54 protein-coding genes and 2 pseudogenes (1 of these 56 running past the window's edge) are annotated in these 55,714 nt (G+C 59.6%); 31 read left to right on the top strand and 25 right to left on the bottom strand.

Annotated features, from left to right (window positions below):
• Window positions 1-607, bottom strand: partial view of an SDR family oxidoreductase gene (locus IB272_RS29420; RefSeq protein ID WP_090428617.1) — the 5' portion only. Its footprint begins 173 nt before the window's first position; only the first 607 of its 780 coding nucleotides appear in the window; its start codon is at window positions 605-607; the stop codon falls past the left edge of the window.
• Window positions 607-927: a nuclear transport factor 2 family protein gene (locus IB272_RS29415; RefSeq protein ID WP_060608845.1), complete on the bottom strand. Its 321-nt coding sequence runs from the start codon at window positions 925-927 to the stop codon at window positions 607-609. Before IB272_RS29415 ends, IB272_RS29420 begins: the two co-directional genes overlap by 1 nt.
• A gap of 95 nt (window positions 928-1,022) precedes the next feature.
• Here IB272_RS29415 and IB272_RS29410 point away from each other — a divergent pair, with 95 nt between their 5' ends.
• Entirely contained in the window at window positions 1,023-1,922 is a 900-nt protein-coding gene (locus tag IB272_RS29410) for a LysR family transcriptional regulator (protein ID WP_034799828.1), read from the top strand.
• Window positions 1,923-2,166: 244 nt separating this feature from the next.
• Window positions 2,167-2,316: pseudogene (locus tag IB272_RS29405) on the top strand (IS1595 family transposase); the annotation flags it as partial.
• Between the two features lie 515 nt (window positions 2,317-2,831).
• On the opposite strand, the gene IB272_RS29400 reads toward IB272_RS29405, so the two are convergent.
• The gene (locus IB272_RS29400; RefSeq protein ID WP_090428626.1) at window positions 2,832-3,809 is read right to left on the bottom strand and encodes a LysR substrate-binding domain-containing protein; all 978 of its coding nucleotides are present in this window, start codon (window positions 3,807-3,809) and stop codon (window positions 2,832-2,834) included.
• A 98-nt stretch (window positions 3,810-3,907) separates the two neighbouring features.
• On the opposite strand from IB272_RS29400, the gene IB272_RS29395 reads away from it, so the two are divergent.
• The 8 genes from IB272_RS29395 to IB272_RS29360 all read left to right on the top strand — a co-directional run bounded on the left by IB272_RS29395 (window position 3,908) and on the right by IB272_RS29360 (window position 10,045).
• On the top strand, window positions 3,908-4,882 hold the full coding sequence (locus IB272_RS29395; protein WP_113080612.1) for an MBL fold metallo-hydrolase: 975 nt from the start codon (window positions 3,908-3,910) through the stop codon (window positions 4,880-4,882).
• Between the two features lie 288 nt (window positions 4,883-5,170).
• On the top strand, window positions 5,171-6,100 hold the full coding sequence (locus IB272_RS29390) for an AraC family transcriptional regulator (protein ID WP_246810470.1): 930 nt from the start codon (window positions 5,171-5,173) through the stop codon (window positions 6,098-6,100).
• Window positions 6,101-6,246: 146 nt separating this feature from the next.
• Window positions 6,247-6,996 carry an SDR family oxidoreductase gene (locus IB272_RS29385; protein ID WP_192445589.1) on the top strand — a complete coding sequence of 250 codons (750 nt, stop codon included), beginning with the start codon at window positions 6,247-6,249 and terminating at the stop codon, window positions 6,994-6,996.
• A 57-nt stretch (window positions 6,997-7,053) separates the two neighbouring features.
• A complete protein-coding gene (locus tag IB272_RS29380; protein WP_192445588.1) occupies window positions 7,054-7,602 on the top strand; it encodes a flavin reductase family protein in 549 nt (182 codons plus the stop codon).
• Between the two features lie 52 nt (window positions 7,603-7,654).
• Window positions 7,655-7,939, top strand: coding sequence for a DUF1330 domain-containing protein (locus IB272_RS29375; protein ID WP_090428604.1), 285 nt, complete (start codon window positions 7,655-7,657; stop codon window positions 7,937-7,939).
• Between the two features lie 101 nt (window positions 7,940-8,040).
• Entirely contained in the window at window positions 8,041-8,343 is a 303-nt protein-coding gene (locus IB272_RS29370; RefSeq protein WP_113080614.1) for a putative quinol monooxygenase, read from the top strand.
• Between the two features lie 20 nt (window positions 8,344-8,363).
• Window positions 8,364-9,203: an oxidoreductase gene (locus tag IB272_RS29365; protein ID WP_090428598.1), complete on the top strand. Its 840-nt coding sequence runs from the start codon at window positions 8,364-8,366 to the stop codon at window positions 9,201-9,203.
• 71 nt (window positions 9,204-9,274) lie between these two features.
• Window positions 9,275-10,045 (top strand): SDR family oxidoreductase, encoded by a 771-nt coding sequence (locus IB272_RS29360; RefSeq protein WP_113080637.1) that lies wholly within the window; start codon window positions 9,275-9,277, stop codon window positions 10,043-10,045.
• 56 nt (window positions 10,046-10,101) lie between these two features.
• On the opposite strand, the gene IB272_RS29355 is transcribed toward IB272_RS29360, so the two are convergent.
• From IB272_RS29355 to IB272_RS29345, 3 genes are all read right to left on the bottom strand, one after another.
• On the bottom strand, window positions 10,102-10,536 hold the full coding sequence (locus IB272_RS29355; protein WP_060608871.1) for a DoxX family protein: 435 nt from the start codon (window positions 10,534-10,536) through the stop codon (window positions 10,102-10,104).
• Window positions 10,537-11,188: 652 nt separating this feature from the next.
• A complete protein-coding gene (locus IB272_RS29350; protein ID WP_192445587.1) occupies window positions 11,189-11,899 on the bottom strand; it encodes an NADPH-dependent F420 reductase in 711 nt (236 codons plus the stop codon).
• Window positions 11,814-12,710: a pirin family protein gene (locus IB272_RS29345; protein ID WP_034799854.1), complete on the bottom strand. Its 897-nt coding sequence runs from the start codon at window positions 12,708-12,710 to the stop codon at window positions 11,814-11,816. The genes IB272_RS29350 and IB272_RS29345 overlap by 86 nt, the downstream gene beginning before the upstream one ends.
• 100 nt (window positions 12,711-12,810) lie before the next feature.
• Between IB272_RS29345 and IB272_RS29340 the strand changes: the two genes are divergently transcribed.
• Window positions 12,811-13,725: a LysR family transcriptional regulator gene (locus IB272_RS29340; protein ID WP_192445586.1), complete on the top strand. Its 915-nt coding sequence runs from the start codon at window positions 12,811-12,813 to the stop codon at window positions 13,723-13,725.
• Window positions 13,726-14,124: 399 nt separating this feature from the next.
• Here the strand turns inward: IB272_RS29340 and IB272_RS29335 are convergent, their stop codons facing one another.
• The 6 genes from IB272_RS29335 to wrbA form a co-directional block, all read right to left on the bottom strand.
• On the bottom strand, window positions 14,125-14,373 hold the full coding sequence (locus tag IB272_RS29335) for a hypothetical protein (protein WP_034799861.1): 249 nt from the start codon (window positions 14,371-14,373) through the stop codon (window positions 14,125-14,127).
• 18 nt (window positions 14,374-14,391) lie between these two features.
• The gene (locus IB272_RS29330; RefSeq protein WP_192445585.1) at window positions 14,392-15,345 is read right to left on the bottom strand and encodes a zinc-binding dehydrogenase; all 954 of its coding nucleotides are present in this window, start codon (window positions 15,343-15,345) and stop codon (window positions 14,392-14,394) included.
• Between the two features lie 188 nt (window positions 15,346-15,533).
• Window positions 15,534-16,304 (bottom strand): SDR family oxidoreductase, encoded by a 771-nt coding sequence (locus IB272_RS29325; RefSeq protein ID WP_034799866.1) that lies wholly within the window; start codon window positions 16,302-16,304, stop codon window positions 15,534-15,536.
• A gap of 30 nt (window positions 16,305-16,334) precedes the next feature.
• On the bottom strand, window positions 16,335-16,772 hold the full coding sequence (locus IB272_RS29320) for an ester cyclase (RefSeq protein WP_192445584.1): 438 nt from the start codon (window positions 16,770-16,772) through the stop codon (window positions 16,335-16,337).
• Between the two features lie 24 nt (window positions 16,773-16,796).
• The gene (locus IB272_RS29315) at window positions 16,797-17,564 is read right to left on the bottom strand and encodes an SDR family NAD(P)-dependent oxidoreductase (protein ID WP_060608718.1); all 768 of its coding nucleotides are present in this window, start codon (window positions 17,562-17,564) and stop codon (window positions 16,797-16,799) included.
• 93 nt (window positions 17,565-17,657) lie between these two features.
• Window positions 17,658-18,257, bottom strand: a complete 600-nt coding sequence (wrbA, locus tag IB272_RS29310; protein WP_192445583.1) for an NAD(P)H:quinone oxidoreductase — start codon at window positions 18,255-18,257, stop codon at window positions 17,658-17,660.
• Between the two features lie 252 nt (window positions 18,258-18,509).
• On the opposite strand from wrbA, the gene IB272_RS29305 reads away from it, so the two are divergent.
• On the top strand, window positions 18,510-19,430 hold the full coding sequence (locus tag IB272_RS29305; protein WP_192445582.1) for a LysR family transcriptional regulator: 921 nt from the start codon (window positions 18,510-18,512) through the stop codon (window positions 19,428-19,430).
• A 932-nt stretch (window positions 19,431-20,362) separates the two neighbouring features.
• Window positions 20,363-21,118, top strand: a complete 756-nt coding sequence (locus IB272_RS29295; protein ID WP_090428571.1) for an SDR family oxidoreductase — start codon at window positions 20,363-20,365, stop codon at window positions 21,116-21,118.
• 90 nt (window positions 21,119-21,208) lie between these two features.
• Here the strand turns inward: IB272_RS29295 and IB272_RS29290 are convergent, their stop codons facing one another.
• Window positions 21,209-22,135 (bottom strand): LysR family transcriptional regulator, encoded by a 927-nt coding sequence (locus tag IB272_RS29290; RefSeq protein WP_034799874.1) that lies wholly within the window; start codon window positions 22,133-22,135, stop codon window positions 21,209-21,211.
• A gap of 134 nt (window positions 22,136-22,269) precedes the next feature.
• Here IB272_RS29290 and IB272_RS29285 point away from each other — a divergent pair, with 134 nt between their 5' ends.
• Both IB272_RS29285 and IB272_RS29280 read left to right on the top strand, forming a co-directional pair.
• Complete coding sequence (locus tag IB272_RS29285; protein WP_060528826.1) at window positions 22,270-22,827, top strand: hypothetical protein; 558 nt, start codon at window positions 22,270-22,272, stop codon at window positions 22,825-22,827.
• Window positions 22,824-23,075: an Atu4866 domain-containing protein gene (locus IB272_RS29280; protein ID WP_192445581.1), complete on the top strand. Its 252-nt coding sequence runs from the start codon at window positions 22,824-22,826 to the stop codon at window positions 23,073-23,075. Before IB272_RS29285 ends, IB272_RS29280 begins: the two co-directional genes overlap by 4 nt.
• A 102-nt stretch (window positions 23,076-23,177) precedes the next feature.
• Here the strand turns inward: IB272_RS29280 and IB272_RS29275 are convergent, their stop codons facing one another.
• Window positions 23,178-24,014, bottom strand: a complete 837-nt coding sequence (locus tag IB272_RS29275; protein WP_192445580.1) for a phytanoyl-CoA dioxygenase family protein — start codon at window positions 24,012-24,014, stop codon at window positions 23,178-23,180.
• A 102-nt stretch (window positions 24,015-24,116) separates the two neighbouring features.
• Here IB272_RS29275 and IB272_RS29270 point away from each other — a divergent pair, with 102 nt between their 5' ends.
• Window positions 24,117-25,157 carry a LacI family DNA-binding transcriptional regulator gene (locus IB272_RS29270; RefSeq protein WP_060608704.1) on the top strand — a complete coding sequence of 347 codons (1,041 nt, stop codon included), beginning with the start codon at window positions 24,117-24,119 and terminating at the stop codon, window positions 25,155-25,157.
• 216 nt (window positions 25,158-25,373) lie between these two features.
• On the opposite strand, the gene IB272_RS29265 is transcribed toward IB272_RS29270, so the two are convergent.
• Window positions 25,374-25,694, bottom strand: coding sequence for a ferredoxin family protein (locus IB272_RS29265; protein WP_192445579.1), 321 nt, complete (start codon window positions 25,692-25,694; stop codon window positions 25,374-25,376).
• Window positions 25,694-27,301, bottom strand: a complete 1,608-nt coding sequence (locus IB272_RS29260; RefSeq protein ID WP_192358329.1) for an FAD-binding protein — start codon at window positions 27,299-27,301, stop codon at window positions 25,694-25,696. Before IB272_RS29260 ends, IB272_RS29265 begins: the two co-directional genes overlap by 1 nt.
• 89 nt (window positions 27,302-27,390) lie before the next feature.
• On the opposite strand from IB272_RS29260, the gene IB272_RS29255 reads away from it, so the two are divergent.
• Complete coding sequence (locus IB272_RS29255; protein ID WP_060520485.1) at window positions 27,391-28,197, top strand: PhnD/SsuA/transferrin family substrate-binding protein; 807 nt, start codon at window positions 27,391-27,393, stop codon at window positions 28,195-28,197.
• Here the strand turns inward: IB272_RS29255 and IB272_RS29250 are convergent.
• The 5 genes from IB272_RS29250 to IB272_RS29230 are packed head-to-tail and all read right to left on the bottom strand — an operon-like array spanning window position 28,179 to window position 33,538.
• Window positions 28,179-29,150, bottom strand: a complete 972-nt coding sequence (locus tag IB272_RS29250) for an oligopeptide/dipeptide ABC transporter ATP-binding protein (protein ID WP_090428554.1) — start codon at window positions 29,148-29,150, stop codon at window positions 28,179-28,181. The genes IB272_RS29255 and IB272_RS29250 overlap by 19 nt on opposite strands.
• Window positions 29,150-30,124, bottom strand: coding sequence for an ABC transporter ATP-binding protein (locus IB272_RS29245; protein WP_192358327.1), 975 nt, complete (start codon window positions 30,122-30,124; stop codon window positions 29,150-29,152). The genes IB272_RS29250 and IB272_RS29245 overlap by 1 nt, the downstream gene beginning before the upstream one ends.
• Window positions 30,121-30,954: an ABC transporter permease gene (locus tag IB272_RS29240; protein WP_192358325.1), complete on the bottom strand. Its 834-nt coding sequence runs from the start codon at window positions 30,952-30,954 to the stop codon at window positions 30,121-30,123. The genes IB272_RS29245 and IB272_RS29240 overlap by 4 nt, the downstream gene beginning before the upstream one ends.
• Before the next feature lies 1 nt (window position 30,955).
• Window positions 30,956-31,933, bottom strand: coding sequence for an ABC transporter permease (locus tag IB272_RS29235; RefSeq protein ID WP_192445578.1), 978 nt, complete (start codon window positions 31,931-31,933; stop codon window positions 30,956-30,958).
• A 42-nt stretch (window positions 31,934-31,975) separates the two neighbouring features.
• Window positions 31,976-33,538, bottom strand: a complete 1,563-nt coding sequence (locus tag IB272_RS29230) for an ABC transporter substrate-binding protein (protein ID WP_192445577.1) — start codon at window positions 33,536-33,538, stop codon at window positions 31,976-31,978.
• 240 nt (window positions 33,539-33,778) lie between these two features.
• Here IB272_RS29230 and IB272_RS29225 point away from each other — a divergent pair, with 240 nt between their 5' ends.
• On the top strand, window positions 33,779-34,750 hold the full coding sequence (locus IB272_RS29225; protein WP_192358322.1) for a fatty acid desaturase: 972 nt from the start codon (window positions 33,779-33,781) through the stop codon (window positions 34,748-34,750).
• A 625-nt stretch (window positions 34,751-35,375) separates the two neighbouring features.
• On the opposite strand, the gene IB272_RS29220 is transcribed toward IB272_RS29225, so the two are convergent.
• On the bottom strand, window positions 35,376-38,207 hold the full coding sequence (locus IB272_RS29220) for a PAS domain S-box protein (protein WP_192445576.1): 2,832 nt from the start codon (window positions 38,205-38,207) through the stop codon (window positions 35,376-35,378).
• A gap of 199 nt (window positions 38,208-38,406) precedes the next feature.
• On the opposite strand from IB272_RS29220, the gene IB272_RS29215 reads away from it, so the two are divergent.
• Together IB272_RS29215 and IB272_RS29210 are read left to right on the top strand one after the other, a co-directional pair.
• A complete protein-coding gene (locus tag IB272_RS29215) occupies window positions 38,407-38,898 on the top strand; it encodes a hypothetical protein (protein WP_192358316.1) in 492 nt (163 codons plus the stop codon).
• A gap of 5 nt (window positions 38,899-38,903) precedes the next feature.
• Window positions 38,904-39,395, top strand: coding sequence for a response regulator transcription factor (locus tag IB272_RS29210; protein ID WP_192445575.1), 492 nt, complete (start codon window positions 38,904-38,906; stop codon window positions 39,393-39,395).
• Window positions 39,396-39,694: 299 nt separating this feature from the next.
• Here the strand turns inward: IB272_RS29210 and IB272_RS29205 are convergent, their stop codons facing one another.
• On the bottom strand, window positions 39,695-40,738 hold the full coding sequence (locus tag IB272_RS29205) for an IS110 family transposase (RefSeq protein ID WP_192445574.1): 1,044 nt from the start codon (window positions 40,736-40,738) through the stop codon (window positions 39,695-39,697).
• 127 nt (window positions 40,739-40,865) lie between these two features.
• Between IB272_RS29205 and IB272_RS29200 the strand changes: the two genes are divergently transcribed.
• Window positions 40,866-42,079, top strand: a protein-coding gene (locus tag IB272_RS29200) for an IS3 family transposase (RefSeq protein ID WP_192358643.1) whose coding sequence is annotated in 2 segments (ribosomal slippage) — window positions 40,866-41,202 and window positions 41,202-42,079 — 1,215 coding nt in all. Because the reading frame shifts where the segments join, the coding sequence is not laid out codon by codon here.
• A gap of 370 nt (window positions 42,080-42,449) precedes the next feature.
• On the opposite strand, the gene IB272_RS29190 is transcribed toward IB272_RS29200, so the two are convergent.
• Window positions 42,450-42,860, bottom strand: coding sequence for a hypothetical protein (locus IB272_RS29190; RefSeq protein ID WP_192358313.1), 411 nt, complete (start codon window positions 42,858-42,860; stop codon window positions 42,450-42,452).
• A gap of 18 nt (window positions 42,861-42,878) precedes the next feature.
• Between IB272_RS29190 and IB272_RS29185 the strand changes: the two genes are divergently transcribed.
• From IB272_RS29185 to IB272_RS29170, 5 genes and pseudogenes are all read left to right on the top strand, one after another.
• Window positions 42,879-43,694, top strand: a complete 816-nt coding sequence (locus IB272_RS29185; RefSeq protein WP_192445573.1) for an EAL domain-containing protein — start codon at window positions 42,879-42,881, stop codon at window positions 43,692-43,694.
• A gap of 325 nt (window positions 43,695-44,019) precedes the next feature.
• Window positions 44,020-45,726 (top strand): cation:proton antiporter, encoded by a 1,707-nt coding sequence (locus tag IB272_RS29180; RefSeq protein ID WP_060608675.1) that lies wholly within the window; start codon window positions 44,020-44,022, stop codon window positions 45,724-45,726.
• Window positions 45,727-45,879: 153 nt separating this feature from the next.
• Window positions 45,880-45,983: pseudogene (locus tag IB272_RS35120) on the top strand (transposase); the annotation flags it as partial.
• 82 nt (window positions 45,984-46,065) lie between these two features.
• Window positions 46,066-47,574 carry an ATPase domain-containing protein gene (locus IB272_RS29175; protein WP_060608672.1) on the top strand — a complete coding sequence of 503 codons (1,509 nt, stop codon included), beginning with the start codon at window positions 46,066-46,068 and terminating at the stop codon, window positions 47,572-47,574.
• A 28-nt stretch (window positions 47,575-47,602) separates the two neighbouring features.
• Entirely contained in the window at window positions 47,603-49,609 is a 2,007-nt protein-coding gene (locus IB272_RS29170) for an ATP-binding protein (RefSeq protein ID WP_246810462.1), read from the top strand.
• A gap of 109 nt (window positions 49,610-49,718) precedes the next feature.
• On the opposite strand, the gene IB272_RS29165 is transcribed toward IB272_RS29170, so the two are convergent.
• Window positions 49,719-50,135 carry a hypothetical protein gene (locus IB272_RS29165; RefSeq protein WP_192358309.1) on the bottom strand — a complete coding sequence of 139 codons (417 nt, stop codon included), beginning with the start codon at window positions 50,133-50,135 and terminating at the stop codon, window positions 49,719-49,721.
• 370 nt (window positions 50,136-50,505) lie between these two features.
• Between IB272_RS29165 and IB272_RS29160 the strand changes: the two genes are divergently transcribed.
• The 5 genes from IB272_RS29160 to IB272_RS35115 all read left to right on the top strand — a co-directional run bounded on the left by IB272_RS29160 (window position 50,506) and on the right by IB272_RS35115 (window position 55,688).
• Entirely contained in the window at window positions 50,506-50,931 is a 426-nt protein-coding gene (locus tag IB272_RS29160; RefSeq protein ID WP_192358307.1) for a hypothetical protein, read from the top strand.
• A gap of 1,015 nt (window positions 50,932-51,946) precedes the next feature.
• Window positions 51,947-52,255 (top strand): DUF1236 domain-containing protein, encoded by a 309-nt coding sequence (locus IB272_RS29155; protein WP_060608662.1) that lies wholly within the window; start codon window positions 51,947-51,949, stop codon window positions 52,253-52,255.
• A gap of 796 nt (window positions 52,256-53,051) precedes the next feature.
• Window positions 53,052-54,158, top strand: a complete 1,107-nt coding sequence (locus IB272_RS29150; protein ID WP_192445572.1) for a serine kinase — start codon at window positions 53,052-53,054, stop codon at window positions 54,156-54,158.
• Complete coding sequence (locus tag IB272_RS29145) at window positions 54,145-55,227, top strand: nucleotidyltransferase family protein (protein ID WP_192358303.1); 1,083 nt, start codon at window positions 54,145-54,147, stop codon at window positions 55,225-55,227. The genes IB272_RS29150 and IB272_RS29145 overlap by 14 nt, the downstream gene beginning before the upstream one ends.
• A 164-nt stretch (window positions 55,228-55,391) precedes the next feature.
• Window positions 55,392-55,688, top strand: a complete 297-nt coding sequence (locus tag IB272_RS35115; RefSeq protein ID WP_127890790.1) for a hypothetical protein — start codon at window positions 55,392-55,394, stop codon at window positions 55,686-55,688.
• The last annotated feature ends 26 nt before the right edge of the window (window positions 55,689-55,714 follow it).

The following is a 55,714-nucleotide window of genomic DNA, read 5'->3' as shown; positions in this document are numbered from 1 at the left end:
CCGTACCCGCCTTGTACGCCAAGCGCTGGGCCAGGTGAACGGACGCTTCCGTTTCGATCCAACCCGGAGACACTCGCACGACGCGGACGCCCTTGGGCGATACCTCCTTGGACATGGCCTTGCTATAAGTCGAGAGTGCCGCCTTTGCTGCGGCATAAGCCGTGGTCGCTTCCGGTAGAGGTAGCAATCTTTGGATGGACGTGACATGCACAACCACACCGGTTCCCCGTTCGACCATGTCTGGAACCAGTTCGCGATCCAGTCGAACAGCGGGAAAAAGATTGAGAGACATTTCGTTGTACCACTCGGCATCAGTTAGCGCCCCAAAGCCACCGCCAGCTGCTGCCGAACCACCCAGCATATGAACGATGATATCGACGTTGCCGAGACGTTGACGCGTAACGTCCGCGACGGCCGCGCACCCCTCTTCAGTCGTGAGATCGGCCTCGACAAACAATTCTTCCGGCAGGTTCTCAGGACGCGTCCGCGCGGTCGTCAACACCTGCGCGCCGAGGTCCCGAAACAGGCTGACGGTCGCAGCCCCGGTGCCCTTGGTTCCAGCAGTAATGAGGGCTCGCTTGCCTCTTAGGTTGAGAAAGTCTGTCATCACCGGATCTCCAGCCAGGCGATCTTGCCGTCCTTGATGGTGAAGGCATATGAGAGCGTCACCGGGCTGCCGGGAAACTGGCCGCCAACTTTGGCTCGGACGAGCACTTTGTTGCCGTCAACGGTGGATTCGAACGGTTCAGAAACGTACTGCGTCGCCTCCTTCGCAGCCACCCACCATTCACGGATAGCGACCACGCCTTGATGGCGCGATCCCTCATCTTCGACAACGGCTTCGATCGCAAAGGTCTCCGACAGCGCATCCGCGTTGCTGCCGCTGTCAGCGTCAAAGTACATGTTCACGATATCGGGCATATCCATTGTGGTTCTCCTCATTGGTTGACCCGATAGTAGCGCTCGACCATTGCGTAAATAAGTGGGATAAACCGGCATGCAGCAATGAACAGATCGGGACAATGGAGCAAGCCAACCTTAAGGAACTTGAAGCGGTAATCGCTATTGCCCGGCGCGGCACATTCCGCGCAGCGGCCATTGATCTTGGCATGTCTACGACAGCGTTGAGCCACACAATAGGCAGGCTTGAGGCGGAGCTTGGGGTGCGATTGTTCAACCGCACCACACGCAGCGTGTCGCTGACGGATGCCGGCAGGCTCTTTGTGCAGCAGGTGGCGCCCTCGCTTCAAGATCTCTATGCCGCCTTGGATTCGGTGCGGGCGCAACGTGAGACACCTTCCGGAACAATACGGATCAACGCGGCGCCCTTCGCGGCGCGCGCAATCATCTCGCCGCTCGTGCTTGAGTTCCTGCGCCGCTATCCCGACATGAATGTCGATATTGTAACTGAGGGAAAGATGGTCGATATCGTCAAGGACGGGTTTGATCTGGGAGTCAGGGTTGCGGGCCTCGTTCCCAGCGACATGATTGCAGTTTCGCTCGGCCGGCCTCAGCGACATGCTGTGGTTGGGTCTCCTGAATACTTCGAGAGGCATGGGAAGCCGGTGGTCCCTCCCGACCTCCTCAGCCATCGATGCATTCGCGTTCGCCTCCCCGATGGCTCCCTGTTTCGGTGGCGTTTCGAGAAGGACGGGGAGCAGGTGCAAATCGATGCACGCGGCCCGATATCGCTGGACGAGGCTAGCCTCACGAGAACCGCTGTCCTGGAAAGCGCCGGTATAGCCTACATCTTCGAGCAAGACATTTTCCCGGACATTGAGGCGGGGCGGGTCGTCCGTGTACTGGAAGACTGGACGCCACCGTATCCGGGGCTTTGCCTTTACTACCCTGGGCGCCGACATCTGTCAGCCGGGGTCAGGGCGTTCTTGGAACTTGCGCGTGAGCTCGCGAGAGTGAGCTAATTGAACCGCCAGTGGAAGAGCTTTGCTTGTCTCTTCAACGCTCCAAGCGGACAGATTTGCAAGGCGTGAATGACCGGTTCGCGGCCAGTAGGTCACTGATCTGCGATTCCACAAGGAATGAGCGGAAGGCAGACCCTCGGCTTCTAGGATCTCGTTCGAGTAGCCTGGACAACCGACATGGCGCGCAAAACCGCGTCCCTGCGTAACGAATTGATTGTCCGCTTCGGGCTATTAAATCGCGTCCAGGGAACGCATGAAAACCATGTGGTCGTAAGTGCCCCCAGCGCTGCAATTGCTGCAAATCTTTCGCGCCGCGACGGGCCGTCCACATATGCGCAGAAGTCCGGATGGTGGGATCATCGTCAAATCAGCGGTCGCGGTCTTTGGTTTATAGGGACCTTGTATCGAAGGAAGGTGCCGCGCTTTCGCAGTCCACGCCTCTGCGCCGCCGCGCGCAGTCACGGACATCGTTTAATCGCGACCGTCTGCGAGCCAGATCACTACCGTCATCAGCTCCGCTCACGTGAGCGACAAAATCACCCAGATCAGAACGGCGGCTGAGATGATCAGCAGCACGATTGCTGCGGCGCGTATTACCTTTCCCATCATTGTCATCCTCCCGCCAGAACCGCGCTGGTGCCATGAGATAAATTGGCAGAACCGCAAACTTGCTCCGTGGCTGCGGCTCTGAGTGCCAGCGGGGATGTGCGTGAACGAACGATGGCGACCAACCAAAATTGCAGCGTTTTGGTTAATTTAGCGTTGCCTCACGTATATTGGTTTTCTATTGGAGAGATTTGGAGCCGTTGCTGCATCTTTCCGGCAAGTCGCCAGACGCTTGAATGCCCAAGCCGCGCTTGGAAAAGGGGCAGACACACCCGTACCGGACTTCGCCACCGTGATCAGTGGTCAGGCGAACACCAGACTCGAACCTAGTTCTTGTTCGGCGATCGCTTCGGTAAGGCCCGTGCGGGCAAAACTCTCGCGTATCTGCTGGCGAAGCCAGCCATTCGCTGGATCAGTGTCGGCATGTTTCGCCCAAACCATGTTCACCGCAGGGAAGGTCAATGAGACAGGCAATGGGCTGACCTCTAGACCCAACAGAGGACCGTAGCGTTCTGCGATCCTTGTCGGCACGGTGGCAATTACGGGACTGAGTTGCGCTGCTGAAAGAACAGACATGTATCCTGGGGCGGCAGCAACGACGTTGATATCGACACCAGCGATTTGAAGGGCATCCTTAATGCACCCCTGCAGTGTCTCGTTCTGGGATATGGTGGAATGCTCAGCTGAAAGATACTCAGCCAGGCCGACTGGATTGGTGAGGGTCATGAGATCCGTATTGAAACAGCACGACACCCCGGTGTCATAAAGCTTCTCAAACGACCTGCGGCTGGTCATGGTGTAGGTGCAACCAACGGCGAGATCGATCGATCCATCCTCCAGAGAAGGCTCGGTCGCCTCATGTGGAAAAACACGCGCGAGGAGCTTGATCCCTGGAGCCAGTCGCCGCAGCCGCGCGGTCAGATCTGGAATGAGCAGCAGTTCGATTTCCGGGGACATGGCGATCCGGAATATTCGCTCTTCCGTGGCGGGATTAAATTCCTCGCCTCCCGTTAACGCCAGTTGCGCCTGCCTTAATGCCTTCCTTATCGGAACCGCGAGGCTTTGCGCTCGCGCGGTCGGCTGCATGGTTTGGCCAACGCGTATAAAGAGCTCATCCTGCAACAGCACACGCAGCGTCGAAAGAGAATGGCTCATCGCCGGCTGTTGGATTTTCAGACGTCGTGCGGCCTTGGTCACGTTCCCCTCAGCCATCAATGCGTCAAAGGCGACAAGAAGATTGAGATCGAAAGAGCGAAGATTGAAATGATCGATAGTTGTCATGACCCACATCGATTTGCGCGTTGATGTTACGGTACATATTTACTCTCCAGGTCAGTTCAAGGCCGCACTTGCCACCTCGCGTAAATCGGGAGCCTTTCATGCAAACTCGTCGTTCTTTTCTCATCAATACAGCTGTATTTGGCGCGGCCGCAGGGACCGGGATCGGACTCCCTGCCACCAGCTTCGCCAAGGCGCCCATGGTCGGCACGCAGGCGGCGGGGTTTTATCGGATGAAGCTCGGCGACTACGAGATCACGGCGCTTTCCGACGGAACGGTGAAACTGCCGATGTCGAAGATCTATCAGAACATGGCCGAGAACGAAATCGACACCTATTTAACCGACCGGTTTCAATCGGGCGCGGCAGAAGTTTCCGTGAATGCCTACCTTGTCAACACGGGTGAGCGCCTCGTGCTGGTGGATACCGGCACAGGCGACCTGATGGGTCCCGCGCTGGGCAAACTTGTGTCGAATATCGAAGCATCGGGCTATAAGCCCGCGGAAATCGACGACGTCATTTTAACCCACATCCACGCCGACCACTCAGGCGGACTGGTTTCGGGCGATGATCGCGTCTACAAAAACGCCATTCTGCACGTCAACCGCCGGGAAGCTGAATTCTGGCTGAAGGCAAAAGCCAAAGCGAAAGCCGACCAGGTACTTGGGCCACAGATCGCCCAGGCCGAAAGGTGCCTCGGGCCGTATGTCGACGCCGAGAAGCTTGAAACATTCGATGACAATGGCGCACCGCTTCCTGGTTTTGCGTCCGTTCTGCTTTCCGGCCATACGCCCGGTCACAGTGGTATCATTGTCGAGAGCAAGGGCGAAAAGATCGTGTTTTGGGGCGATGTCGCCCATGGGGACGTGCTGCAATATGATCATCCGGATGTCACGGTCGCATTTGACGTCGACCAGAACGCCGCTGCAGCAACCCGCGCGACGGCTTTTGCTGAGGCGGCCGACGGGCGCTATCTGGTCGCCGGTGCGCATCATGCTTTTCCGGGGATCGGACATGTTCGCCGCGATGAGAACAATTACGACTGGGTGCCGTTGGTATACCGGGCCGTCTACTGAACGTTGGCCCAAACGCACGTCATCTACAGCGATCGCACGCCGACCTCCCACGCGAGAAGTAGCCGGATATCTACCCCGCTTCTCGCCAATGGCCCGGAAACCGTCGAGTTTGGCTTCCCTCCAGAAGCAAATTGCGCATCGGGTCGTCAAGAGGTGACGACGGGGCAACCCGGATGTGATTAAACGGAGCCTGGCGCGAGCACTCGCCAGGAGGTCGTGAATTTGGAAGAGCCGGAAGAAATCTCTCGCGGTCCACTTTCGAAAGGAGCGTTATCGAAGGGCCCCACCTTGCAGGTCTCGCAAGACCGGGACGAAGCGGCTGCTCCACCTGAGCGGACCTCGCCGCTCGGCCTCGAGCAATACATCGCGGGCAGGACGCTTGTCAGTGGCGATGGCCCGGCGTGGAACGACCTGTTCGTTCAGGTCTATTCCCGCCGCGACAAGCAGGAAGCGTTTCTTGTCCCAGCTGTTGCGGAACCGCTGATCGTCTGGGTTATGTCGGGCGAAGCGAATGTCGAAGAGCGCGAACTCGGCGGCGATTGGGTATCCAATATCGTGTCGGTCGGAGACTTCTTCCTGACCCGTTCCCCGACGCCTTACGAAATGCGCTGGCGTTCGACTGGGACGGCGCCCTTTCAGGTGATGCATCTGTATTTATCGGTTCCTCTGTTTGAGCGCGTCGCCCAAGAGGTGCTTGGCGGCGATGGGCCGCCCGTGCTGCTCGACGTCTCCGGCGGGAAAGATGAGCAGCTCTCGCATCTATTGGCCTTGATCCATCAGGAACTTGCCGCTGAAGGCAAAGGCAGCCAATTGTTCGTGCAAGGATTGGCTCAAAGTCTCACGGTGCACCTGATCCGCAACTACGTATCGGAGGATCGGCAAGACAATCGGCAGACGGCTTTGCCAGGCTTTAAGCTTCGGCGCGCCATGGCTTATCTCGAAGCGCACCTGGCTGACCCGTTCAACCTGGCGCAGCTCGCCGTCGCGGTGGGCATGAGCGAGTTTCATTTCAGCCGACTGTTTAAGAAAGCAACCGGCCTTTCGCCCTCCCGCTACCTCATTCGCCAGCGCGTCGCCAAGGCACAGCAGCTCCTGCAGGAAACGGATACGAGCATCATCGAGATTGGCCTGGCCGTTGGCTATTCGAGCCCAAGTCACTTTGCCCAGGTCTTCCGCCGCGAGACAGGTCTGCCGCCGAGCCACTATCGTCGAGGATGATTTTTCATCCGTCTGCGATTTGAGCAAGATCGCGACAGGTCGCGCAAGGCCCCGTGAGAAGGGCCGGCGTGAAACGCTTAGGTTCCTCCTTGTCGAAACGAAACGCCCACCGCGGTGGTGGACTTCAAAGACAAGGAGTGAAGACAATGGCCAACCTCAACGGAAAGATCGCATTGGTAACTGGCGCGTCGAGCGGCATTGGCGCCGCTACCGCCGTAAAGCTCGCTGAAGCCGGCGCAAAGGTCGGCATCGCGGCTCGCCGGACCGAAAAACTCGAAGACCTGAAGAAGCGGATTGAAGCTAAGGGCGGCGAGGCTCTGGTGATCGAGATGGATGTCGTTGATCCGAGCGCAATCGAAACTGGCGTCAGGAGGCTTGTCGAAGCCTACGGCTCGATCGATATCCTGGTCAACAATGCGGGCCTGATGCCACTGTCGGACGTCGACCACTTCAAGGTCGACGAGTGGCACCGGATGGTGGACGTGAACGTAAAGGGCGTGCTCAACACGACGGCCGCCGTTCTGCCTCAGATGATCAAGCAGCATTCGGGCCACATCTTCAACATGTCCTCGATCGCGGGCCGCAAGGTCTTCAAGGGTCTTTCCGTCTACTGCGCCACGAAACATGCGGTCACGGCCTTCTCCGACGGACTGCGCATGGAAGTCGGCCAGAAGCACAACATCCGCGTGACCTGCATTCAGCCAGGCGCTGTTGCCACCGAGCTCTACGACCACATCACCGATCCGGGCTACCGCAAGCAGATGGATGAGCTGGCCAGCCAGATGACTTTCCTTCAGGGCGAGGACATTGGCGACACCATCGTCTTCGCCGCCCAGGCTCCGGCGCATGTCGACGTCGCTGAGCTGTTTGTCTTGCCGGTTGAGCAGGGCTGGTAACAAACCGGCCCTGAAGGGTCCCTGCCTCAATGCAGGGACCGTTCAAGGGAGATTGTCATGAAGGAATTACCCGCCTCTCAAGCCTACCGCGTCCTGGAACCTGGCCCGATCGTCATGGTCTCAACGAGTGATAACGGCAAGCCCAACGTGATGACCATGGGCTTCCATATGATGATGCAGCATGTCCCGCCGCTGATCGGTTGTGTCATCGGGCCTTGGGATCACAGCTACCAGGCTCTCCGAAAAACCGGCGAGTGTGTCATCGCTGTACCCGCTCTCGATCTCGCCGAAACCGTTGTCGACGTCGGGAACTGCTCGGGCGATCAGGTGGACAAGTTCCAAAGGTACGGTCTAAGGACACGACCTGCCAAGGACGTGTCCGCACCGCTCCTCTCCGACTGCTTGGCCAACATAGAATGTCGAGTTGTCGATACCAGGCTCTTAGAGCCTTACAACCTCTTCATCCTTGAGGCCACGAGGATGTGGATCAACGAGAACCGAAAAGAGCGTCGAATGATGCATCACCGCGGTGACGGCACGTTCACCGTCGATGGCAGCACACTCGATCTCAAAGACCGCATGGTCAAGTGGCGCCATCTCCCCTGAGAGGCTCCGTCCCAGAATACACCTGAAAACCCCTTACGAAAGGAAGAGTGCCATGTCTGCTTATCTCGTTGTCGATCTCGACATCCACGACATGAAGTCTATCGAAGACTACCGGTCGAAGGCATTGCCGCTCGTCGCCGAAGCCGGTGGGAAGCTCATCGCCATCGATGAAAGCCCTCTGAAGTTAGAAGGCTGGACAGCCACCAACGTGCTCATCATCGAGTTTCCCGACAAGGATGCGATCCGTCAGCTCTTCGCATCACCCGAATACGCGCCATTGGCCGCACAGCGGCAGGCTGCGGCCGCATCGCGCATCATCGCACTCGACGGAGTCTGAAAAGAGCAAGATCGCGACAGCTCCCGCATAGGGGCGAGAGATCTTATCCGCTCATGCCGTAAATTATGCGGGTGCCGCTCCAACCAAGAAGGAGACCGGAAATGGCTGAACTGACTAACGTGGCCTACTTCACTGCAAAGCCGGGCCGCTCACGCGATCTGGGTGACGAACTGCTTCAGCTCGTCGCTCCATCCCGCAACGAGGAAGGCTGCCTACGCTATCAGATCCACCAATCCAATGACGTTCCCGACGTGTGGATGGTGCTCGAAGACTGGCGGCATGCATCCGACTTCGAACTGCATATGAGCACGCCTTACGTCCAGGCTTTCATGGCGAAGGTCCCGGACCTGTGCGTCGAAGACGTGGAAATCTGCGGCTACCAGCAACGGTCTCCGCGGGCCTGAAACAGAAAGGAGTATATGAAATGAGCACGCAAAACCCTAAAGTCTGGCTTGTAACCGGATGCTCTACAGGCTTCGGTCGCTACATCGCGGAACACCTGCTGGAAGCCGGTGAAAAGGTCGTGGTGACGGCTCGCAAGACTGACAAAATCGCGGATCTTGAGCAGAAGGGCGATGCCCTGATCCTCCCGCTCGACGTCATCGACCAGGATCAGTGCCAAAAGGTCGTTGATGCAGCAGAAGCACACTTCGGACGCATCGACGTTCTGATCAACAACGCCGGGATCGGTTTCTTCGGTGCTATTGAAGAAACCGCCGAAGTCGACGCCCGTCGCCTGTTTGATGTCAATTTCTTTGGTGTCGCCAACACGATCCATTCGGTGCTTCCGCATATGCGAGCCCGCCGCAGTGGTACGATCGTCAATCTGACATCAATCGGCGGCCTGGTCGGCTACACTGGCGTGGGCTACTACTGCGCCACCAAATTTGCGGTGGAAGGCCTGTCGGATACGCTTCGGAAAGAAGTCGCCCCTCTCGGGATCAATGTCATGACCGTCGAGCCCAGCGCCTTCCGGACGGAATGGGCAGGCTCGTCGAACGAGGTCTCCGCGTCCATTGAGGATTACGAGGCGACAGCGGGCGAGGCACGTCGTGCTTACCACGCATCGGTCGGAAAGCAGGCCGGCGATCCCGCGCGTGCGGCGAAGGCCATCCGGGAGGCCGTGCTGGCGCAACAGCCGCCCCACCATCTTCCGCTCGGCAATGACGCCGCGGACGCAGCCCTGAAGAAGGCGGAGGACCTCAAGGCAAACGTCATTGCGTGGGAAGCTTTGTCTCGTTCCGCCGACTTCCCGGCCAACTGAACCAATCCAGCCAAACCCAATGCGAACCAACACTGCCGCGGCCTTCGCCACGGAGAATGAAGGAGTGTGTCATGTCAAAGCGATTTGATGGAAAAGTAGTAATCGTAACGGGCGGTGGTTCAGGTATCGGCGCCGCCATTGCCAATCGGCTTCTTGAGGAAGGAGCGTCCGTGATGATCTCCGGCAGAACCGAGAAACGTTTGTCGGACGTTGCCTCTAAGATGCCGGCCGACCGCAGTGGCATCTTCGTCGCAAATGTTTCCTCACGGTCGGACTGCGACGCCCTTGTCGCAGCGACCGTCGAACGATTCGGCCGCATCGACACTCTCGTCAATGCTGCAGGTATGAATCTCGTCGGCACTATCGAAGAGACCAGCGATCACGATTGGGATGAATGCATAGCCTCGGACCTTTCCGGGGTTTTTTACATGAGCCGTGCCGCGGTTCCGCATCTCAAGAAGACCAAGGGTTCGATCGTCAACATCGGCTCCGTCTCGTCCCTAGGTGGCGGCTGGAGCCATGCAGCCTACAATGCTGCAAAGGGTGGGGTTGCAAATTTAACCCGATCAGCGGCCTGTGACCTCGGCAAGTTCGGGGTCAGAGCCAATACTGTGGCGCCCGGACTTACCGTCACGGGAATGGTGGAAGCGATCATGGATGATGACGCGCTTCTCGAAAAAGCCTGGGACCGGATACCGTTGAGACGGGCAGGCCAACCTCAAGAGATTGCCTCGGCGGTCGCTTTTCTTGCCAGTGATGAAGCTACCTGGATCACCGGGATCGTCCTGCCGGTCGATGGTGGCCAGACTTGCACAGATGGCGGTCCGGAATGGGGCAAATGAAAGCACGAAAAGCCCGGACGACTGTCCGGGCTTTTCCCTTTGATCGCGTGCTTCGATTAGCGGCGGGCGTCGAGGCTGTATCGGCCCGCCCCGAACCCCACTATCTGGAGCAGACCGCCGGCCATCGCGATGTTCTTGAAGAAGTGGATGAACTGGTTCAGATCGCTGAGGTTGTTGTGGAACGTCAGTGCCGTGGCAACGCTGAACAGGCCCAGGACCAGGGCAACGATGCGGGTCTGAAAGCCGAGGATCAGTGCGCCGCCGCCGACGATCTCCGTCACGACTGCCGCGCCATAGGACAGCGAGGGGAAGGGTAGGCCGACCATATGGATATAGCTTATCGTTCCGGCCGGGTCCGAGATCTTGCTGATGCCGGAAAGCAGGAAGATGGCGGCAAGAAGAACACGGCCGGCCAGCGGGGTCACGCCGTTGACGAGGATCGACCGGGAAAGAATTTCAGCGCGCTCAGCGATTGCATCGGGATAAGACATCGACGTTTCTCCTGGGTTGGGCCGCAGCCGCCGTGGCTGCGTCATGAGGAGAAACTGCCATCAAGAGATCGGACTAAAAAGCCGGATATTCTCGCGCATTATCGTCGATAATTTCGAACAATGACGAGTATGCGGCATCTCCGCCCCGTTGATTTGCGGTTGCAACGATGATGGCGATCGCTGGCGGAACGCCCGCATCCCAGTTATGGCACGGCTTCGGCAATGGTCCTATGGACGTTCCTATTCTTAGTCTTCGCGCAACGCTTCTTAGTGACGTGAGAGCAACCGTACGTCGGGAACAGGGTTGTCTCCCGCGGTCGGCACAAAGCCGCCACATGATAGTCTTCGCAGGCAAGGTCTTCCTGTGTTTTTGCGCAGTCTCTGGGAGCTGCGGCGAGTTGCACGGAATAAGCTTCCCCACGTCTACAACAGAGACGCCTCGTCGCGCCAAAAGATAACACGCTGAGAGTGATTGTCTGAAAGGCCCACACTTTATACGCGCTCGCCGATGGGTTGCCCCGTCGACCCATTTTGAACTCGGTCGCTGGCTCAATCCTAGCCGCGGTTTTCGACGACCGTACTCGTTCGAATGGCATGGCGAAGTCGTGTGACCTAATAGGGATGCCGCCCGTCAAGCGGGCGGCTCCATTTGTCAATCCTTCAGCAGGTTTAGAGCGACGAGCGGCTGTCCGAAATGCTGCAGAGAGCCAGAAGTTTTGAAGCTGCCGAGATCGGAAGGCGCAAAACCAAGGCGAGCGATCAGGTCAGCGACCGTCGTGCGCGCTTCCTGAAAGTTTCCGGAAAGGAACAACACGCGTCTACCGCTTTCCTTGACCGGATCCGCAGCCAGAACAGCGGCCGGGAGCGTGTTGAACGCCTTCACGAGCTCAGCACCGGGGAACAGTTCGGCGACAATTTCCGAAGACAGGCGGCCGCCGAGATCGCGCGGCTTGAACGCAGGAAAATCGATAGCGTTCGTCGCATCTACAATGATGCGGCCTTCCCAGTCCGATTTTCTCTTAGCGACTTGCGGTACAGCATCATACGGCACTGCCAAAATAATGACGTCGGAATGAAGAGCTTGCTCCAGTTCCGCAGCCTTCACCGTGCTGCCAAACTTGTCGGTGATCATCTGAAGCGAAGCCGCACCGCGTGTGTTGGCGATAACGGCATCGATGCCTGCGGCGTGGAAACGTTCTGCCAGTGCAGAGCCGATCGCGCCAGAACCAATGATTGCATATGTCGTCATGGTCGTTCTCCTTGATATGCTGAGATTGTCAGTTGAAGTTGTCGGGGAGGGGAATGAACTCGTCGTCTCCCGGCACGCCGGGGAATTGCCGTTCGCGCCATAGATTGGCGGCATGGCGGATGCGATCTTGATCGGTGGCTACGAAATTCCAGCGGATGAAACGCTTTTCCGGAAGCGGTTCTCCTCCAAACGCAAGGAACCGGGATGGTTGCCTCGCCTTCACTACGATTTCTGCGCCGGGCTTGAACACGATCAGACGGTCAGGCCCGTGGGTCCCGTCCTGACCGGTGATCTCGATTGCACCGTCGACAACGAAGATCGCTCGCTCGATATGCTCGCCATCGATCCTGTAGCGGGCGCCGGCCTGAAGCTGAATGTCGGCGGAAAACAGATCAGAGAAGGTGGTGGTGGGTGCGCGCCGGCCGTGCAGGGTGCCGGCGAGAAGCTTCATGTTGATGCCCTCGCCACTGACCGTCGGCAATTCGTTGACGCTTAGGTGCTGGAAACGTGGTGTCGTCTCTTCGGACTGTTTCGGAAGAGCAATCCAGCTCTGCAGGCCTGCGAGCTTCCCTCCGTCCTTGCGAATGTGCTCCGGCGTGCGTTCAGAGTGAACAATGCCGGAGCCGGCCACCATCAGATTGACTTCGCCCGGGCTGATCGATTGTACGTAGCTTTCACTGTCACGATGCAGCAGTTCGCCTTCGAGAAGATAGGTGAGGGTCGATAGTCCAATGTGCGGATGGGGGCGGGTATCGATCCCCTCGCCGGCCCCAAAACGAACCGGTCCGAAACTGTCGAGAAATATGAACGGACCAACCATCTGGCGCATGGCCGAAGGAAGCGCGCGGCGGACAGAGAAACCTCCAAGGTCTCGGCTCGAAGGCAAGATCACCTGTTCGATATCAGCGTTCGACAAATAGGACATCGTCAGCTCCGACGGTTGAATTTCGATGAGCTGAAAATAAGTCCACTAGACGTTTCGGAAAACTCAGATAATTTCGGCGGAAACGATCGAGGAATTCGAAATGTCAGATCCCGGCCAGCCGACGCTGGATCAGCTAAAAGTGTTCATCACCGTGGTTGAAACCGGGAGTTTCGCGGCCGCATCCCGCAAGCTTAACCGAGCCACCTCGGTCATCAGCTACACGATCGCCAATCTTGAAGCGCAACTGGGCGTGATGCTGTTCGATCGGCTATCGACGAAGAAGCCGCAGCTAACCTTGGAGGGCAGGACAGTCCTTGCTGAGGCGAAGAGCGTTGCTCATGGCATCGATAACCTCCGTGCCAAGGTGAAGAGCATGCTTCGTGGCGTGGAGCCGGAGGTTCACCTCGCACTTGATGTCATGCTGCCCGCCGCGCGCGTCATGGATGCGCTGAAGGCGTTTCGGAAGGAGTTCCCGAGCGTATCGCTTCGCTTATATGTCGAGGCGCTCGGAGCGGTCACCCAGATGGTGCTGAACCGAAACGCCGGGATCGGCATTAGCGGCCCGCTCGATGTCGAAATCGCCGGGCTTGAACGCATCGGCGTGGGGTTCGTCAAACTGATACCGGTGGCCTCGCCTGACCATCCTCTGGCGGGCGGTTCACATCCGCCCGGAGCCGCACGAAGACACATTCAGTTGGTCCTGACCGACAGGTCTCCGCTCACTCAAGGACATGAGTTTGCTGTTGTCGGAAATCACACGTGGCGTCTGGCCGACCTGGGCGCAAAGCATATGCTCCTCAAAGAGGGCATTGGTTGGGGCAACATGCCCGAGCCGATGGTACGTGATGACATCGTGGCGGGTCGTTTGGTGCAGCTTGACCTTCCCGATTGCAAAGGCGGCCCCTATCGCCTTCAGGCAGTGTATCGCACTGATGCGCCCCCTGGCCCTGCGGCCAGTTTCCTGGTTGACCATTTCCGAAGTCAGGATGTGGATGAGCCCATCGCCGCTGCTTAGCAGACGCGTTGACCCCTCTTCCGGCTTCGACCGCTTGGCGTGGGCGCGAGCGTACTGTCATTCTCGATATGGGGAACGACGTCCTCAATGAGCAGAAGAGATGCCTGGTTGGCAATTGAACGGGCTGTGCAGTCGACAAGTTCAAATGTTTCGGCCTGACGCCGAAGCCCGGCCGTGCCGCTGATCGAGGAGTGCCTTGCCAGCATGGAATGCGCAGTCGATGCCGTGAAGCCCATAACCTCTTCATTCTGGATACTGAGCGGTTATGGATCGAGACTGAGCGCAAGGCGTAGCTTGCATCACCGCGGCAACCGTGCCTTTGCGGCCGAAGGCAGGTGCTCGGTCTAGAGGGCGCATGGTAAAATGGCGTCACGTTCCGAGGCGACGCCATCGCTGTCTTTAGCAGTCGCCGGGCAGGAAAGCGGCCCGGCAATCATCGAGTTCAAGCGCATTCTCGTGGATAACGGCGACCTTTGAGGGGGCATTGGCACTGCCGGTCCACCGATCGAAGTTGGTCGCTAGCAACAGCAGCAGGACGACAGCCATCGCCACAGCTTCCACCAGCGACGGGCTGAGGCGCCGGCGGTGGGCCTCCTCGATCGTCTCGAGATTCCGAAAGGCGGGATGAAGTTTGTCACAATCGGACATGATGGTTTCCTCCGAGCATCAAGGGATAAGCACCATCGGACCGCTGCTGCGGCGTTCGAGAATGTCGGCATGGGCGCGCTGCGCTTCGGAGAGCGGATATTTCCGCGCGCTGATCTTACCGAACACACCGGTGCGCCAGGCATCGAACACCTCGTCGGCAGCGGATTGCAGGTTGGCCTTCGTCACATGCTGCCCGGTGCTGCCGCGCACGAGGCGGATGCCGCGACGGCTGAGTTCCGCCTCGTCGATGGCGGCGCCACCGGATGCGGCGCCGATCACGGCGATCGTCCCGCCGTCACGGATGGAGCCGAGCGTCGATGCGAAAGTCGTTGCTCCCACCAATTCATAAACGACATCGACGCCATTGGGAGCGAGGCTGCGGATGTGGTCGTTAAGCGCGAGTGTTTCATATGCAAACGCATGGTCGACCGCCTGCTCCAGATCGGCGAGCTTGCGGCTCGAACCGGTTCCGATGACCGCTATGCCGCGCGCCCTCAGCCAGCGGGCAAGCAGATTGCCGACGCCGCCCGTCGCGCCCTGAACGAGCACGCGGGCGTCTTTGTCGGGCTTCGCCATGGCATTGATCGCCATCCACGCGGTGAGGCCCTTCGTAAGGATTGTCGCTGCCTTCTCTGCGGAGATGTCGTCGGGCACCTTCACGAGGACGTCTTCGCTGACAATGCGCTGGGTGGCATAGCTGCCGGGGGCGAAGAAGTAGGCGACCCGGTCGCCAGCGGCGAAGCGGGTCACGCCCGGTCCGACCGCTTCCACAGTGCCGGCACCCTCCACGCCGGCGACGGCAGGCAGGGCGACCTTGAACGTTCCATCCCGGAACATGGTATCGACGAAGTTCACGCCGATGGCTTCCTGTTTGATCAGAACCTCGCCGACGCCCGGGGCGCGGGCATTTTCCTGCTCGATGCGCAGGACGGACGGGCCGCCCCACTGGCTGTATTGGACGACGTAGGACATGGTCTTCTCCATTAGGCAGGCATGGCCTGCCGCCAAGCGGATTCAAATGATGAGGGTTTGCCGTCGCCTGAGACGGCCGGCCTCGGGGTTCTAGCCCTCGAATGCCGAGCTGGCCCAAGCCTGGCACCGGACGGCAATGTCCTGATGAACCAGCACGTTCGGCGTTTTATCGCCGATTCCCTTATGGGTCAGAGGACCGCCAGCAGGCCGCCATCTACGAGGAGGGCGATGCCCGAGACGTAGCTGGAGAGGTCCGAGCCGAGATAGGCCACAGCGTCGCCCACTTCGGAGGGCTGGCCGAGGCGGCGCAGCGGGGTGCGCTTGCGAAAGCCTTCTGAAGCCTCGGCAATGCCGGGGCTAGTGCGCAAAAGCTCGGTGTCGATCGTGCCAGGTGCGACCGCGTTGACGCGGATACCGTCCGGGCCGAGCGCGTCGGCGAGCGATTTTGCCATCAGCACGACGCCGCCCTTGCTGGTGGAATAGGCCACGGTGATTCCGGCGCCGGATATGCCGCCCATGCTGGCCATCAGCACAATGCTGCCGCCCTTGCCGTTCGCCTTCATTTGCCTGGCAGCGGCCTGCGCGCCGAACAGCGGGCCGTCGAGATTGATCGACAGCAGGCGGTGGTAGTCGTCTTCCGGCACGTCGGCGCCATCGGTGCGGAGCGTAATGCCCGCATTGGCGACCATGACGTCGACGCCTCCGAACTCGGCCGAGGCTTCGACGAGTGCATCGTTGTCGGCGCGTTTGCTGACGTCGGTCTTGACGAAGCGGGCGGCCGAGCCGATCGCCTCGATCTCCTCGACCGTAGGCCGGCCGCCTTCGCGCGGGGCCTCGGTGATGTCGGCGACGATCACGGCCTTCGCCCCGTGTTCGGCGGCGCGGATGGCGATGGCGCGGCCGATGCCGCTTGACGCGCCGGTCACGATGACCACCTTGTTCTTCAGAATGTCACTCATGGCACTGTTCCTTCAGAAAAATGGGCTGGCTCAGCCCTTCGGCTGAAGCTGGAGGCCGAGCTGGCCGACGAGCGAATAGAGATTGGCGACGCCCCAGTGTTCGGTGATCTTGCCGTCGACGACGCGCATGGCATCCACCGTCTCGAACTGGATCGTCTTGCCGGTTGGTTCAATGCCGAGGAAGGTTCCCTTGTGGGTGCCGTAGTAGGTCTTGAAGGTTGTCACGAGATTGCCGTCGGCCGTTTGCCAGTGGATGACCGCATGGAAATCCGGAAAAGCCTTGCGCAGGCCGGCATAGAGGCCGCGCACGCCTTCCTTGTCCGGCACCATGTTTGGCTGCGGCGTGTGATCGAGAAAATCCGCGGAAAAGACTTCGTCGAAGATGGCGAAATTGCCCTTTCCTTGCACCTCTTCGGTGTTCCGGCGGACCACTGCGATCGCCGCTTCGCTTTCTGCACTTCTGGTCATGGTCTTATCCTTCGATGTCAGGGGTCAAAGTTCGAAGCCGCCGATGGTCATGCCGCCATCGACGACGATCATCTGGCCGAAGACGTAGCTTGCGGCCGGGGAGCTCAGCCACACGGCCACTTCGGCGAGCTCGCGCGGCTGTCCGCCCCGCTTGGCGGGGATGGCTTTCCGTGCAAGATCGGCGAAAGCCGGGTTCTGGGCGCTGTTGGACACGACCATCGGCGTTTCGGTCCAGCCGGGCGCGAGTGCATTGACGCGGATATTGCGGCTGGCGTTTTCCATCGCCACGACGCGGGTGAGGCCGTGGATGCCGTGTTTGGAGGCGGCATAGGCGCTCATGCCGCCAGGTCCGGTCAGCGCGGCAACGGAGGCGGTGTTGGTGATCGCGCCGGCGCCGGTCTTGGCGATCAGCGGAAGCTCATATTTCATGCCGAGGAAGACACTGCGCAGATTGACGGTCAGCACCCGGTCGAAATCCTCGATCGGGTAGTCCTCGATGCGGTAGGTGCCGCCGGTGATGCCGGCATTGTTGAATGCTGCATCCAGCCGTCCCGCATCCTTTTCGATGCGCGCAAGGAAGGCCTTCACCTGCGCCTCGCTTGAAACGTCGACGGTGAAGATGTCGATCTTCCCTGCCGCCGTGATGTCCCTGGTTTCCTCAAGACCGTTCATGTTGAGATCGGCTGCGAAAACATGGGCGCCGCGCTCGGCAAACAGCCGTGCCGCCTCCCGGCCTATCCCCGAGCCTGCGCCGGTGACCAGTACCACTTTGCCGTCGAAATCCGCAGACATGGCTTCGCTCCTCGCCCGCCCGTGCGGGACGATGTTTCCGGTTGATTGTTGGTGTGGAGTGGGGCCGGAGACGTGAACCTCCGGCAGATCGGCTTAGCCGAAGACCTTGATAGCCGCGGCCGCCACCAGTTCGCCCTGGTGACGGGCGCCGGCGAGGTCGATCTCGGTCGGCCGGCGCGATCCGTCGCCGCCGGCCACCGTGGTTGCACCATACGGGGCACCGCCGACGATTTCGTCGGCGCTCATCTGGCCCTGGTGGCTATAGGGAAGACCGACGATCATCATGCCGAAATGCAGGAGGTTGGTGATGATCGAGAACAGCGTGGTTTCCTGCCCGCCGTGCTGCGTGGCGCTGGACGAAAAGGCGCCGCCGATCTTGCCGTTCAGGGCGCCGCGCGCCCAGAGGCCGCCGGCCTGGTCGAGGAAGGCCGCCATCTGCGAGGAGATGCGGCCGAAACGGGTGCCGGTGCCGACGACGATGGCGTCGTAATCCGCAAGTTCCGCGACTGTGGCGATCGGTGCTTTCTGGTCGAGCTTGAAATGGTTGTGGCGGGCAATCTCCTCCGGAACAGTCTCGGGGACCCGCTTGACATCGACCTGAGCGCCAGCCTTGCGGGCGCCTTCCGCGATGGCATAGGCCATCGCCTCGATATGTCCGTAGGTCGAATAATAAAGGACCAGTACCTTCGCCATTTTTGTTCTCCTTTGATTTGAGGCAGTCGCCCTTGCGGCTTGGGACCAAACTCGCATCGAACCGCTTGGGGGAATAGTCGAATAAAATGATTGGTTACGGTCGAAAAAATCGAACGATATAGCGATGGCTGCATTTGTTCGGACGTTCTATTAAATCGACCATAACCCTCGAATCTTTGCCGCTGTTGCCGATTTTTTAGAGGTGTAGCCTTCTCGACGACGCAAGAAGCGGTGCGATCGAGGGAGGCGGTCATGGATTTGCGCAGACTTCGCTACTTTGTTGCCGTGGCTGAGGAACTTCATTTCGGTAGGGCCGCCGAGCGGGCGCATGTCGTTCAATCGGCCATCAGCCAACAGCTAAAGCTTTTGGAGGACGAACTCGGTTTCACCCTCATCCGGCGTTCGCGCCAGGATGTTAGCCTGACTTTGCTGGGCGAGGTTTTTCTACCCGCGGCGCGCGAAATCCTGCAACGAACGGAGGAGGCGGTGCGGCGGCTGAAGGCATCAGCGAGCGGCATTGTCGGACGCCTGTCCATCGGCTTTGTCGATAATGTCCTATGGACGCTGCTGTCGCCGATCATCCGGGATTTTCGTGAGCGCTGGCCGCATGTCGATCTGAAGCTCATCCCAATGGACCGGGACGTGCAAGTGGAGGCAATCGCCGCCGGTACGGTCGATATCGGCATCATTCCCGCCCCCTCCCATCTTGCTGCGGCCGTCAAGACGGAGGTGCTGATATCCGCGCCGCTCATGGTCGCGCTACCATCCGCGAACGTGCTGGCATTGAGGCCCAAGGTCGAGATGGCGGAGCTGGCAGCGGAACCCTTCGTGACCTTTCCCCTGCAAATGAACAGCCGCATTCTCGATCTGCTGAAGACGGCCTGTGCGGGTGCGGGTTTTGCCCCGCGCGTGACGCAAGAGGGCGGACAATTGCACACGCTGCTCTCGCTTGTCAGCGCCGGACTTGGCGTGACGCTGGTGCCGAAATGGGTGGCGAAGCTTCCCCAGCCAGGCGTCGTGTTTCGCGATCTTGCGGATTTTTCCACGCCCTATGAACTGCTGCTCGCCTGGAAGGACGACGAACCGAACCCGTCGGCCGTCACATTCCGCGAGTTGGCACATGATGTCGTGCACATGGCACTCAGCGGCACGCGGCGCGCCGGCAGGCTCTGATCTCGAATCCCGATCACGAGGTCATTAATCATCGCCTGCAGACATGCACAGGGGTTGCGGCGGCGGCAATGTCGGGAAGGACGGTAACAATGTGGTTGAGTGCTCCGGCAGGGGCTTCCCCCGTCGATTCCTCAGACGGCCCTCGAGGTCGAGCACGGCGCGGCCGGCATCGATGACATTTGTGCCGGGACCAACGAACCGCCGGATTTCTGGCAATATGTACCGAGCATCAGGGATGAGGCCTTTTTCGGACACCGGCCGACGACGCGGGAATGATCCGAGTCATAGCCGCGATGGGTAGGGAGATCGAAGTCGACCAGGCCGACAACAGCACCAATCACCACAGCGGCACGCGTTTCAATTCGTCCGCTTTGGCGCCTGTCCGCTGTTGGAACGGGCACCAGGCCTTCGAAAATCCCGGCCGAATTTTCGGCCAGCTCGCCGAAACGCCGGACGGGGTGCGTTACTCTGCCTTTCCACGCATGTTTCGCGCGGCGGTCGCCAACACTATGTGCTGGCACTCAGCTGTGAGGTTTCCTGCGCAGACAGTTTCCACGGTTTCAAATTCGACCGCTATTTCCTGGCGCATCTGCGAGCGCACCCAATGCGCCAGCCGCGCCGTGCCACCCTTGAAAGGGCGGCTGGTAATGGAGCACAACAAGGGCCGAGCTATCCCTGCTCAATCCGCCCAGCGGGCGAAAAACTGTCGTCCTTCGTGCTTCCCGAACATTTGCTTCGAGCTACCACGACGGGAGAAAACAATTCGTGCTTGGATTTCAGCGGTCAGCCAGTCGTTTGTGCCCCTAAAGCGAACCGCGCTCATAAAAGCGCAAGAGCCCGATGATGGTAGCAAGCGTGCGAGAGCAGCATTTGTTCGAGGCGCCTAGTCTGGCTGTGTCCGATGAAAGGACATTCCAACCAGGAGAGCGAAAATGACTGTGAATCAAGTAAATGAAGTCGAAGGCAAGGTGGCTATCGTAACGGGTGCCGCGAGCGGAATCGGCAAGGCAACTGTCGAACTGCTGCGTGCGCGCGGCGCGAAAGTCATCGCCGAAGATGTCGATCCCGACGTGAGATCGCTAAAAGCGGACGGAATCGTGCCTTTGGTGGCCGATATTTCCAGGGATGGCAGCGCCGAGGAGGCTGTCGCGCTTGCTCTGGAGCATTTCGGAAAGCTCGACTTGCTGGTCAATAATGCGGCCCGCATCGTCTACAAGCCCGTCGTGGAGATGACTCGCGATGATTGGGATTATGTGATGGAGACGAACGTTACCGGTGCTTTCCTTCACTCCCGCGAAGCGGCGAAGGTGATGATCAAGCAGAAGAGCGGAGCGATCGTGAATATCGCGTCCTATGCCTCCTACTTCGCCTTTCCGACAATTGCCGCCTACACGTCGTCCAAAGGCGCGTTGGCACAGTTGACCCGGACGTTGGCGCTGGAGCTTGCCGAGCATGGCATCCGCGTCAATGCGATCGGCTCGGGTGATGTCGTCACCAACTTGCTGAACAGCTTCATGGAAGACGGTCCCGGCTTCCTCACGGAGCATGGCAAGGGTGCGCCGATCGGCCGTGCCGCCCAGCCGTCGGAGATCGCGGAAATTGTGGCGTTCCTCGCGTCCGACCGCGCAAGCTTCATCGTTGGCTCCGTCGTGATGGCCGATGGCGGCTATAGCGTCCAGATCAAGTAAGGAAGGGGCCATTGCCCGAAAATTGGTAGTGGTCCGTCAATTTCGGGGCCTTCGGCAGCTATTTGCCGATGGCCCCGGAAACCTTATGCCTCACGCCACAGACGTGGTGTCCGCTCTGGTTCGGTGTTCCCGTCGAAAGCGCTGAACATGCGCGATAAGCGCCCGCAGCTTGGGCGCCATGTTGCGCCGGCTGGGGAAATAGAGAAAGAGCCCCGGAAAGGGCGGCAGAAAATCCTTCAGCACTGAAATCAATTCGCCCCGTTCGAGATAGGGGCGAAACGTCTCCTCCAGCGCAAATGTGATACCGCCGCCGGAGAGCGCCGTCCGCATCATCAGGCGCAGGTCATTGGTCGTTATCTGGGGTTCGACGGAAACATCGAAGGCTTCTCCCTCCTGCACGAATTCCCACCGATATGGTGCAGTGTCCGGCGCTGGGCGCCACCCGATGCAACGATGATGAATCAAATCCCTTGGGTGGGTCGGCAATCCATTGGCTTCGAAATAGGCCGGGCTCGCCACGACGACTTCCCTTTGTTCGCCCGATAGCGGAATGGCCACCATATCCTGTTCAATGATGTCCCCCAGACGTACCCCCGCATCGAAACCGGCGGAGACGATGTCAAACGTGTCGTCCGTCACCGTCACATCCAAGACAATATTGGGGTAAGCCTCGGCAAACGACGCAATGAGCGGGCCAGAGAGAAATTCTTCGGCAATCGAGGTCGCCGCGATGCGAAGCACGCCGTGGGGGTTGACGTTGCCGCCGACGTCTTCAAGCGCGGACAGGACCTCGGCCAGGGGGCGAGAAAGCGTGTCGCGAAGGCGCTCGCCCGCTTCAGTGAGCCTGACGCTGCGCGTCGTGCGCGTGACGAGCGCGATCCCGCAGCCATCTTCCAACCGCCGGATGCCCTGACTGACGGCCGAGCGCGTAACACCGAGGCGAGCAGCGGCGGCCACGAAGTTCGCCTCCTCGGCCACCGCGAGGAAGAGGGGTAACAGGTTTAAGTCGATTGTCATTGTCGCGTCCTGCTAACCAATATGGTTATGTATAATGGGATACCGACGACAATCAACGCCGTCTATCCTTCTTTCATCCCACAACGCACAAGGCGAGTGGAGATCGAAACCCACCCAGGATGAAAGGAAGAACGATGACCTCTTTGAAGCTTTTGCTGACTGCAGCCGCCATTGCTGGCGCATTCACAGCTCCGGCCGCCGCCCGGGACGCCGCTTGCCCCCAGCAGGGCGACAAAGCTCCCTTGTCGCTCCACAAGAGCTGGATCATGACGGGATGGGAACGGCATGAGGGTGATCCCCGCTTCGTATTCGCCGAGAAAATGCGCGCATATTACGACCTGGAGAACACCACCGGCGTTTTCTACGATAATTTTGCGCCCGGTGAGAAACAGCTCTTCCGCAATGCGGCCCGCTACGGTGCAAACTGGGAAGACCTGCAGAATGCGGCACGGTCCGTTGCCCACGGCCTGACCGACGGGCACGATGAGATCATCGGAGACAGCGTTGCCTCGACCACTCTGGGCTTTGTCGGCCGGATCGAACGCCTCGACGGAAAAGTGATTGCTTTCGACGGTCGTTCGCAGTTGGGTTGGCAATGCGTGAAGGGGGCATGGAAGATCCGCCATGAGCTGAACTACGCCTGGACGGTCGAGCCCAAAACAATCGAAAAATTCCTGGGGAAGGCACAATGACCGGGAAAACCTCACCACACCCCTATGCCGGCATGTGGGTCACGGCCGATGGCAACATCCGCCACGCGCTTCTGCCGAACGGCCGCTACGACGAGGCGCGCGGGCGGCGCGAAAGCGCCTATCAGGGGCGCTATGAAGTGACCGGCGACCATATCGAATACTGGGATGATACCGGGTTCGCGGCGGATGGCGATTTTGTCGATGGCGTGCTCTATCATGCGGGCATGGTGCTGTATCGCAAACCGTGAAGCATCCCCACGATCAGAAGGCGGCTTTCAGCGGGCCGCCTTCTTCGTGCCCGATCCGGGCGTGCGTCAGGGCCTCTTCGGAGCAATCGGCTGGGCCAATGATCAACTTGGATCGGCGCCCATGACTAGTCCCTCGATGTCGTGCTTTTGCGTAATCGGCACGAGCTCGTCCACCACGCGGCAGACGAGGTGCTTCTTGCCGATTTCCGGCAGGGCATCATACCAATCCCGCGTGACCATCATGTCGTGCAACTCTGCATGCCCAGCGCCCGGCCTGTCCACACCCAGCACCATGACGGGTCGTGCAATAGGGGACTTATGCTCCGTGCCTCGGTGCACCGTCAGCGCCGAGCGGCAGGAAATGTCGCCGCGCTGCGGATACTTGCGTGTCGCACGCTCTTGAAACCGGCCCCAGAGCGCCTTGTCCGGGAACATTTCGTGCTTCCATTCCCGGCCATCGTCATATTGCGTTCCCGGCGCCACCTCGAACGGCCCCATATCCTCGGTGACGTCAACGCCGGTGAGGTTGAAGGCAAGCGAGGTAATCTGGTGGTCTCGATAGGTATCCACAGGCGAGGGGAAGTCGCGGTGCCACGGCTGGTATTTCGCGCCCTGGAACGGCACGTCGAGGCCTATCTCCACGATCTGGTAGTCCGATCCTAGCACGTTGGCGCAGACATCCACCACCCATGGATGGGTGATGAGATCCACGAAGCCGCGGAAGGCCTGGGGATGGATTTCGACATACCAGCGGCGCGGTCCCCGGCTGACCGCGCCGCCGGGCCTTTGAATGGCCGACCAGAAGGCCGTCATCATGTCCTCGTGCATATCGTCGGCCCATGCCAGACTAAAAGCACCCTTCAGCCCGATGATGCCGTCTGCCGCCAGCTGCGCCATCTGCGCAGCAATATCGTAGTCGGGTGCTGGCTTCGTTTTCATCCGGTTCTCCTCCCAATTTTCAACAAGGCTACTGCGACTAATAAATATTAGTCAATGGCCGATTTTTATTAGTTGGTGTAGAGAGGGCAAAACGGGGGCGACATGAGCGGTGGAAAAACGAAGACGCGCGTAACCATGATGGATGTGGCCAAGGCGGCCGGCTGTTCGCAGGCGACGGTCTCGGTGGTTCTCAACAATGTCACGGACATCAAGATATCGCCTGAGCTTCGGGCGCGCGTGCTGGATGTCGCGCATAGGCTCGGCTACGGGCTTGCAAGCCCCATCCGTCGCGCGGGCCTTGAGGATCTTCGCGGCGGCTGTATTGGCTTCATCGTCGATCAGCTCGCGACGACCCCGGAAGCCGTCAACGCCATCGAGGGCGCGCGGCACGCTTCCTGGGAGAACGATGTTACAATTCTCGTGGCGCAGACGCAGGGACGGGCCACGCACGAGCGCAAGGCGGTGGCCAGCCTTTTGCAGGCCGGTGCGCAGGGGATCGTCTACATGTCCGTGTTCACCCGCCGCATATCGCTCGATCCGGTCTTCGAGGACCTTCCCGTTCCGCTCGTGCTGCTCAACTGCTATACCAGCGATAACCGTTTTCCCGCAGTGGTTCCTGATGAGGTGACCGGCGGGCGCATGGCGACGGCGACCCTTATCAGGAAGGGGCATACACGCATCGCAACGATCGTCGGCGAGAGCTTCATGGAGGCGGCGCAGGATCGCCTCGCGGGCTATCGTGAGGCGCTGGCGGAGGCGGGCTTACCCTATGATGACGGCCTGGTGGCCGAAGGAAACTGGACGCCGACATCCGGCTTCGAGGCTACCCAAAAACTCCTGTCGCTTCGAGAGCCGCCGACGGCGATCTTCTGCCAGAACGACAAGATGGCGATGGGCTGCCTAATGGCGATTGGCGAAGCAGGTCTGCGCGTTCCGCGGGACATCTCTGTCGTCGGCTACGATGACGACGAACTGTCGCGCCATCTGCGACCGCAACTGACTACCCTGGAGCTTCCGCACCGGCCGATGGGGGCCTGGGCGATTGAGCACCTTGCAAAGAAGCCGCGCTCAGGCCATCACAGCCTAAAAAAGCTCGGATGCACTTTGGTCGTCCGGGGCTCGGTCAGTCGTAAATCGGCCTGACAGGATCAAGGCGATGGGTAATTATTTCAGCGGACGAAGATCTTGGAAATTGCGCTCCAAGAGCGCGCGTGTTGCTCACCCGCGTAAGACGGAAATGGCCAAGAGAAATGCATCGCCCCCGAAACCTTACCAGCTATCCCACTCCGAGCCATCGGCGCGCGTCGCCAGTCTTGACGCCTGATCCGGCGGCGCGTGACGTCACGACGTGGCTCGTGTCTATTGCGGTAATCGGAAATGGTCGTCGATGAGACGGCGGTGGCGAGTGTCCTTGTGCCAGCCGATTGCCTTTCGGTAGCTGCCGAAAAGCTGCCTTTCATGCACGCCTTCGACGGTCAGGCCGTGGACGGCCTCAGCATCCGGTTCAACATACAGCGCATCGACGGGGCAGTAGAGTTCGCACATGAAGCAGGTCTGACATGCATCCTGACGCTTGATGAGCGGCGGTCCTTCGCGCTGTGCTTGGAACACGTTGGTGGGGCAGACCTGGACGCAAAGATTGCAGTCGGTGAATGTGTTGGTGTCTAGAACTTCGATCATTATTCTGCTGCTTGCTTGTATACGCCGGGATCGACCGCTTCGTGCCGAACGGAGATGTGGTCGAGGCCGCTGAGGATGAGCCTGTGGTGTTGGGCGGGGTTCTGCGTCGGATAATCCTCCCGTCTGTGCATACCGCGCGTTTCGGTACGAGAAAGCGCCGCGCGATACATGAAACGCGCCGTTGCCAGCATGGCCTGCGCCTCCCGCAGCTTGAGGGAATGATCCTCGTTGAGAGCGGTTGCCCGTCCGACGTTTTCCCAAAGCGCGTCCAGCCGCTTCAGAGATGCCGAAAGGGCCGAATGCGTGCGGAAGTAATTGATGTCGAGCGGGAATACCTCGTTCTGGACAGCCTTGATGATCTCTGCCGGGTCGATGCCCTTCGTTTCAGAGAGCGCGATGCATGCCAGGCCGAAATCGGTAGCGCTTACCCGCTGCAATGAATAGGACGCGGCAGCCGCGCCAGCAAAGGCACCTGTGGCGATCGCCCAGGCCGCGTTGTGGCTGCCACCGCCGGTGAACCCGCCGCAGATCGGCTCGCGGGTGGCGTTGTCGCCAGCGGCGTAAAGCCCCGGAACAGTCGTTGAACAGTCGAGGCCGGTCAGCCTCAATCCACCTGTACCACGGACCGTACCTTCAAGCCTCAGCTTGACTTCGAAGAAATCGGTAAAGGGATTTAGGCCGCGCCTATCGAACGGAACGAAGAAGTTCGGCTGCGCGCGCCTGAGGATCGCCTTGACCTCGTCAGTCCCGGCAAGGTCCAGCCGCGCAAACACCGGCTCCGAAAGCAAGGTGCGGGCGATAATCGAGCGCCCACGGGCCGAACCCGCTCCCTCGATCAGGCTGTGGTCCTTCCGGTAGAACTGCGCAAAGCGGTAAAGCGCCGTCTTGGTGATCGAGGCGAAGGCGGGCGAAATCGCGTAGGCGGAGGAAAATTCCATGCCCGAGAGTTCGGCGCCAACCTCCGCGCCCATCAGATAGCCGTCTCCGGTCAAGACGTCGCAGCCGAGTGCCTTGCTCATGAAGGCACAGCCGCCAGCGGCAAGAACGACGGCGCCGGCGTTCACCACCCAATGACCGCCGGCCTGGCGCCGCAGGCCGCTTGCGCCGACGACGCGTCCTTCCAGTGTCAGCAGTTGCGTCGCCGGATGATGATCGAGAATGGTGATCCCGGCATTCCTTACCCGGCGCCGCATCAGCCGCATGTATTCCGGCCCCTGGACCGAGATACGCTGCTCTTCGCCGTCGTCGTTACGGGGGAAGGGGTAGCCCCAGTCCGCCAACCGATTAACACTCTCGAACGTCTTGTCGAGGACGGGCACCATCCAGGAACGTTCGGACAGATAACCGCCCATCGCCTCGCGGCTGGCCATGGCTGCCTCCCGTTCCGCCGGGTCCGGCGGCACATACCAGATCTGGGTGCCGGCCGAAGCCGTGGCACCGGAGCTGCCGCAATATCCCTTGTCGACCAGCACGACCTTAGCGTTGCTGGATGCAGCTTCGATGGCGGCCCAGCACCCGGCGGGTCCACCGCCAATCACGAGCACGTCGCAACCGATTTCGACGGCGGCGACGCTTGCCTCACCTGACTGTTGCAATGGCACACTCATGACAGGGATCCTTTCGACGAAGAAATATCGTTGCGATTTAAATCTATGCAATGCATAGATTTTTGAGTCGTTTTTGCCGGAGCCCGCCCATGCCTCTCGCCAGCCTCGCCATGTATGTCAGTCCGCCGCCGATCGAGGAGGCGACGCGGCTTTTCTGGAAAGCATTGGGGGACCGATTGCGTGGGTATGGCCTTGATGCGCCCGGGGCGCTTGACGAGACCGTCGCCTACAACGAGGCGTGGTTCCGTCCGGACCTGCTGTTCGGCCAGACCTGCGGATATCCCTATGTCCAGCACCTTCGCGGGAGGGTTCAACTGGTGGCGACGCCCGTTTACGACTTGCCTGGCTGCGACGGCCCGCACAAATGCAGTTTCATCATCGTCAATGCCCGGTCGTCGGCCAGCTCGCTCGGCGATCTGCGCGGGATGCGTGCGGCGATCAATGAACCGGGCAGCAATTCCGGCTACAACCTGTTTCGAGCTGCGGTAGCGCCACATGCGGTCGACGGCCGCTTTTTCTCGTCGGTCATCGAGACGGGCGGGCACCGAGCAAGCATCGATGCCGTAGCGAGTGGCGCGGCCGACGTCGCGGCAATCGACTGCGTTACGTTCGGCAACACACTGCGCTTCGATCCCGATCGCGTGGCCGCGGTCCGTGTTCTTGCGGAGACGACGAAGGGACCCGGACTGCCCTTCATCACATCCGCCTTGACCTCGGCCAAAGACCTCATGATCCTGCGGCGTACACTGGCGGAGACGATCGGCGATCCTGAACTCGGCGGCGTCTGCGACACGCTCTCGCTCAAAGGCATCAGCCTCCTGGGCGATTCCGACTACGAGGCACTGGCCGAGCTTGATCGGGACGCTGCACGCCATGGTTACCCTGCTATCGTCTGAGGGATGACGGCCGGCCTTGCGGCCAGCGGAAAGTGACAGGCGACAGCGCGTCCGTCTTCGCCCGCCCGAAGGGCAGGGGCTTCTGCTGCGCAAATCGGCTGCACCAAGGGACAGCGGCTATGGAACCGGCATCCGGCCGGTGGATGGGCGGGACTCGGCAATTCTCCGGAAAGAACGATTCGTTCGTGTCGGCGGCTGGGATCGAGCGTCAGATTGGCCGAAAGAAGCGCTTGGGTATAGGGATGCGCGGGGCCGCGAAACAAAGCGGCGGTCGGCCCGCTCTCGACGATGCGTCCGAGATACATGACGGCAACCCGGTCCGCGACCCGCCCGACGACATTGAGATTGTGGGAGATCAGCAGATAGCTGAGGCCCAGGTGATCCTTGAGCCCTCGCAGAAGGTTCAAAAGATCGCCTTGTACCGAGATGTCGAGGCCGGCGGTCGGTTCGTCGGCGACGATGATCGACGGTTCGGCTGCAAGTACGCGGATCAGAGCCACGCGCCGCGCCTGCCCGCCACTGAGCTGATGGGGATAGCGAGAGAGAAGCTGCTCGCCAAGCCCGATCCTTTCGGCCAGCCCCATGATCCGCCCCCAGTTCTCGGCCGTGAAGGCGGCGCGGATCTTCAGGGGCTCGCTAAGCAAGGCTCGGACCGTCAGACGAGGCGAAAGGGACGCGACGGGATCTTGAAACAGGAGCTGGATCCGGCGCTGCAGGATGAGGCGGCGTTGCCTGGAGGCATCCTTTAGTGTCTCGCCCTCCACGGCAAGCGTGCCTTCGGAAAGCGGCTGCAGCCCGACGATCGCGCGGGCGATCGAGGACTTGCCGCAACCGCTTTCACCAATGAGCCCCAGGGTTTCGCCACGCCGCAGTTCAAGCGAGACGTTGTCGACCGCGGTGAGCCGATCGTAGCGTACCATCGCGTTATCGAGGGTTAGAATGGGGCGGGCCATTACGCAGCCTCCTGCCAGCAGGAATAGGTTCGCCCCTCTCGCGTCTGCCGCCGGGGCGGCCTTTCATTGCAGCGGTCGTGGCGGGCAGGACAACGGCTGGCAAAAATGCAGCCTTGGGGACGGCGTGCAGGATCGGGCACGGTGCCGGGAATGGTTGCCAGATCCTGCGAGGGATCGAAGGCCGCATAGGGATCGATCTCGCAGGCGAGCAGCGCGCGGGTGTAAGGATGGCGCGGGCGGCTGAAGACGACGCGCACGGGTCCGTGTTCCACCACCGTGCCTGCATACATGACGATTACGCTGTCGCAGAGTTCGGCGATCAGGCCCATGCTATGGCTGATCACCAGCATGGAGGCGGACGTGCGCTGTCGTAGCCGGTCCAGCACCTCGACCACTTGCGCTTCGATCGTCGCGTCGAGCGCGGTTGTCGGCTCGTCGGCAATCAACAGCTTCGGTTCAACCAGGAGTGCCATGGCGATCACCACGCGCTGGCGCATGCCGCCGGAGAACTCGTGCGGGTAGCGGTGCATGCGCGCTGCCGCATCCGGCACGCCGACATCGGCAAGCATTGCTTGCGCGCGGCCCCAGAGCCTGTTGCGGCTCTCCCGGGGGAAGCGCCGCCGCTGGATATCGACGAGCTGCGTTCCGATGGTAAACATCGGATTGAGCGCGGTCATGGGATCCTGGAAGATCATTGCGATGTCGGTCCCTCGCAACGCCCTGGTTTCGTCTACGCCAAAGCGCATTTCGCGCCCATCGAAGGCGGCCCGACGCGTGGAAACCTGCGCGTTGCCGTCAAGCAGCCCGAGCAGGGCGAAGGCGACCGTTGACTTGCCGCTGCCGCTTTCGCCAACGAGACCGACGGACTGTCCGCGACCAATGGTTATATCGACGCCGTCGAGGATGTGAGCCGTGCTTTCGTGACCCCGGTAGGACACGTGCAGGTCTTCGATGGTGAGAAGGGCGTCAGTCAAAGGGCTTTCCTCAGCTTCGGGTCGAGCGTGTCGCGCAAGGCCTCGCCGAGAAGCGCGAAGCCGAGGGTAGCAAGGACGAGCGCCAGTCCGGAAAAGGTCGCGAGCCAAACCGACTGGTCGAGATAGGTATAGCCGTCATTCAAGAGGTTGCCCCAGCTTGCCAGCGGCGGACGCACGCCAAGCCCGAGAAAACTCAGGCCCGCCTCGATGGTGATGACAACAGGGATATCCATGCAGGCCAGCACGAAGATCGGACCAATGATGTTCGGGGTTACGTGATGCAGCACGACCCGCCAGGTCTCTGCCCCAAGCACTTTTTCGGCCTCGATGAAGGGACTGTTGCGAATGGCGATCGTCTGGGCGCGGGCAACTCGGCCGAAATGGGGAATGAAAACAATGCTGACAAGCAGCACGACATTACCGAGGCCAGGGCCGAACACGGCCACCAATGCCAAGGCCAGTATAATGCTGGGAAACGAAGTGACGATGTCGAAGACGCCGACCACGGCGAGATCGATTGCACGCGGCGAAAGGGCGGCCGCAATCCCGAAAGTGACGCCGGCGCTCAAGGAAATGGCAATGACCGAGAGTGAAATGCCGAGCGCCACCCGTGCTCCATAGATCAGCCGGCTGAGGATGTCGCGACCGAGATGGTCCGTTCCAAGCAGGTGCTGCCACGACGGCTCCATCAGCCGGTTCGCCGGCGCTATTGCGTTCGGGCTATAGGGCGCAATCACCGGTGCGGCGATCGCCCCCAGACAGAGAAGCGTCACCGCAAGCATTGCAAACGTGCCACCCGGGCGACGGGAAAGAGCGATGAAGGCTTGCATCTCAGTGTCCCTGACCAGATGTAAGGCGGGCGCGCTCGCGTGGATCGATCAGGCTCTGGGAGAGGTCGGCGATCAGATTGGTCAGCACATAGAGCATGACGATGACGAAGACGCCGCCCTGGACGACCGGATAGTTGCGTGTGCGAATGGCGTCGTAGATCAGCGAGCCGAGGCCCGGGCGGTTGAAGATCACTTCGGCAAAGACGGCGCCGCCGAGGAGTTCGCCGAAACCCATGCCAAGCACCGCCAGGGTCGGCAGGATTGCCGGCTTGAGTGCGTATTTCATCATGATCTTGGTTTGGCTGACACCATAGGCACGCAACGTGCGAACGTGGTTTTCCCCGAGGACCTCGAGCAGCGATGAGCGCAGGAGCCGGGCGATGTAGCCGACCCAGCCGGCCGCGAGCGCCGCCGTCGGCAATACGAGGTGCCAAAGCTGGTCGCCGAGGTTGCCGCTTTCGCCGGCGCCCAGCACCGGAAACCAGCGCAGATGCACGGAAAACACCATCAGCAGGAAGACCGATACGACGAAACTCGGCGTCGAAATGAATCCGACACTCAGGAACGCGACCATTCGATCTGTCTTGCCGCCCGGCCAGCGGGCGCTGAAAAGCGCCAACGGCACGCCGAGGGCTACGGCGCACAGCATTGATGCGACCGCAAGCGCGGCCGTGTTCGGCAGCGCATTCAGAACCAGGCTGAGGACCGGCCGCCCGTTGAAGACGTCCTCTCCGAGATCGCCGGAGGCGAGCCTGCCGAAGAAGGTGAAAACCTGTTCGATCAGCGGCTTGTCGAGGCCGATGCGGGCATTGAGTGTCGCGACCGCTTCAGGCGTTGCGCGCGACCCAAGGATCACGGTCGCGGGATCCCCGGGGATTAGCCGCGTCAGGGCCATCAGGAGCACGACTGAACCGGCCACGGCAAGTGCCGCCGTCGCCAGCTTGAAGCCAAGATGGATTTGAAGGGACGCGCTCCTCATTGCAGCGCATCCTCTTCTGTCGCAACGCAGGCTGCCATCGGGTCAAGCCGTCGCTTGTGTAAAAGCGGTGTAAAGCCAGTTGTTGCCGTTCGGCAGGACGCCGGGCTTCAGCCACTTTCGCGAAGCGAACGCGTTGAGGTTGTGGGTGATCCAGATAAAGGCAGCCGATTCGTCGAGCAGCTTCTGTGCTTCGATGTAGATCTTCTCGCGCTCGGCCGGATTTACCGTCACGCCGCCTTTCTCGTGCAAGGCATCGAAATCGACATTCTTCCAGCGTTGCCAGTTCCACTGACCGACTTGCGCCGAGGTGAACCATTGTGTCTGGAAGCCGGGGTCGAACTTGCCGTTGAATTTGATGAGCGAAAGTTCGAGGTCCTTGCTGGCGTCGTTTTCGCCGAGCGCCCAGTAGGCGGCCGATTCCAATGCCTCGATCTCGACCTCGATACCCACTTCGGCAAGGTTTGACTGGATGATCTGGGCGATCGCCTCATAGCGGGCATTGGCCTCGATGGTGAGCTTCGTCTTGAAACCGTCGGCGTGACCCGCCTCTCTAAGCAGCGCCTGCGCCTTATCGAGGTCACGGGCATGGACCGGCGCGTCCTTCCAGTAGCCCAGCAGGCTCGGGGCAAGCAGAGCGTTAGCGCGCGGATAAAGGCCGGAATAGGCGCCTTGCAGGATGGCATCGATATCGACGGCATAGCGGATGGCCTGACGCACGCGGATATCGTCGAACGGCGCCTTCTCGATGTTCGGGCCGAACCAGACATAGTCGATCGCCGGGATCTCGGTGATGCTTGCATCCGGCAGCGCCGCCATCGACTTTCCATTTTCGGGATCGATCGCGGTGAAGTCGATCTCGCCGGACTTAAAGGCGATTTCGGCGGTCTTCTGCTCGCCGATCGGCTTGCCGACGATCTGATGGAAATGCGCCTTGATCGGTCCCTTGTATTCCGGGTTGATCTCAAGCACGAACTGTTCACGCGGCGTCCATTCCTTGAGCACGTAGGGTCCACTTCCGACGAGCTTGGTGGCGATATCCTTGCCGAGCGCCTCGAAAGCCTTCTTCGAGACGATGCGGCCGGAACCGTCGGCGAGCGCGATCGTATAGAGCGCCGGCGCCGGATTCTTGAGGATGATCCGACCCTCGAGCGGCGCGGTTACCTCCACGCGATCGAGCGCTGACCAGTCCTTCGCGTAGGTGACGGGCTTGCCTTCCGCGTCTGGCGTGATGAAGCGTTCGAAAGAGAACTTCACGTCTTCCGCTGTCAGGTCGCCGTAGCCGCCGGTGAAGGCGAGGCCACTGCGCAGCTTGAAGCGGATTTCGGTATCACTCACCTGTTCCAGTTCTTCGGCCGCATCCAGTTCCCATTCGGTCGAGCCTGGCTTGAAGGAGATCAGCCCCTGCTGCACCGACCAGATGACGTTGAGGTCGATCGGACCGGATCGATTGGCCGGATCGAGGTTCGAGAGATCCTTTTCGACGCGCACGGTGATCTTGGTGCGATCGGCGCCGGCAAAGGCCGGATGGACGCCACCAAGCGCAACGATCGTCGCGAGGGAAGCGCCGCCGACAAGTACCTGCCGGCGCGTGGGGTTGAATGTCATGGCATGTCCTCCAGGATTGGCGCTCCCCAGGGCAGGGCAGCGGGTCAATTCGATGGACGCATTAGAGCTAATAATACATCAATTACATAGAATAAATATTTTACGTTTCGGTCTTCTGACGTAACCAGTTTTCCGTTTTTCCGCGCCGTCTTGCAAAGACGTGCGGCGCGGGTTCCGGTGCAGCCAGATTATATTGGCGGTTGAATTCTATTGCTTTTTTCGCTTTCCGGGTAACACGACATGTCCAATTCTCGGTCTTCAGAAGACCTTCCGTCACAATCATCCCTCTCCAGCATCACCCGTATTGAGTGGCAGACCGTCGTTCTCGCGCTTGTCATTTATGGCGGTTTTCTTGGGCTTACCTGGTTTTGGCAATCGCTCCCCCTTGCAGTTGTCATCGCGCTCGGCGGATGGCTGATCGCCTGGCATGGATCGCTGCAACACGAGGTCATCCATGGCCATCCAACCCGAAATCGGAGCATCAACGACGCCATCGGCTGGCCGCCGCTGTCGCTTTGGCTGCCCTACGCGATTTACCGCGAGGGCCACTTGACCCATCACCGCGACGAACATCTGACGGATCCCATAGAGGACCCGGAGTCATCCTATCTCACCCAGGCAGCCTGGGATCGGCTGGGTCTCGTCGGGCGGTCTCTAGCCAGGTGGAACAGCACCCTGTTCGGGCGCTTGACCCTGGGTCCGCTGGTGATGATCGTCAGTTTCTTGGCGCAGGAGGCAGCACTCCTCCTCGAAGGGGATCGAGCCCGCAGCAACTTCTGGATCCGTCACGCGATCGGCGTAGCCGCCGTTCTGGTCTGGGTCATCGCCGTCTGCGGCATGCCTCTATGGCTCTACCTCTTCGGCTTTGTCTATGTCGGCGCGGCCCTGACCCGGTTGCGCTCTTATGCGGAGCACCGTTACGCCGATTATCACGACGAGCGCACAGCGATCGTCGAAAACAGCACGCTCTTTGGTTTGTTGTTTCTCTACAACAACCTGCATGTCCTCCACCACCAGCGGCCGGGTGTTCCCTGGTACCGGATCCCGGCGCTTTACCAACGGCACAAGCAGACGCTTGTGTTGATCAATGGCGGGCTCATCTATGACGGCTATCTCGACGTGGCGCGCCGTTACTTATTCAGGCCGCATGACGACCTGCGTCATCCCCTTCACAGAAGGTCGTCGTCAATGATCTCTAACGAGTATCTGTAGAGGAGAGGATTGCACGACAGTCTTCGGCGGCGGGATTCCAGTGTGCACGGCCGGAATGCTGGTGGGTATTTACGAACTTCGCAAACTTCTGAGCACCAGAACGCCACGTCCGACATTGCGCTGTCGATGAAGCTGGCCCCGGAAGGCCGGCCACAGGTCAGTTTCCGTCTCGTGGATTCGTTGGCCGGAGCGCAGACGATTTTAGTCGTGGAAGAAGAAGAAAAGTCTCGTCACGTTGGGTTTCCGGTTGAAGAGGTACCAGAGCCGTATGATGAGCCCCAGGCAGCGTTGACTGCAGCGCGGGAGCGCGGCCTTGCGTCGGGTGGCGGAGATTCTCGCCGAGGATGATGGAGCGCCGAAACGAGGCGTGCGGTTCCCAGACGTTGATGAGAACGGCGCTTTCGTCCGAGCGGGACGAGTCGTTTGCGCGCCGCTCTCCCGAAGCGGCCACGTGCGATGCGCAGAGCATTCGATATCGCTTAAATATTGGTGGTTTCGCAGAAACCGCAAGCCTGCAGGGTTTCAACCTTCACGGCCGTTGCCGGTCAGATCTCGTTGGGCCGACGAGACCAAGCCTTGAGCAACTACAAATATCGCGGGCATGCGCCACATTGTACCCAGAAGTTCATCGATTGTCGTGCGAAGCGCCAATCGCTTGCCGCAAAGCCTCAGCGAGCTGCCGTCGCGCATAGGGCTTTGCAAGCGGCCGGAAACGTGACGTGGCGCCAATGCGTTCGACATCCGCGTAGCCGGTCGCCAGGACAACCGGGAGGTTCGGATACAGCGCCATGATCTTGGTCGCCAAAGCGTCGCCATCTATTGGGCCGGGCATGACCACATCTGAAAAAACCAAATCGAACGGCCCGTCTGTTTCCAGTATCTGCAACGCTTCCGACGCGTCGGCCGCAGATGTAACGGAGTAGCCGAGAGAAATGAGTGTTGCGGCGGCGAATTCACGGACCATTAGATCGTCCTCTACGACGAGAACGCGCTCACTGCCACCCTCCAGCACCCCGTTCGAGAAAGGCTCCGCAGCTATTTCCGTAGACGCCAGTCGAGGAAAGGACAGGAACATGGTTGTTCCCTTGCCCGGCTCCGATTCAATTTCGATCCGGCCCCCTGACTGCCGCACGAAGCCATACACCGTGCTAAGACCTAACCCGCTGCCCTTGCCGAAGGGCTTCGTGGTGAAGAAAGGCTCAAAGGCCTTTGCGCGCGTCTCCGCATCCATTCCGAAGCCGTTGTCGGAGATCCGGATCACCGCGTCGTCACCGCTTTGCGCCGTCGAGATTGTCACCCTACCGCCATCCGGCATAGCGTCGCGGGCGTTGATGCAAAGGTTCATGATAGACGATTCCAGTTGCGCCACATCTGCCCGTATGTGACCTGCGGCCGGATCAAGTTTGAGGCAGAGAGTGATCAGTTCGCCGAGTGCAGTCGACAGCAATTCCTCCATTGCCAGTATGGGAGTGTTGATTTTTAAAGCCGCTGGTTCGAGAGGCTGACGTCCCGCGAAAGTCAGAAGCTGACGTGTGATGGCGGCGCCTTGCCGTGATGCCTTGTGGTTTAGCTGCGCGACCGCAGATAGTCGCGGATCGGCAATTTCATCGGCCAAGGTCTCCGCCGTCCCGATGATAACCGTCAACAGGTTGTTGAAATCGTGGGCAACGCCGCCCGTCAATTGGCCTATCGCTTCAAGCCGCTGTGTCTGCAGCCGTTTTGCCTCATTCAGCCGTGTCTCGGTGATATCGCGGACGCCACCGACCATCCGGGTTGCCTCGCCTGCGGCATTGCGGATGATATGGCCTTGATCGAGAACCTCGGCATAGGTTCCCGTTCCACGGCGGAAGCGGTATTCTTCCAGCCATGTGTCGACCTTCCCTTCAATCGCGGCAAGCACGCTGGACACCACGCGTGCGCGGTCGTCCGGGTGGATCTTTGCCTCCCATTCCCGAAAACCATCCTCGACCGGTACGTCCTCGTGCCCGAAGACGGATTTGATGTTGCTGTTCCACTGTACACGACCGGTCGCAATGTCCCAGTCCCAGACTGCGTCCGTCGTCATCATGGCAACGATCGAGAAGCGTTCCTCGCTTTCGGCCAGTTGTTCCTCCGCTCGCTTTCTGTCGGTGATGTCCCGACCGGTTGCTACGAAATGGCTCGCCCGTCCGTCGGAGCCGAAAATGGGGGAAATGCTCATGTCCACCCAGTATTCGTGGCCGTCCTTGGCGTAGTTGAGAAGGTCGGCCCGGACTGCCTTCGACAATGCGATATCGCGATTGATCTCTTCAAGCGTGGCGGCGTCAGTCCGCTGCCCCTGGAGAAAGCCGGGAGATCGGCCGAGCGCGTCGTGCGGTGAATAGCCGGTGATCTTGACGAAGGCGTCATTGACGTAAACGATCGTTTGCCCGCCCCCGGGCTGCGATGCGGCCTTCGTTATCATGACGAAGTCGTCGATTCTCGAGATCGCCATTTCCAGTAGGTGCAAGTGCTGATCGGACGCATGCCGTTTCGTCACGTCTCGGAAATAGACGGTCAACCCTCCCGCGCCGGGGTAGGCGGTGACCGAGAACCAAGTGCCAAGGGATTCATAAAATACTTCGAAATCGGCCGTCTTGCTTTCGCGGACGGCGCGCTCGTAGTGCTGCCGGATGCTCCCCGAGGAGGCCTCCGGGAATTCCTGCCAGATAGGGCGGCCCATAAGCGCCGATCGCGGGCGCTCCAGCAGACGTTCGGCCTGACGGTTGAGGTAGGTGAAGCGCCAATCGGTATCAAGCTGGAAAAACGCATCGCTGATGTTCTCCATCGACTCGGCCAAGCGCCGCTCAAGATCCCTGGCGGTATTCTCCAGCCGCTTGCGCTCATCGATATCCTGGAGGGCGCCCTGTATTTTGGAGATATGGCCCATGTCGTCGCGGATCGCCACGCCGATTGCGCGAACCCATTTCCGCCGGCCGGTGCCATCAATGATCTTCACCTCGATATCGTAGGGCAGACCGGTCGCAACGCAGGCTTCGAAATGCCGAGTGATCGCATCTCGCCACTCAGGCGCAAAATAGCCCATCCCCTCCTCGAAGGTGACAGTCTTGCCCCTTGCTCTCTCGTGGATCGCCCAGGTTTCATCCGACAATTCGATTCTCCGGTCCGGCAGATGCACCACCCATCCGCCGAGTCTCGCGGCCTTGCCGGCGATCTCGAGAAGAGCTTGGTCTCCATAGAGGTCTTGCGATTGTCGGCGAGCGTTGCGAGGCAGGACCCAATCCTCATGGAGCCGCCAAACGATGACTAGCGTCGCGCCGACGACCGAAAGCCATGCAGTTGTCGGGAGCCAGGCGAGGACGAAAGCGGAGATGCCGCCAGCAAGCACCCCAGCGGAAAACCGATCCCTTGCACACTGCCTGAAACCGTTCACCAGGATGCGAAAGCCCTTGCCAGCAATTGCGTTTTCTCGTCGCATCGTCCCCATCCGTCGTTGATTTCAACCTCTCGATAGTCTTAAGCAACGCCGCAATCCATGAGAGATCGCTAAATTTTACTTTATTTAAATTTGACGCCGCGGTCGCTTAACGGTGTGCCGGTCTAATCGATGCATCCAACTGCCGCGTTCCTGCCTCCCGATGGCGGAGGGGGACCTCGGCAAGCATCGAGGTCACCCTGTGAAAGCAACAAAGAGAACGACCTATCTGAGCCGCGTCGAATCCGACTACTTCAGCCGTCAATGGTGCCGCCGAAGCGTCACGCTCTTCTGTAACCTGCTCTTCACGGGAAAATGGATGCGCAAGATGCAGATCGTGCGCTGTCTCGTTGTGGAGATCAGCGAGGGTGGGGCGACCGTGCGCATAGGAAAGTCGCTGATTCGAGATCACGTTTACGTTGTTTTTGGCAAGTTTGACGTCGTGGTCGGCAGCATCGTCGTTCACCGCGATCCGGGGATCCTGCATCTTTGCTTCGTCAAGCAATTGAGGCCAGACTTCGTCAATCGGCTGGCACGCATGAGTTCACCGTTTTCCACCTTGGAAAGCCTCAGCCCGAGAACCATATCAGTTAGCGAAAACGTGCAGCCATTGCTGCGCCCAATGCCATCCCCGCTCTATGGCGCAAAGGAAAAAGGCTTGGGTCACCCCACCAAACATTCGAAGAGATTATGAACATAATGATCATCGAAGATCAGCGAGACGTCGTTGATATGTTGCGGCTGAACTGGTCGGATTCTCGGGATCGGCTGGATTGCCTTGCATCCGTGAGGCAGGCGAACCGCTTCATTCATTCAAACGAGCTCGCTGCCTATGACTGCATCCTCATCGACGTCAACCTGCCAGACGGGAGCGGGTTGGATCTGTTGCGCGAGGCGCGCTCACGTTCCGACGTCCCAATCATCATGATCTCGGGCGTTGGAGACGCCGATAGCCGGGCGGACGCCATCAGTGTCGGTGCAGACGACTATGTGATGAAACCGTTCAGCGTGAAGGAACTGCGTGCCCGCGTCCATCGCCTGCACGAGGCGCGGATAGGCCGCAACGCTTTGCGGCAGAGCGTTGCTTTCAAGATCGGCAATATCGATTGCGACATCGGACGCCTGTCCATGGATTTCGGCGGCGCCAGTCGGCCGCTGACCGCACTCGAAGGACGGATACTGCAGGTCTGAACTGCCCCCACTTTCGACCGGACACTCATGTATGGAACGGCCCGCGGGCGCAAGAGCTTTCGATCGATTTCACACATGGGATCGGTGCGGTCATGTATACGGCCTGTAAAGCGCGGTATAGGACCGCTGGCCTCGATGAAGTCCGCGACGGGAGCGACTAATCAGCATAACGCGCTCGAAGCGCATGAGTGTCCGGTCTCTCTCCTGTCGGGATTCGTCCCGTGGGTTCATCGTCCGTTTTTGCTCCTTGCCCTCTGCCGGTTCGCGCCGGTCAGATTGTTTTTAAGTTCCTATGCTCATCAACAGGCAACCGCAGCCGTCTCCGACGCCTCCGGACGTTGGTAAACTCCACTCTTATTTAGAAGCGCCCAGACAATCCGCGCCATCTTATTGGCCAGCGCAACTGCGGCCACCTTGAATGGGCGCCGGGCGAGCAGCGCCCTCAGCCAGGGCTGTGCTCGTTCATTTTTCCGGGCGCCTCGGAGAACCGCTGTCGCGCCAAGAACGAGAAGGCATCGTAGTTCAGGGTTTCCCATTTTCGAGATGCGCCCGATACGTTCTTTCCCTCCACTTGAAAACTGTCTCGGCGTAAGTCCCAGCCAGGCGGCAAAGTGACGAGCTGATTTGAAACCGCCTGGGTCTGGCACCAGCGCCTTGACGGTAGCCGCGGTTATAGCGCCAACTCCAGGGATCGTAGTCAGCCGGCGCATATCCCCGTCAGTCTTTGCTTCAGCAACAATAGCGCGATCGAGCTGATCGATCTGGCCTGCTAGGGCATTGATCTGATCGGCAATCGCCGTCAAGGCGAACCGCGCTGCCGCAGGTAAGCGGACATCCGTGAAATCGCGCACGACCGCCATCAGCGTATCGACTTTTTCCATACCGGCGGCATCGATGATACCCAATTCGCCCAGATGCGAACGCAAGGCATTGACCACCTGTGTTCGCTGCTTCACCAAAAGACTGCGGCTCTTTAGCACCATCGCTTCCGCCTGTTGCTCAGCCGTTTTGACCGGAACGAACCGCATCGTCTTGCGCGTCACAGCCTCACTGATGGCTTCGGCGTCTGCTGCATCAGTTTTACTCCGTTTGACGAATGGCTTGACATAGGTCGGGGGGATTAGCCGCACGTCGTGGCCGAACTTGGCGATCTCGCGAGCCCAATAATGGGCGCTGCCACAGGCTTCGATTCCGACAAGGCAGCGAGATTGCTTCGAGAAGAAATGCAGCACTTCACCACGTCGCAGCCTCCGACTGAAGAGAGGAGAGCCGTCCTCATCTGCGCCGTGAACCTGAAAAACGTGCTTCGCCAAATCCAGGCCGATGGTGCTAATCTGGTTCATGGAACGGTCCCTCCTTTGTGGCGTTCAAACAACGACCACGTTTTAGCACACTGGTGCTGTCGGAGCGGGCCGTTCCACCCCATCAGCATAAGCAGGAAGGCTCAAGCACAGGCTTGAGGATAGGCTTATGTCTAACGAGTTTCGACAGGTTGACCTGATGATCGGTGACGTCCGGCGGCGGCGCTGGACAACGGAACGCAAACTGCAGATCATCGAGGAGAGCTATGCCCCAGGGGAGACGGTTTCCTCTGCGGCTCGGCGGCATGGAGTTGCGCCAAACCTTCTCTATCGCTGGCGTCGGCTCTTGAGCGAGGGAGGTGCGGTGGCGGTTGACTCCGACGAGCCGGTAATCGGCAATTCTGAGGTGAAGAAGCTGGAAGATCGAGTGCGCGAGCTTGAGCGCATTCTCGGACGCAAGACGCTGGAGAACGAGATTCTTCGCGAAGCCCTTTCCAAAGCCCAGTCAAAAAAACCGATATCGCGGCCGATATTGTTGCCGAAGGGCGGTTCCCGATGAAGGCGGTGGCGGAGGCCTTACACGTGTCGCGTTCTAATCTCTCCGAACGTCTGAAGGGCAAGTCCAAGCCTCGCGGACCCTACCTCAAAGCGGACGATGCCGAGCTGCTGCCTGCCATTCGCAAGCTGGTGGATGCCAGGCCAACTTATGGCTATCGGCGGATCGCTGCCCTTCTCAACAGGCAGCGGCGGGCCGCCGATCAGCCGGTCGTCAACCGCAAGCGGGTCCACCGCATCATGGCCAACCACGCCATGATCCTTGAGAAGCACACCGCCGTGCGCAAGGGCCGCGTCCACGACGGCAAGGTCATGGTGATGCGGTCGAACCTTCGTTGGTGCTCCGATGGCCTGGAGTTCACCTGCTGGAATGGCGAGGTGGTCCGCCTTGCTTTTATCATCGACGCGTTTGATCGAGAGATCATCTCGTGGGCGGCGGTCGCCAATGCCGGGATCTCCGGTTCTGACGTCCGCGATATGATGTTGGAAGCAGTCGAGAAACGCTTCGGTGGCACGCGTGCCCCACATGCCATCGAACATCTGTCCGATAACGGCAGCGCCTACACAGCAAGGGAAACCAGGCTGTTTGCTCAGGCCCTCAATCTGGTCCCGTGCTTCACGCCGGTCGCCAGCCCTCAATCAAACGGTATGTCGGAGGCTTTCGTCAAAACCCTGAAACGCGACTACATACGCATCTCACCCATTCCCGACGCCGACACAGCGCTCCGGAACATCGATGGATGGATCGAGGATTACAACGAAATCCATCCGCATTCAGCGCTGAAAATGGCATCCCCAAGGGAATTCATCAAAGCATTGTCTCAATAGCTGACTTGTCTGGCGAAATGGGGGGCACTCCAAGGTCCTTCACGACAGTGTTGGTGAAGATTGCCCGAAGTCTTGCATTGCAAGGCAGGCGCTCTTTCGCGAGTACGATCCGCGCGACAAGACCATCGACGTCTACATCAACCGGTTGCGCGGCAAACTTGCGGAACTGGATGCCGCCAGCGGCGCTGCCATTAAGACGATCCGCGGCGTGGGCTATCGCCTGAGCGATATCCAACAGCAGGGATAATGGAAAAGCCTTATGCTTCAGTGTGAAAACCGTGATGTGATTTCCGCGAAAGCGGTCGGTGCCAAAGGATATCCACCGGATGAGTCGGCTCGCCTCAAGCGTCTGAGAGAATTGTCCATCGTCTCAACCGGCCCGGATCCGGTGCTGGATGCGCTCGTCCATGCCGCCTGCCTTGCGGCCGATACGCCGATCGGTCTCATCACATTGCTTGACGGCGAACGCCAATGGTTCAAGTCGAAGCGGGGCATCGAAGGGGACAGGTCCCGCAGAGCGGACGCTTTCTGCGACTACACAATCCGGTCGTCGAGGCCCTTCGTCGTGCCGGATGCCGCTCGCGATGTCCGCTTTGCCGAAAACCCTTTCGTCACCGGAAGCAACAGGATCCGTTTCTATGCCGGCGTGCCGCTGGAGATCGAGCCAGGGCTTCGGCTCGGCTCGCTCTGCGTTCTCGATCAGGTGCCGCGACGCCTCGGGGCGGACGTGCGCGGTTTGCTGGATCGGCTGGCGCGTTGCGCAGTGGAGCGTCTCCTGCAATCCGAAGACCGGTATCTGTTGTCCCGGATCGACCCGGGCCGGCTCGATCGTGCGAAAGCCGACAAGGCGGCGCTGGCCATCGCGGAAGAGGCGCTCGCACAGGGTCTCTTCGTGCTCCATTACCAGCCGAAGATTGCGCTCGATACTGGACGGCGCGTCGGCTTTGAGGCACTTCTAAGGCTCAAGAAACCCGATGGATCGGTTCTCGGCCCCGCGACCTTTGCCGCGGCTCTGCACGACCCAATACTCTCAAGGCGCATCGGCAGCCATGTGCTGAAGAGCGCCGTCGCACAAGCCCAGGCGTGGGAGACGGCCGGAGTCGATTTCGGGCACATCGCGGTCAACGTTTCGTCGTCGCAGTTTATCGCGTTTCCGGGCAGCCCCTGCCTTGTCGATGAAATCCTGGCCGCGACCCGGTCGGCAGGACTATCGCCTCGGCATATCCAGATCGAGGTCACGGAGGGTGTGATGCTGTCGGAACAGGGCGGCGACATCGGCGTGCAGCTTGAGGCGCTGCGTGCAGCCGGCTTTATCGTCGCGTTTGACGATTTCGGCACTGGCTTTGCTTCCCTCGTGCATCTGAAGGAGTTTGCCTATGACCAAATTAAAATCGACGGTTCGTTCGTGCGTGCGATGACCGCCGCGAACGCCGATTATGCCATTGTGAAGGCCATCATAGATATGGCAATGGCGCTGGGAAAGAAGGTCGTCGCCGAAGGCGTTGAAACGGTGACAGAATTCCACGCACTACGAGAACTCGGCTGTCACTATGGCCAGGGATTCTTTTTCGGCCGACCCGTCGGCGCCTCTGATGTACGGTTTTTTCCCGCCTAATGGACGGGACCGCGGGCTACCTCCCACGCATTTGTCGCGCCATGCAGTAGTTGCTTTGTGTGTAGCCGTCGGAAAACCTACGGTCTTAGCACAGCCGCTCAAATGTCCGCTTGGCCGTGTGCTGCTGCTTCACCAGTCCTCCCACGCGTCTGTCTGAATGTCATTGATGAAGACGGCAACGCTCGACGGCTTACCCGCCGTCTTCGTCCTTGTGTAGCCCGGCGGCAGCGAGAACCGACATTCGCTCGGTTTTACTCAGCAATGCCCGTCAGCGCGGCTTTGATGTGGTATTGTCACCGCCCGCCCGCTCTGCCGAGGCATAACGATGACCGACCACCTGCTCACTCAAAGTCTGTCGATGATCGTGGTCTCGGCCGTTGCCGTGGCGTTCTTCGCCGCACTGCGAATGCCTGCCGCCATGGGCTACCTCCTGGCGGGTCTTGCGATTGGTCCCTATGGTCTGAACCTCGTGGCACTCGGTGACGATACGCTCTTCCTCGCCGAACTCGGCCTGATCTTCCTGATGTTCATGGTCGGGCTGGAGTTCTCGCTGACCACCCTGCTGGCAGCGCGCACCGACGTCCTCTTGGCAGGCAGCCTGCAGGTGGGAGGGACCCTGGCAACGATTGCCGGCGCGCTCTGGTGGCTCGGGCTTGATCCCCGCATCGCCATTCTGCTTGGTGGTGCTGTGGCGATGTCATCGACGGCCGTTGCCATGAAGCAGCTCGCCGAGCAAGGCGAGATTTCGAGTCAGCATGGACGCTTTGCCCTTGGCATCCTGTTATTCCAGGATATAGCGACGATCCCCCTGCTTGTCGCCATAGACAGTTGGTCGAGGCGAACATCTGTTGATCCGTTCGATCTCGTGGGGCGTCTCGGGCTAGCGGCGATCGCACTCATCGCAGTTTCCATCGTCGCCCGCCCGCTCGTCCGCACTGTCCTTGCCGGTGCTTCCAAGTCCCGCTCGAACGACTTGTTTCTCCTAGCGGCGCTTTTCGTTGCGCTCGGGGCCGCCTATCTCGCTCATCTTGCTGGGCTGGCTTTGCCGATTGGCGCCTTCATAGCTGGTATGGTGATTGGCGGGAGCGATTTTCAACACCGAGTCGAGGACGATTTGCGCCCGTTCCGTGATGTGCTTGTCGGTCTGTTCTTCGTCACCGTGGGCATGCAGATAGATCTCCGGCTGATCGTGGTGTTTCCTTACGCCATCCTCGCTTGGTGTGCGGTCTTTCTGTTCGGCAAAGCGCTCACTACCTTCGTTGTTGGGCTCATGCTGCGCAGGTCCGCAGCGATCGCCCTCCGCGTCGCAGTCATCCTTGCCCACGGCGGAGAATTCGGCCTGCTATTGTTGACCCTGGCCATGAACAGCGGCCTGCTGCCATCCGAGATCGGTCAACCGGTCCTAATTGCCCTTGCGCTCACGATGGGTCTAGCCCCACTGCTGATTCAGCGCAGCGCGTTTATCGAACATCTCGTGGGTAATCGGCGCTCCCGCGTGGCCGCAACCGAGACTGCGCTTCGCACAACATGCGAGGCGCTCGATCGACATGTTGTGCTGTGTGGATGCGGACGTGTCGGCCGCCTCGTTGCGACCGCGTTTGAGGAGGCGAAGATACCGCACATCGCCGTTGAGTCCGATCTCGCGCGGTTCAAAGAAGCCCAACGACACGGCCACACTATCGTGCACGGCGATGCCGCGCATCGCCGGATTTTGTCCGCCGCGGGCCTCGCAAGGGCCAGGTTGGTCGTCATAACTTTTGACAGGCACGCCGCCGTCGAACGAATCCTGAAGTTTGCGAGCGAGCAGCAAGTGGCAATTCCCTGTGTTGTCAGTACGGCTGATGACTACGATATCAAGACTCTTGTCAAAGCCGGCGCGAAAGTCGTCTTTCCTGAAAATCTTGCGGCCGGATTAGCGCTCGCCGACCAATCGCTTCTGCTGTGTGGCCTCACGCAGGAAGAGGCAGGGCGGATCATTACCACGCTTCGCGCTGAGCTAAATCCGGAGCTGCGGGAACGGGTCGGAATCTGATCGTGCTGTTAGTGCGAGGCGGACGGATCGACATTCAAGATTGCTAATCGCTGATTCAGGGGCTGCCGTGTTGAGCACGGAACCTCGTGATGGCGTTGAAATGATATGAGTTGAACAAGGTGCACACGGATGCGTTGGCCGGCAAACTGACATTTGTTTGTGAACGGACGTTTATGGGTTCTGCTTTGGGTGCGCCCTGGCGAGACCTGCCGGAGCGATATAGCAAATGGAAAACGGTCAATCGTCGGTTAAGCCGCAGGTGTCATGCGCAGGGTGACGAGTCGCCTGTTGCCTTCGCACCGCTCGACGCTAGTTACCTGTGATCAACGGAGGGCAAAAATGGACACAAGCGTTATGTCGAAGGCCAAAACAGGTGTCGAGGGGCTGGACGACATCCTTTCGGGCGGTTTGTCACGTCGCCACGTATTCCTTCTCGAGGGGGCGCCGGGCACGGGGAAGACCACGATCGCCATGCAGTTCGTTCAGCAGGGCGCCGCCCTCGGAGAGAAATGTCTCTATATCACGTTGTCCGAGACCGAGGATGAGCTACGCGACAGTGCCCTGTCGCACGGGATGGAAATCCATAGAAATATCGAAATATTCGAGCTCGTTCCGCCTGAGAGCCTGTTGAACGCCGAACAACAGCAGAGCTTGCTCTACTCGTCGGATCTGGAACTCGGCGAGACCACCAAAATGATATTTGAGGTTTTCGAAAGGGTTCAGCCGAACCGCGTTGTGCTCGACAGCCTGTCGGAAATCAGGCTGCTTGCCCAAAGCTCCCTTCGCTATCGCCGGCAAATCCTGGCTTTGAAGCACTTCTTTTCCTCGACAGGCGCCACGGTCTTGCTTCTCGACGACATGACCTCCGACAGTCTCGACAAGACGGTTCACAGCGTAGTGCACGGGGTTATTCACCTTGAACAACTGGCGCCGAGCTATGGTTCGGAAAGACGCCGCCTGAGGATTACCAAGTACCGCGGCCAGGCATTCCGCGGGGGTTATCACGACTTCATCATCAAGACTGGAGGTGTTTCCGTCTTTCCGCGATTGCGAGCGATCGAGCACCGCACGGAGTTCGAGCGCTCTACGTTAAAGAGCGGGATCGCTGAACTTGACGCGTTGCTGGGTGGCGGCATCGAGCGGGGATCGAGCACGCTGCTGATCGGTCCTGCGGGCATGGGTAAAAGTCTCTTTGCGCTTCAATTCGTCGAAGCGGCCGTCAAGCGTGGCGAAAAGGCCGCCCTCTTCATCTTCGATGAAGAACTGGGGCTGCTGTTCCGGCGCATGAAAGACCTTGGCTTTGACTTGGAAGACTACCAGCGGGACGGCTCGATTCACATCGAGCAGTTGGATGCAGCTGAGGTTTCACCTGGCGAGTTCGCCCAGCGTGTGCGCGAGCACGTTACCAGATTTGACGCAAAGACGGTCGTCATAGACAGCATCAACGGCTATCAGGCCTCCATGCCGGAGGAAAGCGCGCTCGTCCTCCACATTCACGAGCTGCTGCAATATCTGAACCGCCAGGGCGCGAACACCTTCGTAACGGTGGCGCAGCATGGGCTGGTCGGTGACATGAAGTCGCCGGTAGACGTGACCTACCTCGCCGACACCGTCGTTCTGCTGCGGTACTTCGAGGCGGTCGGCAAGGTCAGGAGGGCGATCTCCGTCGTGAAAAAGCGGACCGGCAAACACGAGGACACGATAAGGGAGTTTACGATCGGCCAGGGCGGCCTTTCGCTTGGAGATCCGCTTTCGGATTTCCAAGGCGTGTTACGCGGCGTCCCGACCTTTGTCGGGGAAAACCAACCGCTGCTGAAGCCAAGTGAGGGCGAGGACGATTCCAAATAGAGACGCCATTGCTCTGATCCATGCCCCTTTGGGAAGGGACGCGCAGATCGCGGCCGCGCTTTTGTCGGAAGCCGGCATTCGGCCGAAAATCGGCAAGGACGTTGCCGCTTTCGTCTCGGCTCTGGATGAGGACATTGCTTTTGCTGTCGTGACGGAGGAGGCCTTGCGCTCGGCCGACCTTCGCCCACTTTCGGCGTGGATCAAATCGCAACCGAGCTGGTCCGACCTTCCCTTCATCATCTTGACCCATCGAGGAGGTGGGCCTGAGCGTAACCCTTCCGCTAGCCGCCTGTTGGAGGTGCTGGGGAACGTCAGCTTTGTAGAACGACCATTTCATGCCACGACGTTCATCAGCGTTGCGAGGTCGGCGCTGCGGGGCCGCCGACGCCAGTACGAAGCTCGACTCCGGATCGAGGCGCTGGACGAGGGGGAACGGCGGCTAAAGACGGCGCTTGAGGCAGGCCATCTGGGTGCGTGGGAACTTGACCTCACCACCTATGCTTTGATCACATCGATCACCTGTCGGGGGGTGTTTGGCAGAAGCGCTGGCGGGGCGTTTACCTATGGCGACCTCCTTGCCGCTACTCATCCTGACGATGTGGAGAGGATGAAAACGGCGATGCAGGCCACCATCGAGAGCGGGGCCGACTATGCAATCGAATATCGTACCGTCTGGCCCGACAGGTCCATTCATTGGGCGGAAATGCGCGCGCAGCTTTATCGCGACCGGAGTGGGAACGCGGTCAAGTTGGTTGGCGTCTCTTCTGATATAACCGCCAGGGTATCGTCCGAAGAGCAGCAAAAGCGATTGAACGAAATCCTTGAAGAGCGTGTCGCCGAGCGGACGGCTGAACTGCACAAGGCTCACGGAACCGTCATGGCGGAAGTGGCCCAGCGCGAGCGTGCCGAGGCGCAGCTTCGGCAGGCCCAGAAGATGGAAGCTATCGGTCAGCTGACGGGTGGAGTCGCTCACGATTTCAACAATCTTTTGATGGCGGTGCTAGGAAACCTGGAGCTCCTGCGCAAACACACTGGTGGTGACGCGAAAGCCGAGCGTTTGATCGATGGTGCGCTTCAGGGCGCAAAGCGCGGTGCGTCGCTGACACAGCGGCTTTTGGCATTCGCGCGCCGGCAGGACCTCAGTGTAGATCCAGTAGATCTGGGCCAGTTGGTGAGGGAGATGACGGATCTCCTTAATCGATCAGTCGGCACGGGCATTGTGATCGAAATTCGCATTCCCGATCGAATGGATCCGGTACTTGCTGACTCCAACCAATTGGAGCTCGCCCTTCTCAACCTCGTGGTGAATGCCCGAGATGCTATGCCGAACGGCGGGACGATCTGCATATCGCTTCAGGTGGAGAATGTGGCGAAGCCGGAGGGCGAACTCGCGGCGGGTCGGTACGGCGTGCTCTCCGTTTCCGACGAGGGCCACGGCATGGATGGCGACACGCTGCAAAAGGCGATAGAGCCGTTCTTCTCGACCAAGGAACTTGGCAAGGGGACGGGTTTGGGCTTGTCGATGATTCATGGCCTCGCCCTTCAGCTGCAAGGAGCGCTGCGGCTCACCAGCACGCCAGGGAAAGGCACCAGAGCCGAGCTCTGGATTCCGGTTTCGGACGAAAGCCCAGTTGTGTCAAAGGACACGGCGGTGGCGGAACCGGACCAAAGGGTAAAACCGCTACGCGTTCTTCTGGTGGACGATGATTTCCTGATCGCCATGAGTTCGGTCGACATGCTCATCGATCTGGGCCACGAGGTGGTCGAGGCGCATTCTGGAAAGGAGGCACTCGCTCATCTTAAGGACGATGGCCGCTTCGACCTGCTCATCACGGATTATTCTATGCCGGAAATGACGGGGGGAGACCTCGCAAATGCCGCGCGGGACCTATTTCCCGATCTTCCAATCCTCATTGCATCAGGATATGCCGAGCTGCCACCCGGCATCGATTTCGACGTGGCGAGGCTCGCAAAGCCCTACAGTCAGCAACAACTCGCCGTGGAGATCGAGAGTGTCCTCAGGGGTCTAAGTTAGACCAACGCGATAGGTTATGAATGGCTTTGGCACGTTGCCGATCGTCACGTCCTCTTGTTAGACGCCACCCCAGCTTGGGTGGCGCGCCATTGCTTCTAGTTGATCAAGCTCAAGCGACTGCGGGCGATTTGACAAGGAACGGATGCCGGCCGTGGCGGACACCCTCATGCGCCATCGCTTCTTCAAATAACTCCGCCTCGTCGCTGACGCCGCCACGAAACTCATCCATCAGAAAGCCCGCCAAGGGATCGGCAAGGGAAGCAGCCAAACAGCTCTGAGTGCTCTGTGTTTTGCTGCAGGACCTTACCCAGCGCCGAAGCAAGAGGCCGCTGGCGGCGGCGTTTAGAACTGCCTTATTGATCCGGTCGTACCTCATTGTCATCGCTGTTACCCTGCGCGCATCCATCGCGCTGGCAAGGTTGAGCCTGCGCGGACCGGCCTTCCTGCTCCAGGCCACGCCGCGCGCGATCCTGAAGGCGACGCCCCTTACCGCCCGAGACTTGTAGCTCAGATTGCGAAGGTCCAACGTGCTGGTTACTCTCGGTGTTTCACCTTCACAGCGCAGCGGAGTGCGTGCCTGGGCCTCGCGCCACAAGGGTCAAACCAACGCCTGGGCGCCCGAGAACTTGGACGGGTGGTTGGGCAAGGACTGGCAGCGATTGAGGATCTACACAGGTTTCTGGCCGGCCGCGAACAAACAGGCATTGTCAAAGGCAGTACGATTGCCGGAAACTTGAAATCCGAAAGCAGAAAACCAGAATTCCGCTCAATATGTCAAAGTTACTTTCAATTGAGCCTTCAGAGGCGCACAATGTGATCATCGCTGGACTTTAAGAAGGGCTCCGGCGGCTGGAAGATCAAAAAGCGCTTTCGCCCCAACTGGAGGAGATTGCGCCATGTTTGTTCCGCAACAATCCGGATACATACTTCCTGAAGATTTCACTGTAATTGCCACGGTCTATGAGAAGATCGTGAGTGCTCGCGCGATAAACCGCCAAAGCGACGAGGGAGAGTGGCTGGCCCGATACACCCTTGAATTGTTCATGAGCGGCACGCGTGATGCGCGGGAACTCGAAACGCGTTTGGAGGAGTTCAGCCTCCCCACGAGCGGCGACGGGAACTCCCGCGTAGTAGATTTGTTGCCTGATTTGTCAGCATGGGCGCGGAGCCTGACTGCCTCGCCGAGTGAGGCGACTGCCCTGACTGAACAAACGCTCGATTACGCGATCGAACATGTAGAAGAATTTATTGCGACCTCGGATGTCAGAAGATGGTTGGTGCGTCTGATGGTGGAGCTCCGCCTGGGGCGTCGACCGCGGTAGAGATCGATTGAGCTGGTAAACGTATCGTTTCGCTCGCCGACCCTCTTAAATGACGGATGACGCAGGTTGCGGCCATGGGGCCATGCTTCAGCGACAACGATAGGTAGCAGAAATGGCGCGCCCCTTCGTTTCAGCACAACTGGCGGGCGGATCGCCGGCATGATGTCGAGAGGCTCGCGAAGCTGCACGGATTCCTTGTTCCATCCGGCACCGTACAAATTCCGCGCCCTTCTTCGCCGCCAGCAGCAGTCGGTCAATTGCGCCAGTTACTGTCGCGCCCCCATAACCTCCGATCACAAAGGTGTCGCGAGGCACGCATTTAATCTTCTGACGCTCCGGCCAGCGCTCCGATCGATAGGGCGGGTCCCCCTGCTTGGCTTGATCCCTTCGTGCCCGTGTTCGCACGCGACGCGGAAGAACTCGGCGCCGTAAGCGTGCATTTCCTCGCAGAAGCGGATCGCGCCAGTCCTGCCAGAGACGATCGGTTATGAGCAGTTGCTGTTGTGCGGCAAGTGGCATCATCCCGAGATAGATGCGGAACAACGAAGGCAAAGAAGATGATTTCGGCGGCATCGTGCAGGCTCGGATGCCTGCCAACCGCTGCGCTGAAGCAGGCCGAAGTCGGACCCTGGTCGTCGAGAACAACCGCCTCGCCACATGGCCGTACTCGCGAGGCTCGGCGACCCGAACTTCTCGTCGTCGTGACCGCCACGGGGGATTGCCCTCACGTTGCCCGCTTCAGCATGATGAGGCGATAGCCGTGCCACCTCGAAGGCCATTCAGGACCTCGCGGCGGCCGGTTGCACCGCGGCGTTGCAGGGTCAAAGGAGGCGGAGGAGGGAACTGCCTGGACCTCGTTTAGCCGATCCGAGCCAGACTATGGTCTGGGCGGCCGGCAAGACCTAAGTCGAAGTACGTGCGACTGAAGTCTGACCCTGGAACGGTAATTCCTCAAGAGCGTTTGCAAAGTGTTCCCGCTTTGAGAGCAGGGAATTCAAAACAGATGGAGACGTACATGAAGAAGGTTTTTGTCAGTTCTGCCCTTGCAGGTTTGTTTCTGCTCGGGGCTTCCGGCTTTGGTTTTGCTCAAACGGTCCTAGTCACGCCAGAGCAGGAAACGGTCGTTCGCGAATACGTGAAGAAGAAACCCCTCGCTTCCATCAATCTTCCGGGCGTTGAGCTGAATGTGGGCTCCGCACTCCCCGAGACGGTGGAATTGCACACCATTGATGCGCCGGACATCAAATACCGCTATGTGGTCATCGATAATCGCACCGTGCTGGTAGATCCAGGCACTCGCAAGATCGTTCGCGTTATCGAATGACTGAAGACACGTCCCTTCCTTTCGGGGAAGGGACGTCTTCGCGAGCTACGCGAGGAAGAACGGCGATTGGACTTTAGTCCCATAATCTGGCCGCAAAGGTCCTAATCCGTAGCGGTCCCATATCGTCGCGTTATTTTAGCTTTAGCCTGTGGACAATCCATCCAGTGCTCCATAGTCCGACAACGACGCCGGGGCAGCCTACCCGCCCTTCGGTTCCTTCTGGTGTCGTTGCCGACAGGAGGATCGAGAATGTACGAACCATACTGCTACGGCGAGCCACCGCGCAAATTGTCTAGAGGGTTGCCCATCGGCATCACGCTCTTGGCGATAGTTGTCATCGGAGCCTATCTCTTCGTAAGCAGCGCGCTCTCGAACGATCCTCACCAAACCAGTGCCATTGTCCTTCCCCCACCCGCCCCAACGTCAAAATAGCCTTGAGCTTTAGCGAGGGAGCAACCATGAGATTGATGCATTTAGGTCGAGCCCGTCTGGGGATGGCTTTACCTCGGTATCGCCCTCAGCTGCGCCAAGCCAGAGAACCTTGCCTCCTAGATCTTTTCGAGGCGTACGCGCTCGCCGCGACGACTCTCGACGACCTGATGCAGGAGTACCCGGCGCGCGTAGAACTGATCAGCGAATACAGACAGGTGTGCTCGGACTTGCAGGCAGAGGTCGTCGTCCTCCTCACGCTCACAGATGAGCGACTATTTTCATGAAATCGAGGGCGCTCGGCTCTTGCAACCCTATTGTCGACTAGAATGTGGATTCAATTGTCTTTAGCGAACGAGAAGCGCCGATGAAGTTCCGCCTCTCCGCCGGTGCAAGTTTCTTCTTGCTTGGGGAACGGAAGACTATCTTTGACGAAGCGTCCCAGCAGATTTTCCAACTGGATGAGTTGAGCGCCTTTCTTACCTGCCTCCTCGCCGAGGCCGCGCCGGCGCATCAGTTGGAAGGCACCCTGGTGGCCCGGGGCGTAAGCCGAGCGCGTGCGCACGCGTCGGTGCGAGACTATCTGGCCCATTTGTCACGATGGAATCTGCTGGAGATCATGTTTGATGAGAACGAGGGCACTGCGTTAGACACCCAGACATTTGATTTCGAAGGTACCGCCGTATCGCTCGCCTTTTATGATCGAGAGCTTCGCGACCTCGTTGTCCCGATTTTCGCCCACAATGGGGCTGCTGCCGCTACGTCACATACGGCTGCGTACGACGTGGCGCGTTTTGGCGAGCGCGTATGCATCAGCCGACATCGTTCCGCGGGTATGATTGTCGCTGACTTGGAGGTTGCCCCAGCGATCAAGGCGCTTGTGACAGACGACATTCTTGCCAACCTTGGCCTGAATGTCGCACTTCACGCGGCATTGCTCGTTAAGAACGGAAAAGGCCTCCTGATCTGTGGCGCGGCGGGGGCCGGCAAGACGACACTCGCCGTGGCATTGCTCGGGGCAGGCTTCACCTACGGCGGAGATGATATCGCGCTGATGGATGAGGATGGACTGTTTGTGGGAGTGCCCTTCTCGCCCGCATTGAAGCAGGGGTCTTGGGGGCTGCTCGGCCACATGTCAGATGCAATTCTGGCAGCGCCAATCCATAGGCGGCTCGACAATAAGCATGTGCGCTATCCGACAGGGCTGCCCTATGCTGCACGCGTGCGGGTTCAGCCTGCAGCTGTCGTGCTGATCCGCCGTCGTCGCACCGGGCCAGTCGAGGTTTGCGACGTTGAGCCCATGCGTGCCCTTTCGGAACTACTGGCCGGTGCGCACACGCCAGAGCGTCGCCTCGCCTTGCCGCAGTTTCAGCGGCTCCTCGATATGGTTTCACAGGCGCGCACCGTCGAGCTGACCTACTCTTCCCTCGACAGAGCCGTAGAGACATTGAGGCGACTTTATGACAGGCAATAGTTGGCGCGATCTGGTTACGCTCGCCTCCTGCCTCAACGGGCACATACCGAAAGAGGCGAACTGGGACGGGATCGTAGCCCTTGCGAACAGAAGCCTGACGATCACCTCACTTGCAGGTGCGGTGAAGGAAGCCAACCCGCACTTGCCGGAGGATCTCTCCAACTATCTGTCGATGATATATCGGCGGAACACTGACCGAAATTGCAGACTGAAAGCTCAGCTGGGGGAGGCGGCCGCATCGCTGAACGAGATCGGTATAGAGCCCATCGTGCTGAAGGGGACAGCCATCCTTGCGAGTGCTGCCCCTGAAGCGCTTGGTGCACGGCTTCTGACCGATTTGGACATTCTTGTCCGCCCCCAGGATATGCGAGAGGCATCAAAAGCACTGTGCCGTCAGGGATATGAGGTTGCGCTATCTTCCGGTGAAGGTTCCTGGCCAGGGAATGCGGAATACCATCTCCCAGTCGTCCTGATCCGTCCAACGGATGTCGGAAGCATTGATCTTCAGTGTCGACCGAAAGGGCCGGCCTCCTTCGGAGACGCGGAATGGCTTTATGGCGATAGTTGCGTGGTCGATATTGGCGGAGGCCGTGTACGCGTTCCAACGGCGTTTGCGCAGATCATTCTTTTCATTCTTCACGATCAGTTTCAAGATGGTGACTATTGGCGCGGGCTACTCGACCTGCGCCATCTGCTGGACATAGCAACGCTCGCCCGCGCCTCCTCGGTCGACTGGAACGGACTTAGAGCGCTTTTTGCGAGCGGCTATGAGAGGAACGCGGTCGAGACCCAAATCGTAACAGCCGCCGCGCTTCTCGGCCTAGACCGAACGGCGATTAGGGGAGTGGGATCGACGGCCAGGATCCAGTTTGCCCGGCGGCGACTTCAGCTCGGCTGTGACTACCTGCGGGCTCCGCTCACGCTCCTGACTCTCATCTCGGAAGTTGCCCACTATCGCTCCTGGGATCGTTTTGGGGGCGAGCCTTATCCTTCTAAGCGCCGGGAGCTTGTGCGAAAGGCTCGCGAATTGCGGCGGAACTTCCGCGCCAAGCTTCCCGGAAAACTGTAGCCGATTGGGGAAGCCTGTCGAGTTTGCAACCGAGCATTGACCTCGGGCGCATATGCGGAGGGCACCCCAGCTAAATCTAAAGATATATGGATAACTCGTAGCTTTTTATGTAAAAGTAGTTAGTGCTAATATATCTGACATCCGTTGGACGGGTGGGAGGGCAGATGGCCGAAGAACTCAACCAATCTCGAAGTGACCACGATCGGCGCGAGTTTCTGAAAAGCTGCGGTCGATTTGCGGCCGTAACCCCACCGGTCGTCACAATGCTTCTGTCAACCAGCCTGACGTCGCAAGCGATTGCCTCTTCGGGTGGTGGCGGTGGCGGCAGCAAAGGAAACAATGGGTGGGGTAACGGGCCGAGTTCGACAAATAGAGGAAGCAGCCACGGGCGTGGTGTTTCGCGAGGAGGACCGGGTGCCGGTCAATCGCAGAGCAGCAGCAAAATGAACGGACGCCCTTAGACCACATTTGGCTCGTCGCCCAGTGG

The organism is Ensifer sp. ENS08 (assembly GCF_014852195.1).
Taxonomy (GTDB): Bacteria; Pseudomonadota; Alphaproteobacteria; order Rhizobiales; family Rhizobiaceae; genus Ensifer; species Ensifer adhaerens.
Note: the sequence above shows the minus strand (reverse complement) of the source record. Positions and strands in the feature narration are given on the sequence as shown.

What these genes read in the sequence shown, in the direction of transcription:
- IB272_RS29415 (WP_060608845.1), bottom strand. Translation starts at nt 927, where the DNA reads ATGGATATGCCCGATATCGTGAACATGTACTTTGACGCTGACAGCGGC.
- IB272_RS29410 (WP_034799828.1), top strand. Translation starts at nt 1,023, where the DNA reads ATGGAGCAAGCCAACCTTAAGGAACTTGAAGCGGTAATCGCTATTGCC.
- IB272_RS29400 (WP_090428626.1), bottom strand. Translation starts at nt 3,809, where the DNA reads ATGACAACTATCGATCATTTCAATCTTCGCTCTTTCGATCTCAATCTT.
- IB272_RS29395 (WP_113080612.1), top strand. Translation starts at nt 3,908, where the DNA reads ATGCAAACTCGTCGTTCTTTTCTCATCAATACAGCTGTATTTGGCGCG.
- IB272_RS29385 (WP_192445589.1), top strand. Translation starts at nt 6,247, where the DNA reads ATGGCCAACCTCAACGGAAAGATCGCATTGGTAACTGGCGCGTCGAGC.
- IB272_RS29380 (WP_192445588.1), top strand. Translation starts at nt 7,054, where the DNA reads ATGAAGGAATTACCCGCCTCTCAAGCCTACCGCGTCCTGGAACCTGGC.
- IB272_RS29375 (WP_090428604.1), top strand. Translation starts at nt 7,655, where the DNA reads ATGTCTGCTTATCTCGTTGTCGATCTCGACATCCACGACATGAAGTCT.
- IB272_RS29370 (WP_113080614.1), top strand. Translation starts at nt 8,041, where the DNA reads ATGGCTGAACTGACTAACGTGGCCTACTTCACTGCAAAGCCGGGCCGC.
- IB272_RS29365 (WP_090428598.1), top strand. Translation starts at nt 8,364, where the DNA reads ATGAGCACGCAAAACCCTAAAGTCTGGCTTGTAACCGGATGCTCTACA.
- IB272_RS29360 (WP_113080637.1), top strand. Translation starts at nt 9,275, where the DNA reads ATGTCAAAGCGATTTGATGGAAAAGTAGTAATCGTAACGGGCGGTGGT.
- IB272_RS29355 (WP_060608871.1), bottom strand. Translation starts at nt 10,536, where the DNA reads ATGTCTTATCCCGATGCAATCGCTGAGCGCGCTGAAATTCTTTCCCGG.
- IB272_RS29350 (WP_192445587.1), bottom strand. Translation starts at nt 11,899, where the DNA reads ATGCCGCCAATCTATGGCGCGAACGGCAATTCCCCGGCGTGCCGGGAG.
- IB272_RS29345 (WP_034799854.1), bottom strand. Translation starts at nt 12,710, where the DNA reads ATGTCCTATTTGTCGAACGCTGATATCGAACAGGTGATCTTGCCTTCG.
- IB272_RS29340 (WP_192445586.1), top strand. Translation starts at nt 12,811, where the DNA reads ATGTCAGATCCCGGCCAGCCGACGCTGGATCAGCTAAAAGTGTTCATC.
- IB272_RS29335 (WP_034799861.1), bottom strand. Translation starts at nt 14,373, where the DNA reads ATGTCCGATTGTGACAAACTTCATCCCGCCTTTCGGAATCTCGAGACG.
- IB272_RS29330 (WP_192445585.1), bottom strand. Translation starts at nt 15,345, where the DNA reads ATGTCCTACGTCGTCCAATACAGCCAGTGGGGCGGCCCGTCCGTCCTG.
- IB272_RS29325 (WP_034799866.1), bottom strand. Translation starts at nt 16,304, where the DNA reads ATGAGTGACATTCTGAAGAACAAGGTGGTCATCGTGACCGGCGCGTCA.
- IB272_RS29320 (WP_192445584.1), bottom strand. Translation starts at nt 16,772, where the DNA reads ATGACCAGAAGTGCAGAAAGCGAAGCGGCGATCGCAGTGGTCCGCCGG.
- IB272_RS29315 (WP_060608718.1), bottom strand. Translation starts at nt 17,564, where the DNA reads ATGTCTGCGGATTTCGACGGCAAAGTGGTACTGGTCACCGGCGCAGGC.
- wrbA (WP_192445583.1), bottom strand. Translation starts at nt 18,257, where the DNA reads ATGGCGAAGGTACTGGTCCTTTATTATTCGACCTACGGACATATCGAG.
- IB272_RS29305 (WP_192445582.1), top strand. Translation starts at nt 18,510, where the DNA reads ATGGATTTGCGCAGACTTCGCTACTTTGTTGCCGTGGCTGAGGAACTT.
- IB272_RS29295 (WP_090428571.1), top strand. Translation starts at nt 20,363, where the DNA reads ATGACTGTGAATCAAGTAAATGAAGTCGAAGGCAAGGTGGCTATCGTA.
- IB272_RS29290 (WP_034799874.1), bottom strand. Translation starts at nt 22,135, where the DNA reads ATGACAATCGACTTAAACCTGTTACCCCTCTTCCTCGCGGTGGCCGAG.
- IB272_RS29285 (WP_060528826.1), top strand. Translation starts at nt 22,270, where the DNA reads ATGACCTCTTTGAAGCTTTTGCTGACTGCAGCCGCCATTGCTGGCGCA.
- IB272_RS29280 (WP_192445581.1), top strand. Translation starts at nt 22,824, where the DNA reads ATGACCGGGAAAACCTCACCACACCCCTATGCCGGCATGTGGGTCACG.
- IB272_RS29275 (WP_192445580.1), bottom strand. Translation starts at nt 24,014, where the DNA reads ATGAAAACGAAGCCAGCACCCGACTACGATATTGCTGCGCAGATGGCG.
- IB272_RS29270 (WP_060608704.1), top strand. Translation starts at nt 24,117, where the DNA reads ATGAGCGGTGGAAAAACGAAGACGCGCGTAACCATGATGGATGTGGCC.
- IB272_RS29265 (WP_192445579.1), bottom strand. Translation starts at nt 25,694, where the DNA reads ATGATCGAAGTTCTAGACACCAACACATTCACCGACTGCAATCTTTGC.
- IB272_RS29260 (WP_192358329.1), bottom strand. Translation starts at nt 27,301, where the DNA reads ATGAGTGTGCCATTGCAACAGTCAGGTGAGGCAAGCGTCGCCGCCGTC.
- IB272_RS29255 (WP_060520485.1), top strand. Translation starts at nt 27,391, where the DNA reads ATGCCTCTCGCCAGCCTCGCCATGTATGTCAGTCCGCCGCCGATCGAG.
- IB272_RS29250 (WP_090428554.1), bottom strand. Translation starts at nt 29,150, where the DNA reads ATGGCCCGCCCCATTCTAACCCTCGATAACGCGATGGTACGCTACGAT.
- IB272_RS29240 (WP_192358325.1), bottom strand. Translation starts at nt 30,954, where the DNA reads ATGCAAGCCTTCATCGCTCTTTCCCGTCGCCCGGGTGGCACGTTTGCA.
- IB272_RS29235 (WP_192445578.1), bottom strand. Translation starts at nt 31,933, where the DNA reads ATGAGGAGCGCGTCCCTTCAAATCCATCTTGGCTTCAAGCTGGCGACG.
- IB272_RS29230 (WP_192445577.1), bottom strand. Translation starts at nt 33,538, where the DNA reads ATGACATTCAACCCCACGCGCCGGCAGGTACTTGTCGGCGGCGCTTCC.
- IB272_RS29225 (WP_192358322.1), top strand. Translation starts at nt 33,779, where the DNA reads ATGTCCAATTCTCGGTCTTCAGAAGACCTTCCGTCACAATCATCCCTC.
- IB272_RS29220 (WP_192445576.1), bottom strand. Translation starts at nt 38,207, where the DNA reads ATGCGACGAGAAAACGCAATTGCTGGCAAGGGCTTTCGCATCCTGGTG.
- IB272_RS29210 (WP_192445575.1), top strand. Translation starts at nt 38,904, where the DNA reads ATGATCATCGAAGATCAGCGAGACGTCGTTGATATGTTGCGGCTGAAC.
- IB272_RS29205 (WP_192445574.1), bottom strand. Translation starts at nt 40,738, where the DNA reads ATGAACCAGATTAGCACCATCGGCCTGGATTTGGCGAAGCACGTTTTT.
- IB272_RS29180 (WP_060608675.1), top strand. Translation starts at nt 44,020, where the DNA reads ATGACCGACCACCTGCTCACTCAAAGTCTGTCGATGATCGTGGTCTCG.
- IB272_RS29175 (WP_060608672.1), top strand. Translation starts at nt 46,066, where the DNA reads ATGGACACAAGCGTTATGTCGAAGGCCAAAACAGGTGTCGAGGGGCTG.
- IB272_RS29160 (WP_192358307.1), top strand. Translation starts at nt 50,506, where the DNA reads ATGTTTGTTCCGCAACAATCCGGATACATACTTCCTGAAGATTTCACT.
- IB272_RS29155 (WP_060608662.1), top strand. Translation starts at nt 51,947, where the DNA reads ATGAAGAAGGTTTTTGTCAGTTCTGCCCTTGCAGGTTTGTTTCTGCTC.
- IB272_RS29150 (WP_192445572.1), top strand. Translation starts at nt 53,052, where the DNA reads ATGAAGTTCCGCCTCTCCGCCGGTGCAAGTTTCTTCTTGCTTGGGGAA.
- IB272_RS29145 (WP_192358303.1), top strand. Translation starts at nt 54,145, where the DNA reads ATGACAGGCAATAGTTGGCGCGATCTGGTTACGCTCGCCTCCTGCCTC.
- IB272_RS35115 (WP_127890790.1), top strand. Translation starts at nt 55,392, where the DNA reads ATGGCCGAAGAACTCAACCAATCTCGAAGTGACCACGATCGGCGCGAG.